We start from the raw sequence: 57671 nt of genomic DNA on the forward strand, positions 1-57671 counted from the left end.
GTATTTTTTATTTATGAATTTTTAGCCTAAATTTATCAATAGAAAAATTATCCCAACTATCAACGTTGGAAATTTCTATGGCTTTTTTTAACATTTCCATATCAGAATTAAAATTAGACCTTAGAAAATAATAATTTTCATCCATAAATGATAAAACTATACCATCAAAATCATTAAATTCTTCAATAAATCTTAATTTTTCTACATCATAAAATTCGTAAACTTTAATTTCAAGTTTATCTAAATTTTTACGATTTATGGGATTGAATTTCAAATCAAAAAATCCTGCATTTACAGATTCAAAAATTATATCTAAGCCTATATTTTCTTTTGATGGGTAGATTGAACCTGATATTCCTTTTAACCTCCCATCAATCTTAATTTCAACTCTTATTCCATTGGATTTTCCTTTAAATTTTTGGTCAAAATCTTTTAAGTAGGTTCTGTTTTCTAAATAATATTTTATAGATTCTTTTGCTAATTTTACATAATCATCCATCACAATAAACTCTCTATATCTTTTTCAATTTTTTCAGGCTTTGTTGTTGGTGCAAATCTTTTTACAATATTTCCATCCCTATCTATCAAAAATTTTGTAAAATTCCATTTAATTTTTCCACCGAGTATTCCTCCTTCTTCTTTCTTCAAAAATGTATAAAGAGGATCTTCATTTTCCCCATTCACATCAATTTTTTGAAACCTATCAAATTTTGTTCCAAAATTTAATGAACAGAAAGAATCAATTTCTTGGTCATTTTCTGGAGCTTGACTCGCGAATTGATTGCAAGGAAAGTCTAAAATTTCAAAGCCTCTGTCGTAATATTTTTCATAAAGATTCTCTAATCCATCATATTGTGGTGTAAATCCACATTTTGTTGCTGTGTTTACAATTAATAAAACTTTTCCTTTGTATTTTTCAAGCTTTACATCTTCTCCCTTATTATCTTTTACTACAAAATCATATATCATAACTTATTAATTTCTCCTTAAATTTTTCTTTCTATTCATTAATTTACCCAAATTTTAGATAATTTTTACAATAAAGGGTAAATTAATAAATATAGAATATATTAGTTTATTAATTAACAATTATAAAGGAGAATATAGATGTACGATTATTTAATTATAGGAAATGGAATAGCTGGTCTTAAGGCTGCTGAAAGCATTAGAAAAAAAGATGATCATGCTTCAATTGTAATTATTTCAAAAGCAGCTGATCATACTTATTGGAGAACAAAATTATCTGAATTAATCTGTAAAGATTTTACAAATGATGATATTTTGGTTAAAAAATTAGACTGGTATGAAAAAAATAATATTGAGGTAAAACTTCAAAATGAAGTAGAAAAACTTGATCTTGAAGGTAAAAAAGCAATCCTAAAAAATGGAGAAGAAATTGAATATGGTAAAGCTCTTATTGCAACTGGATCTCACCCTTTTGTTCCACCAATAAGAAATATTGATTCAAAGGGAGTTTTTGCAATTAGAACTGTTGATGATTTAAATTCTTTCAAAAATCATATCAAGGAAAATAAAAAAGTTATTATAATTGGTGGTGGTCTTCTTGGACTTGAGGCTGCTTTTTCAATAAAAAATGCAGGATGTGATGTTCTTGTAATTGAAACTTTTGATTATATTTTAGGAAAACAACTTGATAATGAACTATCTTTAAAACTTGAAAAAGAATTAAATAATGCTGGAATCGAAACTTCAACTGGTAAAAACACATCAGAAATTTTAGAAAAAGATGGAAAAGTTTGTGGAATAAAACTTGAAGATGGAGAAGAAATTGAAGCTGGAACTATTTTAGTTCAAACAGGTGTAAGAAATGACCTTGATGTTGCAATTAATTCAGGACTTAAAACAGAACGTGGAATAATTGTAGATGAAACTTTAAAAACAAGTGATGAAAATGTCTATGCAGCAGGAGACTGTATGCAATTAGGACAAGCTACAATCGGTCTTTGGACAGCATCAATGGAAATGGGGCAAATTGCAGGAAGCAATATGACAGGTGATGATAAAACTTATCAAACACCAAAGCCATTCTCATCTCTTCTTCTTGGAGATATAAAACTATTTTCAGCAGGATTTAATTCAGGTGAAGGAATAGAAGAAGTTAAAAAAGAAGACGAAGAAAAAGTTTATAAATTATTCAAAAAAGACGGAAAATATGTAGGAGGCATCCTATATAAAGATATCAAATTCCAAAACGATGTTAAAAAAATAGTATTTGAAGGCGAAGATCCAAAAAATACAAAACTTGGAAAAGAAATTTTTGGGATGTAAGAAAAAAGCTCTTGGCTAAACCAAGAGCTTTTATTAATTTTCTATAATTTCAATAGGACTTGCTTCATATACAAAAATCATTGAATCAAAAATTTCTTTTGGAGACTTTTCTATTCTATATGAGTATGGGACAAATTTCATTACCCAAGTGTAACCTTCGCCTAATGATCCCATTTTTATTTTTGAATCTAGGAGATTTTTGCAATCTCCATCTTCTACTTTTGAAAAATCTAAATAATAGGAATTGTTATAATTTTTTGCCGCGTATGCAAAAGGATCTGCTGATATAAGTTTTTGTATTGTCCTTTGATTTTTTTGCATAGTTTTTATATTTACCTTTGTTTTATAAAAATCTGTTCCTATTGTAAAATATGATTTTTTATATTTTTCACCTAAATTTTCTCCCATATTTTTATACATTGATTCTTTTTTTCCAATATGACCATTGTGTCCTGCTATCATTATTTTTGAATTTTTTTCATAATCTTTTATCCAAGAAACATTTTCTGCCATTTTTTTATCTCTATATTCACCTGATTTTACATAATCATCAACCATTCTATAATATGGAAAACTTGATAGAATGTTTTCTATAAGTCTTTTTTCTTTGGTATTTTCATCAAGTTTTTCATCTAATTTTTTTAAATTTTCTTCCAAGACTTTCATCTTTGGATCTTTGATTGAAATATTATCTTTTTCTAAGACATCCAGACTTTTTATATCAAAATCTATATTTTCTTTTTTTACAAAATCTTTTACAATTTTTACGGATTTTTCTGGATTTTGCATATCAAAACCGTAGAAGGAAATTTTTTGTTCATGATTTTGGTTGTATTTTTTTATCCAATTTATTAAATCATTTATCTCATTTGTATGGTAAATTGGAAAGGAGAAAATTTTTGATGGATTTTTTTGAAATTTTCCTGATTTTACATAAGAATCTATTTCCATTCCTTCTGAAAAATCACATTCTAAAGCAAAGGCCCTAACATTTTCATCTTTTACTAATTTTTTTAACAAGGTTAATTTTAATTCTTGAAATTCTTTGTTTCCATGTGTAGCCTCGCCAAGACCAATGATTTCTACTTGGTCGTCGATTTTTATATCTTCTATTTTTTGAGCATATTTTCCCAAATCTGAGATTTCTTTTTTGGCTTTAAATTCCGGAATTTTTGTCCACAAAAATATAAACAAAAATCCTAATACTGAAATTGAAACTATTATATATAGTAGAATTTTAAATATTTTTTTCATTTTTACTCCTTATTTAATTTTCCCATTTCAAAATATATTGGTAGGGTTATTCTAAATATCATTATATAAATTAATGAGAAAATTATTATACAAATCGCCTCTATTTCTATGAATTTTCTAAGCTCAAGCATGGCAAATAATTGAATCATGCCAAAGGCAAGTTTTGATGCGATTAGAATATGGATTATTGAAATTATTAAAGGTCCAAAAAACGTAAAATAGTTTTGTTTTTTTACTGATTTTTTTATTTCTTTTTTGCTCATTCCAACTTTTTGTAGAATTTTTATATTTCTTCCATCTTCAAGGCCTTCTGCTGCTTGTTTGTAATAGATAACTACAATTGTTGAAATTAAAAATACTAGGGCAAGAATTGTTACTACTATATAGGCTCCCGTGTGCATTTTATCAAATTCCATCCTATTTTCTATGGAATTTTTTACTAAAATATTATCAGATATATTTTCATTTAATTTTTTGTCCATGTAGTCAATATTTTTTTGACTTTTATCTTTTAAGTCAAAATATATTCCCGACACACTAGGGAAAGTCTTAATATTTTTGCCATCAGATATTTTTTTTGAAAATTCATCTATATCATCTACAACTACAAGAATATTGTGAAAAAGACTTGTTGTAGGATCCATTAGGACATAGGAAATATTTTTTACATTTTCTTTTACTTTCAAATTTTGATTTTCTAAAGAAATTTTTCCGTATTTTTTTGCTTTGGAATCAAAAACTATAGCCTCATCCTTTTTAAGAGAAATATTTGTCTTATTTGCCATATTAAAAGATTTTATATCTGTTAGGGATATAATTTTTGTTTTATCATCCATTATTGTTTTTCTTAAATCATCATCTTCTAGGATAGAAAATTTTCCAGGTGATTTTTCACTAACTACAAGACCCTTTCTTCTAAATTCTCCAAGATTTTTTATTTTTTCTTTGTCTATATTTTTTTCAAGTAAATTTTTTCCATATTTTTCACTTTCCTTATCATTTTCTTGGTATTGGATCAAAAAATCACTTGGGGCAATCCTATCTAACAAATCATTTTTCCCAACAAACATGGCGCTCATCACAACAAAACTCAAAAGAAAAAGGGAAGAGATAATGGTAATTGATGAAAGAGCCATGGCAGATTCCTTGCTTCTTTTGATAAGCTCTCCTATAAAGGTCATATTTGTACCCTTGTAATAAATTTTTTTATTTTTTCTAAAAAGTTTTAAAATCCAAATAACAAGAGACCTAAAGAAAAAATAAGTTCCAATTATTACTGCTATACTTGCTGGTAAAAATTTTGGAAGAGCTTGAAAAATTCCCCCATTAATTGAAAGGGCTGTATAATAACCATAGCCAATTAAAATTATGGCTAAAATCATAGAAATCACATTCGCCTTTGGTTCACTTTCTCCTTTTTGGGAAAGTTTTGAAAGCTCTATTGGATTTGTTTTTCTAATCGAATTTAAACTTATCAAAGTTATTAGAATAAAGATTATAGCAAAAATAATAAGTCCTAAAATTAACTTAGAAAAATTTACAGAAAGTTTTATCTCCGTTTGAATTTTCAAAATTTTTGCCACTAAATTTATAAAAAGAGGTCCCAAAAGAATAACAAGAAAACTTCCAATTATCAAAGTAGAAATTCCTAGAATTAAATTTTCTATTATCAGAATTTTTCTTAAAGATTTTTTGTCCATACCAAGTCCATACAAAAGTCCCAATTCCTTGTAGCGATTTTTGACGATGGTCTTTGCCATGTAGACAAGAAAAATTAGGGAAAAAATAGCTACAATCCATGAACCCACTCCCAAAAGACTTTCTATTATAGCGCTTCCTCTAGATTCTAGAATAAATTTTTCACTTTTTAAATCTATTAAAAGATTAAAAATGAAAAGCATAAAACTTGATGCCAAAATATAAGGAAAATACAAAAATTTATTATTTTTTATTCCCCTTGTCGCCATTTTAAAATTAAGCTTGTTCAAATCCCTCACCTCCAGATAAAATCATCATTTGAGATTTGACCAATTTTTCATACATTTGATCATTTGTCCTATCTCCCTTATAAAGGTCATAGAAAATTTTCCCATCCTTTATAAATAAAACCCTAGAGGCCCTTGCAGCAGCCATGGTAGAATGGGTAACCATAAGAATTGTTTGTCCATTTTTGTTTATTTTTTCAAAAATATTTAAAAGCTCCATGGAAGAATTTGAATCCAAGGCTCCTGTCGGTTCATCTGCAAGTAATATTTTTGGATTTGTAATGAGAGATCTTGCAACGGCAACCCTTTGTTTTTGTCCTCCAGAAATTTGGTAGGGAAATTTATCCAAGAGATCAGAAATTTTCAATGCCCTTGCAAGTGGATTCAATTTTTCCTCCATAATTTTATATTTTTCATTTGCCAAAACCAAAGGCAAAAATATATTATCCCTGTTGTTTAAAGAAGATAAAAGCGAAAAATCTTGGTAGACAAAGCCCAATTTTTCCCTCCTAAATTTTGCCCTTTCCTTATCACTCTTATTTTTTGTATTTTCACCAGATAAAATTACATCTCCAGCCGTTTGAGTATCAAGACTTGCTATCAAATTTAAAAGAGTAGATTTTCCAGACCCACTCTCACCCATTATGGCAACAAATTCTCCTTCTTCGACCTCAAAATTAATATCTTTTAAGGCAACAACCTGAGTATTTTTATCCTCACTATTATAAACTTTTCTTAAATTTTTAACTTCTAATATATTCATATGATCCTCCTAAGCCTATATTACAAAAAATAAAATAAAAAATCCCTAATCTAAACTTACAATTTTTCCCATAAACTTACATTTTGTAAGATTAAAAAAAATCGGCAAATGCCGATTTATACTGTTGATAAAGTATTAAAATCCTTATGCTAAGAATATCATACGGAAAAAATTGATTTGATTTCAAATTTAAAAATTCGTCAAAAATCGCACTCTATAATTTAAAGCTATGATTATTTATTAAATGACTTAAATTCCATTGAATTTTAATTCTTCGTTTTATTCCGAGGGATAAATATTAAAATCGTGCCACTGGCACAATTTTAAGCTATTTATCTGTCCTCGCGAATGCGAGTTTGCGATTTTAGAATTTTAAAATTTAGAAATCAACAATTTTTGTAGTCAGATATTCGTGCTTGAGGATTTGTTTGCTTATCATAAATAAAGAAATCCCTATTAATTTTCAATAATATCAGATTTTTTAAGATTAATTGAAAATATAGTTCCGTTTTTTTCTTTAGATTCAATTTTATAAGCATATCCAAGCTTTTTTAAAATATCATTTACTAAAAAAAGTCCTATGCCTGTTGAATTTGCATTTCTTTTATCGCTATCTCCACTAAAACCAAATTTATTAATATTTTTCAAATCTTCTTTTTTAATACCAATTCCAGAATCTTCAATTTTTAAAATAGAATCATAGTAGGAAATTTTAATATATCCCTCGTCTGTGTATTTTATAGCATTAAACAAAACCTGTTCAAGGACAAGTCCAAGCCATTTTGGATCTGAAACTATATTTTCATCTTCTATATCAAGAATTAATTTTAAATTTTTATGGATAAAAAAACTCCTATATCTTTTTACAATATCTTTAACAAGCCTTTCAATTGAAAAAGATTTGAAAGAATAGTCCAAAGAATCTTGACCAAGTTTTATAAAAGATAAAATTGATGCAATATAATCATCAATCCTAATAAGTTCTCTTTTTATATCGTAATTTTCTTCCCTCTCACTAATTAGAGAAATACTTGAAAGTGGCGTTTTTATTTGATGTGTCCAAATAGTCATGAGATTTTCCAAATCATTTTGCCTTAATTTACTAGAAATTCTAAGATTTTCTATCTCTTTTTCCTTTCTTTCAAAAATTTCTTTCAAATGCCATTCATAAAGATTTTTCTCAAAAAAAGAAAAAGAATCTTGGTCCATAGATTTTTTCGCTTTGAAAAATCTAAAAATTCCTATAAATATAAATATAAAAAATAAAATTAATAAGCTATAGGAAAAAATCCTAAAATCTATAGGAAAGGCCAAAGAAAATATTAAAGATGAGATAAGAAAAATAAAAAAGGAGAAAATATAAGCCCTATTAATACTAAAAAATAATTTTAAATTTTTCATTTTATAAAATATCCAACTCCCTTTTTTGTTTGAATAAAATCATCTAAAGAAAGATTTTTTAATTTTTTCCTAAGTCTATTGATATTTACAGTCAAAGTATTATCATCAATAAAAGAATCAGTAGCCCAAAGCTTATCCATGATAGATTCTCTTGAAACAATTTTTTGTGGATTTTCCATAAGAATTTCCAAAATCAAAAATTCATTTTTAGAAAGATTTAATTCTTTATCATTAATTTTTAAAATCATCTTATCCTTAATCAAAGAAATATTTTTATAAGAAAGGTCTAAATTTTTCCCAGAAAAATCATAAGACCTTCTAAGAAGAGCCTTGATTTTCATATTTAAAACCTGCATTGAAAAAGGCTTTGAAATAAAATCATCTGCCCCATAATTTATGGCATTAATCAAATTTATATCATCAGCCGCACTGGTTAGAAAAATTATAGGAAGGTTAGAAATTTCCCTAATTTTCTCACACCAATAAAAACCATTTTCAAAAGGAAGTTTCAAATCCATCAAAACAATCTTATAATCTCTTTTTTGAAATTCCTCCAAAATATTAGAAAAATCATCTGGCATAAAACAAGAATACCCTAAAAGTTCAAGCTGAAAAGAAAGCTCCTCACAAATTTTTTTATCATCTTCAACAATAAATATATCCATAATAACTCCTTAAAATTATTATAATAGATTTTTTAGTTTTTGAAAATTTTCACAAAAAAGAAGCCCTTAAGTTTCTCAGTTTGTAGACAATATCAGTTTAGTAATTCAAAAAATAAAATTACGCTATAACCCATCTCGAGCGTAGTCGAGAGATCTCACGAGATTTCTCGACTCACTACGTTCGCTCGAAATGGGCGGAATCTATATTTTGTCTATGTTCTGAGAAGCCTTTGGGCTTCTAATTTTTCTTTTTAAAAAGTATATCAAAGGATTTTTCTTCTAGATTTTCTCCGATAAATATCAAAGAATTTGTAAAAGATTCTCCTTCGTATTTTTCTACTGAAAATTTATTATCTACCACATCAACTTTAACTTTTTTATCTTCTACATTTACAAGACCCTTTGCTCTTATTAGTTTTCCAAATCTATTTTGGCAAACTGCATTTAAATTTGTTCCAAGTTCATTGAAATCTTTGAAAACTACATTTTCATACGCCAAATTATCAAGGTGTAAATGTTTATAGTCCCCTCTTATTAATCCTTCTTTATCATATTCCCCAATAAGTGAGTCCCATTCTTTTTTGTCAAAATCATTGTAATGAGTGGTAAAAACTTTTGCTTTTGTTAAGTCTTCAAGTTTTTTTACTTCTTTTTCGATTTTTTCAGTGCTTATATTTTCAGTTTTTGATAATAGTATATAGGATGAATTTTGGATTTGATCTAGGAAAATCTCTTTATATTCTCCCATAATCTTATCGATACTATAATAGTCAACGATTGCTATTGGCTTTAAAATTTTTATTTTTTCATATTCAATTGGATTAATATTTTCAATTATTTTAGAAAGATAGCCCAAGCCTGTTGGTTCTATTATCAAATATTCTGGATTTATTGTATTTTCAATACTCATTACTGTTGTTGCAAAATCTTTTTGTTTTGAACAACAAATGCATCCTTCTTCTAAAGACAAAATCTCTTTTCCAGTATTTTTCAACAAATCTTTATCTACATTTGCCTTGGCATAATCATTTTCTAAAATTACTGAATCATCCAATTTTTTTGACAATTTTTCTATAAAGGTTGTTTTTCCACTTCCCAAAAATCCCGATACTATTATTATTTTCATCTAATCTTCCATTAAATCTTCTGCTACAATTACAACTGGTTTAATTAAATCTTTTGGTTTATCTTTCATCAAGTATAAAGCTTCTTCAACTTTTTCAAATCCATTAAATTTATGGGTAACAAGTTTTGAAAGATCTAATTTTCCACAAGAAACAAGTTTAGCAAGTTTTTCCATTCTTAATCTTCCACCTGGTGTTAGACCACCACTAATTGTCTTATGGCCCATTCCAACTCCCCATTCAACTCTAGGAATTTTAATGTAATCTCCACCATCAAGATAGTTTACATTACCAATTTTTGCACCTGGTTTCATAGCTTTTATTGCTTCTTCAAAAGTATCAACTGTTCCACCAGCAATTATAACTCTATCAACTCCCTTACCATTTGTAAGTTCTAGAACTTGTTCAGAAATTGATCCTTCTTTGTAAGAAATTATATCTGTTGCTCCATAAAATTTAGCAGCTTCTACACAATTTGGACGTGTTCCTACTGCATAAATTCTACTTGCTCCTCTTAAGTTTGCTCCTGCAACTGACATTAATCCAACTGGTCCAATTCCTACTACCAAAACTTCATCACCAAATTGAACATCAGCTTGTTCAACACCATGGAATCCTGTTGTTACCATATCTGATAACATTGGAGCTAAAACTGGATCTACTCCTTCAGGAATTAATGCAAGGTTAGCATCTGCATCATTTACATGGAAAACTTCTCCAAATACACCATCTTTAAAATTTGAGAATTTCCATCCAGCAAGCATTCCACCTGAATGCATTGGAAATCCTGCTTGACTTTCAAGAGATGACCAATCTGGAGTAATAGCTGGAACCAAAACCCTATCACCAGGTTTAAAATCCTTAACCAATTCACCAACTTTTACAATTTCTCCTGCAGCCTCATGGCCTAAAATCATATCGTGTCTATCTCCTATAGCTCCTTCCCAAACTGTGTGGATATCAGAACTACATGGAGCCAAAGCTATTGGTTTAACAAGGGCATCTAATGGTCCCATTTCTGGTTCCGGTTTTTCGATCCAACCTGTCTTACCAATTCCCAACATTGCAAACCCTTTCATAGAGTCCTCCTTTTTTCCTTTATTCTTTAAAATTTACTTAATTATAATTTGATTTTATTTTATATTTCAATAATTGTCAATACTTTATCATTTTATTTTTCTATTTTAAAATATGATGAAAACCATAACTTATAACTAATGTTGATTAGTAAAATAAGAAAATTTAAATTTTTCAAAATGAATTTTTATTTTGAAATTTCTAATTATTTTTGAAATTTTTTTAAATTTACAAATAAAAAGACAAAAAAATAAGACTGCTTTTGCAGCCTTTTTTATAATTTCATTGAATTTTGTCTTCTTCTTAGTTTTGTTATTGTTTCTTCTTCGTCAAGTTCTATCATTGAAAGATCTATTACTGTATCTTTTTTGATATCTACAATAGCCTTTGTTTTTTTGGTGATTAGAGCTATTGGTAGTAAATCTTCTTTTATTGATCTTGTGTGGTCTGTTAATTTTCCAAATACTTTATCTGATCCTATTCCATCAAGATATTCGCCTTTTTTGATATCTCTTTTTGCAACAGAAACTGTATCTGCAACTTGGCCATGAAGAGGTGCTATTGTTGGTTCATTTTCCATTACTGCATTATAAATTGTAATTGGTGTTTCTAAACTTGTTAAATGATATGGTCTATTTAGTAAATAATTTGGACCATCTCCAAAGCCTAAAAACTTCATCAAATCTCTTACTTCTTTTTTATCACTTGTTACAATTAAAAATACACCTGGAGCCATTCCTGGAGAAAATTCTACTGTTTTGTATGATGATAAAACTCCACCATCTTCTTTTAGTTTAAAATCTTCTACAGCTGTTTCTGGGCTTGTAGTAATTCCATGACATCCAAAAGTATCTGGCAAAAATCCTAGACAGTTACAAACTGAATTTAATTCTATCATTGTGTTTGTTCCATCAACAAAGCTTGTAAGCATTCTTGGTGAAAGTCCTTTTTCTTTTGCACTTTCTTTTAAAATCTCTGCATTTGCATAATTGTCTAATGGATTATTTTTTCCTTTTGCTGCAACTAAAATTTCAAGTCCAATTCCATAGGCAAAATCACAAAGCTCAATTATTGAACCTGGCTCATCTCCTGCAATTCCTGTATAAACTACTCCAGCTTTTTTTGCCATATCGTAAAGAATTGGTCCAACTGCTGCGTCACATTCTACATTAAGTGTTATAAAATGTTTATGATATTGGATTGATTTTGATGCGATTTCTGCACCAAATGGTGGATTTCCTGTTGCATCTATTACGGCTGTAATTTGTAAAAGTTTATATGCAAGTCTATAATTTGAGCTTATTACAACAAATCCCTTGTTCAAAGCTTCATAGGCCTCGTCATAGGAATCTGTATTAATAATTTTATCTTCGGAAATTCCTGATTCTATTAGAGCTGTTTTTGCTTTACTCATTGTATGCTCAACTACTAATCCAACTTCGATTGCATCTATATCTCCCAGTTGATTTATAAGGCTTGCGCCCATTTTTCCACAACCAATTACTGCCAAAGAAATTCTTTCACCATTGTGTTTTAATTCTTTTAGCTTTCTATTTATCTTAAACATTTAATCTCCTTATATCTTCTGAGGCACTTTTTGCCGATGAAAATGCCCACTGAATATTATATCCTCCACAATCTCCAGCAACATCCATTACCTCACCTATAAAATAACAATCTTTAATTTTTAAAGATTTCATTGTTTTTTTGTCAATTTCCCTACAAGATACTCCCCCCAAGGTCACTTGGGCATTTTTCTTATCATTAATATCTATAATGTCAAATGAAAGACTTTTCAAAACATTTACAAGTTTATTTAAATCATTTTTTGATATATTTTTTTCTCTAGGATTTATTTTAGCCCTTTTTAGTATATCAATTATGAGCTTTTTATCTAAGTTTCCTATCAATATTTCTTCGATATTTCTTTGAGGAAATCTTTTTATTTTTTCTTCTAATTTTATTAAAAGTCCCTCTTTTTTATACTCTGGATAAAAGTCTATGTCAAGCTTTACCTTCTTCTTATTTTTAAGAGCTAAAGATATTCCATTTGATAGGTTTAATATAGCAGTGCCAGTTAGACCATAATTTTGAAAAATTATATCGTCTTTTGAAGATTTTTTATATTTTCCATCAATTATTAAACTTGCTCTTGCATTTACTTTTACACCTTTTGCCTTTTTTGAAAGAGGTTTTTTAGCCTTAAAATTTGTTATTCCGTAGGTAGTTTCTTCAATCTTTGTGTGATTTTTTAAAATTTCTAAAATAGATCCATCAGAGCCCGAATTTTTTAAAGTTTTCCCACCAGATGCAATAACTAGAAGATCGTATTTGTATTTGTTTTTCTCTGTAATGATTAATTTTTTATTGAAATCAATGTCTAAAACTTTTTGGTCAAAAATAAATTTTGCATTTTCATTCGCCTTCATCATCAAAGAATCTTTTACTGTCTGAGAGCTCATAGTTTTTGGATAGCATCTTCCTGATTGCAAATTTGTCCATTCAATACCCAAATACTCAAAATATTCTATCAGATCTTTGTTAGAAAAATTATCCAAAGAATAATTTACAAAATCTTTTTCATTTGAATAAAAATTATCATAAGATAAGTTTAAATTTGTGAAATTACATCTTCCATTTCCTGTAGCTAGAAGTTTTCTTCCGCTGTCTTTGTTTGAATCTATAACTGTTATATTTTTATTATCTAAAAAAGAGCAGAAGGCAAGCGAACTTACCCCTGCTCCTATTACAAAAATTTTCATAATTCTTCTAATATTTCCCTTATGCTTTCTTTTTCATTGTAGTAGGTTTTAATATTTCCTTTTAGTTTTATGAAATCTTCTTCACCCTTACCAAGCAAGAAAACAAAGTCTCCCTTTTTTGCATGGCTTATGGCATATTTTATAGCTTCTTTTCTATCTTTAATTATAGTAAATTCGCCCTTATTTTCTTCGACACCTTCTTTTATTTGATTTGAAATATTTTCAAAGGTGTCAAATTTAGGATCATCTGTAGTAATTACTGAAAAAACTCCATATTTTGCAGCAATTTTTCCTACAGATTTTCTAATATCATAAGTCCTATCTCCAGTAATTCCATAAACTGCATATGTTTTTTTATCTTTTGGTAAGTCTTTAAAAATATTTTCAAAAGCTTCTGGTGTATGGGCAAAATCTACTACTATGTTTACGCCAAGATTATTTTCTATAAATTCAAATCTTGACTTAACGCCCTTAAAATCTTCCAAAACTTTTGAAATATCTTCTAATTTATATCCTAAATCATTTGCTATAGCTATTGCACAAAGAGAATTATAAATATCATAAAGGCCAAATCTATTTAAGTGAAATTTAACTTTATTGACTGTAAATTCCAATCCTAAATCTACTCTTTTTATATTTTCAGCCTTATAATCTGAATCTTCATTTATAGAAATTGTCAGAGCATCTTTAAACAATTCTTTTGCTCTTTTTCCATAATCATCATCAAGATTTACAACTTGTTTTTTGGAATTATTCAAAAGAATCATTTTTGCTTTAAAATAATTATCCATTGTTCTATGAAAATCCATATGCTCCATAGAAAGATTGGTAAATACACCATATTCATAATCTATACCATAATTTCTTTTTAGGCACAAACCATGGGATGAGGTTTCCATAACTACATTTTCAACGTTTTCTTTTATTGCTTCAGTTAGAATATCATTTAAATCTGTAATTTCTGGTGTTGTATGCTCTGTGGGCATAGTTTTATTTATTAAATCTGCTCCGTCTGTTCCTATGTTTGCACATGGTGATCCTAATTTATTCAAGACAAAGAAAATCAAATTTGCAGTTGTTGTTTTTCCATTTGTTCCGGTAACTCCAATCATCCTCATTGATTTTGATGGGTAATTTGAAAGTAAATTAGAACACTGAGCAAGAGCAAGTCTTATATCTTCTACTTTTATATAGTTAATATCATCTACAAATTCTATGTCATCATTTGTATAGATTACTGTATTTGCTCCATTTTCTATGGCTTTATTTATATATTTATGACCATCAAATTCGTATCCTTTGATAGCTAAAAATATATAATCTTTTTTTATTTGTCTTGAATCTGAAGAAATACCTACAATTTCCTTATCATTTTGAATTTTTTTAGAGGTATAGGTAATTTCTTTTAGTATCTTCTCTAATTTCATTTAATGAACGTTATATCCTTTCTCAGTAAGTAATTCTTTGATCTTTCTGATATGGTCTTTTCCGTTTGTTTCTAGGGTCAATTCAACTTGAATATTTTTATATCTGCTAGTTGTAGCAAGACTATCGTGAAGTACTTCAACAATATTTGCTTTTGTATAAGATATTATATCAAGAAGATCTCTAAGTTTTCCAGGTGCATTTTGAAGTTCAACAGTAAATCTTGCGATTCTTCCATCTTCATAAAGACCCTTGTGGATTAATTGAGAAATAAATGACATATCAATATTTCCACCACTAATAACACAAACTATATTTTTATTTTTACAGCCAAGTTTTTTGCTTGCAGCAAGACTTAATGCTCCTGAAGGTTCTGCTACTAGTTTATGTTTTTCCATCAAAGTAGTCAAGGCCACCATTATTTCCTCTTCAGTTACAGAAATATATTCATCAACATTTTCTTTGCAAATTTCATAAGTGATATCTCCAACTCTAGCAACTGCAGTACCATCTGCTATTGTATCAGCAGAATCTAAAGTTATTGGTCCATTATTTTCCATAGCAGCTTGCATTGAAGCAGCATTTGCAGGTTCTACACCAACAATTTTAATATCTGGCTTAATTTCTTTTGCACATTTTGCAATACCAGAAATAAGTCCACCGCCTCCTATTGGAACTAATATATAATCAGCGTCTTCTAATTTTTCTAAAATTTCTACGGCTATAGTTCCTTGTCCTTCTATTACATCTTCGTCATCGTAAGGTGGAATAAAAGTATAGCCTTTTTCTTTGGCAAGTTTTTGCGCATATGTATTTGTTTCGTCAAAAGATTGGCCGTGTAGATCAACCTCAGCTCCATATTTTAAAGTTCCATCAACTTTTATCATCGGAGTTGTTTCAGGCATACAAACAATAGCCTTAATTCCTTGATGATTTGCAGAAAATGCTACACCTTGAGCGTGGTTTCCAGCTGATGCAGTTACAATTCCTACAGACTTTGATTCATCATCCATTTTTGAAATTTTGTTATAAGCTCCCCTCAATTTAAAAGAACCAGTTTTTTGTAAATTTTCTGGTTTTATGTATACATTATTTTTTGATAAATCTGAAAAAATTTCAGAATAAAAAATATGGGTTGGGTTTATAGCTTCGTCTACTCTTTTTTTTGCACTTTTAAAATCAAACATAAATGCCTCCTTTTTCTTAAATTATAACACAAGAATTTAGAAATAAGAATGTTTTTCTTAAGTTTCCAAATAAAAATTTGATAAATAAATATCTTATTGAAATTTAAATATTTATGTATGATTTTACCAAATATTTTTGATATTTTTAATAAGTTCTTTTATAAAAAACGTTTTTTCATTTTATTATTTTTTATCTAAATAATTGTCGTTTTATTTCTTCATTTTAAACTTTTTAGTTTTTAAAATTTTATTTTCTGAAACTGTTTTCTATTTTATAGTTTAAATTGCAAACATTTTTATATTCTTATATAATTTAGGCAAACAATTTTAAGGAGGGAATATGTTTAAGTATTTACAAAAAGTCGGTAAGGCTTTTATGCTACCGATAGCTTTATTGCCTGCCGCGGGATTACTTTTGGGAATCGGTGGAGCATTTTCATCACAAGCTACAATTGATGCTTATCCTTTTTTAGAAAATGATATCTTGCAAACAATTTTTAAGGTTATGGCTGGAGCTGGAAATATTATTTTTGGAAATCTTGCTATGCTTTTATGTATTGGTATTATGGTAGGAGTTGCAAATAGAGAAAAGGGAGTTGCAGCTCTTGCTGGTGCTGTTGGATTTTTGGTAATGAATGCAACAATAGAAACTTTGCTTTCTATTTTTAATCCTGATGGAGATCCAATTGATACTGGTGTTGTTGGAGCTTTAGTTATTGGTTTAATCGCAGTTTATCTTCACAATAATTATTATAATATTCAATTGCCACAAGTTTTAGGATTTTTTGGTGGCTCTAGATTTGTTCCTATAGTTACATCTTTTGTTGCAATTATAGTTGGAGTATTTTTCTTTATAGTTTGGCCACCTTTCCAACATTTATTAATCGCTGCTGGAAAATATATAGCAAAACTTGGAGTTTTTGGAACATTTTTATATGGCATGCTTATGAGATTGTCTGGAGCTGTTGGACTTCATCACATGATTTATCCAATGTTTTGGTATACAGAACTTGGTGGAGTAGAAATGGTTGCTGGAGAACAAATCGTTGGTGCGAAAAAAATATTTTTTGCTCAATTAGCTGATCCAAATCATGTAGGATTATTTACTGAAGGTACAAGATTTTTTGCAGGAAGATTTTCAACAATGATGTTTGGTTTGCCTGCAGCTGCTCTTGCAATGTATAAAAACGCTAAAGAAGAAAACAAGAAAAAATTAAAAGGATTATTTCTGGGAGTTGCTTTAACTTCATTTATCACAGGAATTACAGAACCTCTTGAATATATGTTCCTTTTTGTTCAACCACTTTTATATGTTTTCCATTCATTCTTAGATGGTTTATCATTTATGATTGCTGATTTATTAAATATAAATATAGGAAATACTTTTTCTGGTGGAATAATTGACTTTATCCTATTCGGAGTACTTCAAGGAAATGAAAAAACTCATTGGTTATTAGAAATTCCATTTGGACTAATCTGGGCAGCCCTTTACTATTTCTCATTTTCTTTCTTTATAAAGAAATTCAATATAATGACACCTGGTAGAGGTGATAATGAAATTGAGGAAGAAAAGAAAGATAAAAAAGATGCTGATTCAAATCTTCATGAAGAAGCTCTTGTAATTTTGGATGCTCTTGGTGGAAGTGAAAATATAATTGATGTCGATGCTTGTATTACAAGACTTAGAGTAAATTTAAAGGATTCAAAAATAGTTGATAAAAATATATTAAAACAAACTGGAGCAACTGGAGTTCTTGATGTTCCAGGAGGAGTTCAAGTAATCTACGGAGCCAAGGCAGTTTTATACAAAAACGAAATCAATGAAATACTTGGAGTAGTTGATTAAATTTTTGATAAATTTAAATAAATACCCTTCTCAAATAAAAAAGCTTAGAGAATTCTATTGATTTATTTAATATTAGATAACTTTAATACAAGAGATCTCTTAACTAAGCTCGAGGTGGGTGTCTTCTTTCTCTATTTTAATGCTAAAGTTATTTTTATCTTGCTAATACTTAATTTTAATAAATAAAATTTAAATAAGTAATAATTAAATTCGTAGTAATTAGGCAAATAAAAAAATAACCCATCTCGAGCAGATAATTATGCCTTGATTTGGCATAATTATCCCTAAAAATTAGTATGAGAGCACGGAAAAGTTTTGAAGAAAACTGGTTTTAGTAGTCGAGAGATCTCTTTGTTAAATATTTCTATTTAATAAGTTTTGAGATTTCTTTTTGCCCGAATGAGTTTTGTTTTCTTTATTTCAATACTAAAGTTATTTTTATCTTGCTAATACTTAATTTCAATAAATAAAATTTAAATAAGTAATAATTAAATTCGTAGTAATTAGGCAAATAAAAAAATAACCCATCTCGAGCTTGTCGAGAGATCTCTTTGTTAAATATTTCTATCTAACTAATTTTATAATCTCACTTAGCTCAGATGGGTTTTATTTGTTATTTATAAACCTAATTTTTCGTCTACTAATTCTTTGTTAAATCCTACTATATCTTCACCTTCAATATTTATTACAGGAACACCTCTGTGTCCTTTTTCTACTAGATAATCTATAGCTGATCTATCTTCGTCTACGTTTTTTTCTTCAAATTCAATATTATTTTCTCTCAAATAATTTTTTGCTGCCTTGCAATGTGGGCAAGTATTTGATGTATAAACTGTTACTTTTTTCATTTTTTCTCCAATCTTTTTTTATAAATCTATTTTTTCGATACCAATATTATACCCAATTGATAATCTCTTTCAATCTAGCCTTTTATCTTTTCATATTCATTGGCTATATTTATAAAATCATCAAGGGAAAGATTTTCTGCTCTTAAATTTTCTTTTAAAGATAATTTTTCAAATATTTTTTTCAAATCTTCCTTTTCAATCACACTTGATAAGGAATTTAATATAGTTTTTCTTCTTTTATTAAAGCCTGATCTTACTATGTTAAATAGGATATTTGTATCAACTTTTTCATCATATAATCTTAAATTTAATTTTAAAACTTGAGAATCTATTTTGGGTTGAGGCATAAATACAGATTTTGGAACTTTGAATTGACCAGTAATTTCTGCATAATATTTTATAAAAACTGAAAGTGATGAATAATCCTTGCTTTTTTCATCTGCTTTCATCCTATCTGCCACTTCCTTTTGAACCATTATAGTCATGTCCTTACAAGGAAGGTCTTCTTCGAATAATTTTTCAATTATTGGGGTTGTTATATAATAAGGCAAATTTGAAACTACTTTAAAATCTTCTCCAGAAAAATTTTCTTCAATTATTTTTTTAAGGTCAGTTTTTAAAATATCAGCATTTATGATATCAACATTTGAAAACTCGCCTAAATTATCATTTAAAATTGGAATCAAAGTCTTATCTATTTCTACTACAACAAGTTTTTTGCAATTTTTTGCCACCTCTTGGCTAATTGTTCCAATCCCTGGTCCAATTTCTAAAATATTTTCGCCAGAAACTTCCGATAAATCTATAATTTTATCAACAAAATTTTTGTCTACTAGAAAATTTTGTCCCAAAGATTTGGTAAATTTAAAACCATAGAGATCTTGGATTAATTTTATTGTTTTTGGTGAATATAATTTTTTCATATTTTTTCAACCGCCTTTTCAAATTCTTCACGGCTTATACCAAAGGAATTTAATTTTGACAAAAGTTGTTTGGAATTAAAATATCCTATGGATAGAATATCGCCAAGTTTTTCTCTTCTATTTCTGCTATCTTTTGTAAGGGTAAGATTATTATCCAAGAGATCTTTCATTGTAAATTCTTCTCTTTTTTCACTTTTTGTTGCATGGGCATTTTTTAATGCCTCAATTATATCTTCTTTTGAAGCGTTTTCTACTCCCAAATCTCCTTTTTTTATAGCTTTTTTCCTATCAAGGTAGGCGTGTTTGGCATTTGGAATTTCTTTTGAAATTTTTGCCCTTATTTTTTTTCCTGCAAAATCTGGGTCGGTAAAAATTATTATCCCACATCTTTTATCAATTTCTTTTAATCTTTCTATCAAATCTTTTCCAAAGGCAAGGCCATTTGTTGCTATAAGTTCGCAATCTATGGCAGATTTTATATTTGTTATATCATCTTTTCCTTCAACTACTATTGTTTCTTTTATCATATTACCTACTTTATATTAAAAAATTCTTTGGCATTTTTGCTAGTTCTTTTTGCAAGTTTTGATAATTTCATTCCACGAAGATTTGCAATTTCTCTTGCAACTTCCACAATTTTTCTTGGATCATTTCTCCTTCCCCTATAAGGTTCTGGGGAAAGGTAGGGGGAATCTGTTTCAAGCATTAGCTTATCCAAATCTACATTTATGGCTGCATTTTTTTTCATTTTCTGCATTTTTAAAGGTTACAACTCCCCCAATGGAAATATAATATCCTCTTTTCATACATTCCATTAAGTGCATATATGAATAGGCAAAACAGTGGATTTGAACTTTTAATTCCGGATAAGATTTCAAAATTTCTAGGCAATCATCAATTGAATCTCTAGAATGAACAACTACAGGAAGATTTAATTTTTTTGCAAGGTCTAATTGCTTTATAAAAACATCCTTTTGCTCAGCCTTGTTATCATCTTTCCAATAATAATCAAGGCCAATTTCTCCAATTGCCACAACCTTAGGATTTTTTGCTAAATCTTCTAATTTTTCTATAGAATAATCATCAAATGATTCTATATTTTCTGGATGAAATCCAACTTGGGCGTACATATCATCATATTTTTCAGCAAGTTTTACAGTTTCATAAGAATTTTCTAAGTCACAAGCTGGAAGAATTACTGAATTTACAGCAAAATTAGACAGATCCTTTATAAGAAAAGATCTGTCTTCATTAAAATCATCACTTGTTAAATGGGCATGTGAGTCTATTAATTTCATTAAGAAATCACCGTACCTGGTTTACAATCTTTGATTGTTGTAAGTAAAGCCGCATCCTTACCTGCTGCAAGAAGCATTCCTTCTGATAAAATTCCTCTCATTTTTACAGGTTTTAGGTTTTTAATTACTACTATATTTTTTCCTACTAGGTCTTCTTTTTTGTAAAATTCTTTTATCCCAGAAACAATTGTCCTAGTCTCACTACCTATATCAACTTTAAAAACAAGAAGTCTATCAGCATCTGGGTGGTCCTTTACTTCCAAAATTTTACCTACAACTAGGTCAAGTTTATCAAAATCATCTATTTTAATTTGTGCCTTAGCTTGACCTTCTTCTTTCTTTTCTTCCTTTTTAACTCCAAGCCTTTCTTCTACAAGCTTGTTGTTTAATTCATGAAGTTTTTCAAGTTCTTTTTCTGTATCAAGTCTGTTAAACAAATTTTTACCCTTATTAACTTTTGTTCCTTCTTTTATTAGGCCAAATTCTTTTGCTGATTCAAAACCTTGGTTTTCTACTCCCAACTGTTTTAAAATTTCATCAGTTGTATTTCTCATAACAGGTTCAAGCATTTGGGCAATAACTCTTAAAGATTCAGCAAGGTTATATAAAACTGTATTTAATCTTTCATATTTTTCTTCACGACCCAAAATCCATGGTTCAGTTTGGTCAACATACTTGTTTGATCTTCTTACAAGATTCCACAAAGATTCCAAGGCCTCATTAAATTTAAAATCATCCATTAGGCTTGTAAAATCATCATAAGTTTTATGGCAAAGATTGATTAAATCTTCATCATAGCTATCAGTTTCAGTACCTTTTTTGATCACCCCATCATTATATTTTGAAATCATAGAAACAGTTCTTGAAAGTAAATTTCCCAAATCATTTACAAGGTCTGAATTATACCTATCCATAAATTTCTTTGAAAGGAAATTTCCATCAGAACCAAAATTAAATTCACGAAGTAGGAAATATTTCAAAGCATCAGTTCCATATAATTCTACAAGTGGTTCTGGATACATAATATTTCCTTTAGATTTACTCATTTTATCATTATCAAATAAAATCCAACCATGAGCAAAAACTTTTTTAGGAAGTGGAATATCAAGGGCCATTAAAAGTGCTGGCCAAATTATAGTGTGAAATCTTACAATATCTTTTCCAATTAAATGGACACCAGCTGGCCAATATTTATTAAATTTATCCATATCATGACCATAGCCAATTGCTGTTAAATAACAAGATAAGGCATCAATCCATACATAAACAACATGTTCATTATCAAAAGGAACATCAACTCCCCAATCAAATGTATTTCTAGATACAGAAAGATCTTCTAATCCTTTATCTATAAAATTATTTAACATTTCATTTTGTCTAAATTTAGGCTCAAGAAATTCAGGATGGTCTTTAAAAAGTTCCTTTAATTTGTCAGTATATTTAGAAAGTTTAAAAAAGTAAGATTCTTCCTTGTGATGGTCAACTGCTCTTCCACAATCAGGACAATTTCCCTCATCAAGTTGACTTTCAGTAAAATATGATTCACAAGATTCGCAATAATACCCATCATACTCACCCTTATAAATATCTCCCTTGTCATATAGGTATTGGAAAATATTTTTTACATTTTCTTCGTGTTCTGGATTTGTAGATCTTATAAAACAATCATAATCAATATCAAGTTTTTTTAATAAATCTTGAGTTTCACTGGCAATTTTATCAACAAATGGTTGTGGCTTAGATCCATGTGATAGGGCTGCATTCATGATTTTTTGACCATGTTCATCAGTTCCAGTAGTTAGATAAGCATCAAATCCTTGTAAATTTTTATATCTTTTCAAAACATCTGCAATGACAGATGTATAAACATTACCAATATGTAGGTTACTGTTTGGATAATATATTGGTGTAGTTATATAGTAAGTGTTTTTATCCATAAATTCTCCTTTGTAATAATTCAATTAAAATAAAGCTATTTTTCTTTTTATATATTTATATTATAGCGTTTTTACCTATTTTTTCCAATTTTAAATATATAAGAAATAACAAAAAAATTATCTAAGCCGACTTTAAAAACAAAAAAATTTCATAATAATATAATCTTTAATCTAAGTTTAGTTTCTTATTTTATTTATCTTTTTTTAATAGTAAACTTTTTATTTAATTTCCTTTTTTAAATAAAAAATATGAATATAAAAACAAAAAACATAAATCATATTAGATATTAACTAAATGTATATTTTATTTATTTTTAGTTAAATTTAGAAAATTAACGATATTCTAATATTGTATCAAAATATTTAGAAATACTACTTTTGTAATATTTCTAAGTTATTTATTAGTCTATTATTTTGTACTAACATATAAAATAAATATAAAATGATAATACAAAAATTTAAAAAATCTCAATTGAAAAAGTAATTATTGTATCATATTTTAATTTTATAAAGCCTTCAAAAAAACGAAACCCATCCATTATTTTGGATGGGTTTATATTTTTTCAATTTAAATATCTTTATTTTAAAGTAACCTTGTGAAAATTCTTTTTACCTTTTTTAACAATTATTTTTCCATCTTCAAACAAGTCTTCATTTATTTCAAATCTTGGATCTGTTATTTTTTGATCATTTACACTAACTCCGCCACCTTTAACTGAATCTCTTGCTTGAGAATTTGATTTTGTAAGACCAAGTTTTGTAAGAAGAGTTAATATTCCCATTGGAAATTCTTCTTTATCAATTTCAGTTGTTGGCATTGCTGATTCATCACCTTTTCCAGAAAATAGTGCTTTTGATGCTTCTAAAGCCTCTTTTGCCTTTTCTTCTCCATGAATTAATTTTGTAATCTCAAATGCCAAAATTTCTTTTGCATGATTTATTTCTTTTGCATCCTTTCCATTACCAAGTCTTCTACATTCTTTTGTTGGAAGGAAAGTTAACATCAAGAGGAATTTTTCAACATCTCTATCATCAACATTTCTCATATATTGGAAAAGTTCATAAGCTGATGTTTTTTCTTCATCAAGCCATACAGCTCCTTTTTGACTCTTTCCCATTTTAACTCCATCCGCTGTTGTTAAAAGTTTGAAAGTCATTCCATATACTTTTTGATCTTCTTTTTTCCTAATCAAATCATATCCACCGATTATATTTGACCATTGGTCTGATCCACCAATTTCTAGAGTACAATTATGTCTTCTAAATAATTCTAGAAAATCGTAAGATTGTAAAAGCATGTAGGAAAATTCAAAAAATGTAAGACCCTTTTCCATCCTATTTTTGTAAGCATCTTTTTTTAGCATTTCATTTACTAAAAAATTTGATCCAACATCTCTTAGAAAGTCTATAAAAGGAAGATTTAAAAGCCAATTTGCATTATTTTCAATGATTGCTTTTTCTCCTGTATCTTCTCCTTCATTTTCAAATTCCAAAAATCTTTGAAATTGCTTATAAAAGCAATTTGCATTGTGATTGATTTTTTCCTTTGTCATAACCATTCTCATATCACTTCTTCCTGAAGGATCTCCAATCATTGTTGTTCCTCCACCAAGAAGGGCAATTGGTCTGTGGCCGTAATTTTGCATTCTCATCATAACCATAATTTGAATAAGATGACCTACTGTCAATGAATCTGCAGTTGCATCAAATCCACAATAAAAAGTTAATTTTTCATTTTTTAATTTTTCTGCCAACTCTTCTTCGTCAGTTGCAGCCTCAAAATATCCACGATCTTTTAATTCATCAAATACATTATCGTATTCTTTTTCATATTGAAATTTCATTTATATCTCCTTAAATAATTCTAAACACAAAAAAAGAGTATAAGAAGGCATCTTAATGCGGTACCACTTCTTTTTATACTCCACGCTTTCACTAAGTAGAAAGCCAACTTTGGACAAAGAATCCTGTAATTTCAAAAAAACTATCTCAAATTTTCCCTACTGTAAATCCTATAAGTCCTATTTACTTAACATAGATTATACAAGTTTTAAGGTTTTTTTCAAATATATAGACTATAAATAAAAATTTATAGCCTATGCCAATTATTTTCCTTCAAATTTTTAAAATTATCCAAATTATCCTCGCACATCTTCCCATTGAAAGAAATTTCATAGGATATATTTTTACCCAAATGAGAAAACTTTATAAAAGCCTTATTAGATCTCTCATCAATTTCAAAAGAATTAATTTCATCCCAAGGCATAAGAAGAAAATCACCCTTAGTAGAATTTGAAATTTCTTTTTCGTAAATTCCTTTTTCATTGAAATTCAAAAGAAAAGTTCTAGAAGAATCTAAGGTATTATACAAATTACTAACAAGTAATTTCAACAATCCCTTAGCCTTTGAATTATGCTTAATTGCAAACAAATATGAATCTGTTTTAGAAAAATTCTCTCTTATTTTCTCCCTACATTCACCCAAATCATTAAATAAAAATCCCATTTTTCCTCCTTATTTAAAAATAAATACCTCTTTAATATCTTTATCTAAAACCTTGCAAATTTTGTAAGCTGTTTCTAAGGTCGGACTAATAGTGTTATTTTCATAAGCCATAATCGACCTTCTCTTAAGCCCAACCATTTTAGCAAGTTTATGCTGAGAAAGTCCTTTTTCTTTTCTAAATTCCCTAATTTTATTTTCAATTTCAACTTCCATACAAAAACCTTTGGTTACATTTCTAGTACATTTTTTTGTTACATTTATAGTACCATAAGTATAAATTTTTGTAAAAATTTAAAAAAATATTATTTTAATAGATAAAAACTTTAATTTCATTGATAAAGAAAATAAAATCCAAAAAACAAAAGAGATCTCTCGACACACTCAACTTCCTTTCGTTTGGTCGAGATGGATTTATACTCTATACTTTTATACTAAGAATAAGTTTAGGTCATATTTTAATAAACTATTGAATTTTACAAATTAAAATATCAAATTTAATTTTAATTTAAATAATCTTTTATAGGGATTTCCAACTTCCTTTAGTAATAAAAATAAGGACCAAGACAAAAAACCATCTCGAGTCCAGTCGAGAGATCTCTAATTTTATTTGTCTTGTCATTAAATAAATAATTGAAATTAATTCAATATAATAAAATTCAAGGAATAAGATATATTTCAATACAAAACTAATTAAAGAGATCTCTCCATGCACTCCACTTCGTTTCGCTTAGTCGAGATGGGGATTTGTCATGCTTATTTAATTGCTAAAGTTTATAATATTAAATATTAAAAAATTATATTATTTAAAAATATAATAAAATTTTCAGTAATTTCTTTAGTAATAAGAATAGCATAAGGCTAAACCCATCTCGACCCTGTGGAGAGATCTTCTTTATTATTTTCATCCTATTATTCACTCAATTCTTTAGAAAAAATTTAAAAAAATTAAATAAAAAACAGGAACTTTCGCTCCTGTTTTTGCTAATCGAATTATTTTTAGTTATATGGTTTTTTTATCTTAAAATTCTACTTTTTTGCCGTAATATGTAGCCTCGTAGATTTTCTTAATATCTTCTGGTGAAGTTTCTCTTGGATTTGTAAGTGTACAAGCATCTTTGAATGCATTTTCACTCATTTTATCCAAAACTTCTAAGAATTTATCTTCTTCTATTACAGTATTTTTACCATCTTTTATATTTGCTGTAAGTCCTACTGCATCATTTAATTTTCTAATTTCTTCAGCTATATCGTCAATTCCTAGAATTTTTTCTAGTTTTTCATATTTATCTGTTGCTTTTCTGTTGTAATCTATAATGTATGGAAGCATAATTGCATTTGCTTCTCCGTGAGTTAGGTGGAATATTCCTCCAATTTTGTGAGCCATTGAGTGAACTATTCCAAGTGAAGCATTTGAAAATGCCATTCCTGCAAGGGTTGATGCATCGTGCATTTTTTCTCTTGCATCCATATCATCTCCATTATCATATGCTTTTTTAAGATTTTCAAATACTAGTTCAATTGCTCTAATTGCAAGTGGTGATGTATAATCATCTGCTGCTGTTGAAACGAAAGCTTCAACTGCGTGTGTCATTACATCCATTCCTGTTTGAGCAGTAATTTTTGCTGGCATTTTGCTTGCGATAACTGGATCACAGATTGCTACATCTGGTACGAAATCAGGATGAACCAATGGATATTTTATTTCTTTTTCTGTATCAGTTATTACTGAAAAAGCTGTGATTTCTGATGCTGTTCCAGATGTTGAAGGAATACAAGCCATTTTTGCTTTTGTTCTAAGTGGTGGATTGTCAAAAGCTGCTAATTTTTCAAAACTATATCCTGGATGTTCATAGAAAATCCACATAGCCTTTGCCGCATCCATAGCACTTCCTCCACCAATTGGAATTATCCAATCAGGTTCAAATTCTTCCATTTTCTTTCCACCTTCAAGGCAAGTTTTTACTGATGGATCTGGTTCTACCCCATCAAGAATCATAACTTCCATTCCAGCTTCTTCTAGATATTTTTTAGCTTGATCCAAAAATCCAAATTTTTTCATAGAATGGCCGCCAGTTACAAGAACTGCTTTTTTGCCTTCTAAATTCTTAAGATACTCTAAACTGTCAACTCCATGAACAATAGTTCTTGGAATTGCAAAAGTATTAATTGTCATTTTCCCCTCCGTAAATTTCCCTTGTTAATCTTTTGTCATTTATATTATATGATATTGTAGATTAAAGTCAACATTATTTTTAATCTGCACTTATTTTTTGTTATTTAAATAACATTATTAGTTTTTATTATATTACTTTTTCTCGAAAAAACCTTAAATTTCTGCTTTTATAAAATTTCTTACATCTTAGTAAATTTGTAAGAAGAATATTTACTCGAAATTTTTGCATAAATCTTATTTTGATTTTTTAAAATGGATAAATTGAAAATAGAAAAATTATGGAAATATGTTAGAGAAAATTCTATGGAAAGTCATTACCCAATAAAAGGTAAGATTAATAATCAAAAAAAATTTTGATAGAAAAAATATAGAAATTTATGAAATTTAAAATTAAGAAAATAAAAAACCTCTCAAAATTTTGAAAGGTTTTTAAACTTATTAAACTGCACCCATTATTTTTAAAACAATATTTGAAATTATTGCAGATCCAATATAAGTTCCTAGTAGGGCACATATTGTTATTACTACAATTTTTAGACCTTGTTCTTTAAATGAGTCTAATTCTTTTGCTGAAGAAATTCCTGCGTATGCCAAAATTGGTGTACAAAGTGGCAATAAATCAAGATGAGTCATAGCTTCATTAAATGGTCCAGCAACTGGTGAGATTCCAGGAATTGATGCAAATGATGCTAAAAATGCTATATATAATATTGTTGGTAAATTTATATGAACTTTTTGAAGTAATAAATCTAAAATCAATCCAATTACTGTAATTCCAAATAACCAAAGCATTCCAACTAAAACATCTGCCATAGTAGAATCTGATCCCATTCTAATACTTGAAACGTAAAGGCCTGCTATAGAAATTACTGCTGTTATACACAAAACTCCTAAATATTTTGAAAGAGTTTTTCCAAAAGCTTCATTTGCTTCTTTTTCGTCTTTTTTCTCAATATGACGAGTTGGAGCAAGAGCTGCTTTTTCAGCTTCATATTTTTCTTTTCCTTTACAAACTTTATATAACCATTCTGCTATAGGAATTCCTAAGAAAAATGCAACATAAACTGTATCAACTGCTGATAAAACTTGACTTGTAGCACCATATCCCATTAAAGCTTGTTCTTTTTCAGGAAAAGCTTCAATAATTGGAGCTATAGCACCACTCATCATAGATGCAGATCCAGTTCCTGCAGCCATTGATAAAGATTCAGGACTAAACCAAGGAATATTTACAAAAATTGATGAAATTATAGAAAATACTATAGTTCCAAGAAGTGTTCCTGTAATGTATGAACCCATTACCCCACGACCTTCAGGAGAATCTAATCCATATAAATTTGCAACAATTCCAAGTCCTTCTTCTCTTGAGATTGAAAAACCAGAACCAATAGCTGTTCTATCCATTTTAAATACAAAAACTGCAACTGGAATAGAAATAAAAATTGTTCCAAGGTTACCAAATTCTTGTAAAATTAAAGCAGGACCTGCCTTAATAACTGTAGAAATGTTTGGTCCAATAGCTGTTGCCATGTAGGCAATCAAAAACAAACAAGAAATGCTGACATATTCACCAGCCCTTGCCATATCACGTTCTGAAATAGAACTAGAACTTAAAGTACGAGCTACAATAATTCCAATAATAAGTGCGTAGATCATTGGTAGAAGCTTAAATTTAACGATGCCAAAATCAAATGGAATAATTCCAATAGCCTCTGCCGCAATAACTACAAGTAAAATAATAAAATGTAGTCTCATATCCGTAAGAATACTTTTCTTTTTCATTTTTCCCTCCTTATGTAATATATCGAAAAGGCAAATGAAACAAACCTTTTCTTAAATTTGATTTGTTGCTTTCATATGTAAAAATCAAGCTTACAAATCATCCATGGAATAGACTATCATCAATTATGTTTTTTGTCAATAAAGTATAATGAGATATTTTTATCATTTTTTTATAAAAATACAATACTTTTGATTAATATTCTTTATGAATTTTAACTATTTTAAATAAATTAAGAAAATTTGATATATCTTCTATAAAAAATGTAAAATATTAGCGCTATTTATATATTTTTATTTAATTATGAAACTAGACTTATCTACTTATTTGAAACTAATTTCTATAAATCTTTAGATTAGTAATTAGATTAATATTTTTTAGCGAGCACTTTTTAAAAACTTTTTTGTATTTTAAAATAACATTTATTATATAATTTCTAAATAATTTTATATTTTGTTATTTAAAATTGACAAAAATCTTTAATCTTGGTATTATTAGCATATATTATATTATTATGGAGTTTGAATGAAAAAATTATCTATTGAAAAATTAGCTGATACTGTTACTAATAATAGAAAATTTAAAAAATATACTCAAAGAAATCTTTCTGATTTAACTGGCATCAATAGAACTATGATTAGTCGCATCGAATCTTGTGATTATGTGCCATCTATTGACCAACTTCAAGCTTTGGCTGAGGTTTTAGATTTTGAAATTGTAGATTTGTTTGAGGAGGAAGGTAAGAATAATTTTATGAAAAAATTTGATAAGAAATACAAAATTGCTGTTGCTGGAACTGGATATGTCGGTCTTTCTATTGCAACTTTACTATCTCAACACAATCATGTTACAGCTGTCGATATTATTAAGGAGAAGGTTGATTTAATTAATAATAGAAAATCCCCTATCCAAGATGAATATATTGAAAAATATCTTAGGGAAAAAGATCTTGATTTAACTGCAACTCTTGATGGAGAAAAAGCCTACAAAGATGCTGATTTTGTCGTTATTGCAGCTCCTACAAATTATGATTCTAAGAAAAACTTTTTTGATTGTTCTGCTGTTGAATCTGTTATAGAATTAGTTTTAAAAGTTAATCCATCAGCTACTATGATTATAAAATCTACTATTCCTGTAGGATACACTAAGTCTGTTAGGGAAAAATATGATACTAAAAACATTATTTTTTCTCCAGAATTTTTAAGGGAGTCTAAGGCCTTGTATGATAATCTTTATCCTTCTAGGATTATTGTTTCTTGTGATGATGAGAGTCGTGAAAGGGCTGAAATTTTTGCTTCTCTATTACAAGAAGGTGCTATTAAGGAAGATATTGATACTTTGTTTATGGGCTTTACTGAGGCTGAGGCTGTAAAGTTATTTGCTAATACTTATCTTGCCCTTAGGGTTTCTTATTTTAATGAGCTTGATACTTATGCTGAAAGCAAGGGCTTAAATACTGAAGAGATTATTAATGGTGTTTGCCTTGATCCAAGAATTGGTTCTCATTACAACAATCCTTCTTTTGGTTATGGTGGATATTGTCTTCCAAAAGATACCAAACAACTTCTTGCAAATTTTGATAAGGTTCCTCAAAATATGATTTCTGCTATTGTTGATGCTAATAGGACCAGGAAGGATTTTATTGCAGACCAAGTTTTAAATATTGCAGGATATTATTCTTACAATGAAGACGTCCAATATAAGCCTGAAAAAGAAAAAGAATGTGTGATTGGAGTTTACAGGTTAACAATGAAATCAAATTCTGACAACTTCCGTCAATCATCTATCCAAGGGGTTATGAAAAGAATAAAGGCAAAAGGTGCTACAGTTATAATTTACGAGCCAACCCTAAAAGACGGTCAAACTTTCTTTGGGTCAGAAGTTGTAAATAACTTAAATAAATTCAAAAAAATAAGCCAAGCAATCATTGCTAATAGGTATGATTCCTGCCTTGATGATGTAATTGATAAGGTTTATACTAGAGATATTTTTAAAAGAGATTAAAAAAAATCCCATCTCATATATTTTGAGATGGGATTTTTATTTAACCAGTAATAAACTTTTCAGAATACTTCTTGCACTATTTTTAGCTTTCTTTAGAAATGACATAAATTGCATAGATATATAAAGTCCAAGAAATAAGGAATATTTCAATATAAAATAAATGAAAGAGATCTCTCCATGCACTCCACTTCGTTACGATTAGTCGAGATGGGTAATACCTTTATTTAGTTTTTTACTGAAGAATTGATTTGATATATTATTGGTAGTTTAATCTAAAATATCAAATAATATTTAATAATAAGTCAAGAAATTTACTGAAATTACTAACTTTCTTTAGTAATAAAATAAAGACCAACACAAAACCCATCTCGAGCAGATAAATATGCCTTGATTTGGCATATTTATCCCTAAAACTAGTGTGAAAGCACGGAGGAATTTGCGAAGCAAATGGGTTTTAGTGTCGAGAGATCTCTGATTTACTTTATCTTATCATTAAATAAATGTTTGAAAATAAATCAATATAATAAAGCTCAAGGAATAAGGTAGATTTCAATACAAAACTAATTAAAGAGATCTCTCATGCACTCCACTTCGTTACGCTTAGTCGAGATGGGTCATATCTTTATTTAGTTTTTTACTGAAGAATTTATTTAAATATGTAATTTAATAATTTAATCTAAAAATATGAAATTTTATTTAATATTAATTTAAATAATTTTTTATTGGATTTCCAATTTCCTTTAGTAATAAGAAAAGTACAAACCTAAAACCCATCTCGTGCCGATAAATATGCCTTGATTTGGCATATTTATCCCTAAAACTAGTGTGAAAGCACGGAGGAATTTGCGAAGCATATGGGTTTTAGTGTCGAGAGATCTCTGATTTTATTTGTCTTGTCATTAAATAAATCCTTAGCAAAAACCACCACCCAAAATCACCTCAAAAATTTCTCATAAAAAAAGCTATCAGCAAATTTCTTGCCAATAGCCTATAATTTTATGAAATTGATTTATTTTTCCAAAAGGTCACTTTTTACATAACCTTCTTGCCCTTCATAGAAAATTCTTGACCACATTTCTCCATTTTCGTCTTCTTCTTCTGATAATAATTTTACTTGAGAATTTCCTGGGATTGAGGCTATTATGTTATCTTCGTTTGTACTTGGGCCTCTTCTTAGATTGATTGTGCTTTTTGTTCTCAAATATTTACTTTCTGTATTACTTTGTGTATTTTCTTCTACATTTGAATCCTCTTTTTCTTCAACTTCATTTGAAATATTATTTGAAGAGCTATCAAAAACTGTATCAATTTGTACATCTCTTTGTTCGTATTTCTCTTGCTTTTTTTCACATGAGCTTAAGGCAATAAGTAGAGCAAGAGAGCATAATATATATTTTACCTTCATTTTTTTCTCCAAAAATTAAATAAACTTTTTTTCTTACTTTTCTTTTTCACCTGTTCTTCTTCTCTTACAATCTCATCATATCCACTTGGTATAAATTCATCATTTATAATTTTTTGAGGATTAGTTTGGGTCAATTTTTCAAATTTTTCTCTACCAATTATCTCAATAATCTCATTTTTTTCATCTTCAATATTTGGACTTCTCCATTCAGATTGATGAGAATCCGTCCCAATAAAATGAACCATATTTTTTTCTAAAAGTTTTTTTGTAGTATGCTTGTGAGAATCTATAGATGAATAATTTATTTGGACAAGAGCTCCCATCTTTATAAATTCATACAAATATGAAATATCTTTTTCAACATATGGGTATCTTTCTGCATGAGCTATAATTGGAACATAACCTTCAAGAGAAAGATTATATATTAAATCTGTCAAAAAAAGTGGTTTATTAACAAATGAGAGCTCCAACAAAACATATCTTGAATTATTTAAAGTCAATAATTCTTTCTTATGAATTTTATCCAAAGTGTTTGGTTCAACGTGAATTTCATGTCCCGGGTGAATTTTAAAATCTAGATTTCTTTTTTTAATCTCATCATTTAAAATAGAAGATTTTTCCAAAATATCTTCTTTTTTTACCATATATCTTGACGGATCATAATGGCTTGTTGCAATAATTTCCTTAAAACCATTTGCCATAAAAAGCTCAACCATCTTCATTGATTCATCAATGGATCTAGATCCATCATCTACACCATAAATTATGTGGTTATGAATGTCAATCATTAATAATAACCCTTGTAAGTAGAATCTTTTAAATCTGCAAAAGTAAGAACAGCCCCCAAAACTTTTCCCTTCACTTTATTTAGATTTTCAAGAGCATGGGAAACTTCTTCTTTTTTGGTATCATTAGACTTGATTGCAAAAATCACCCCATCACAATAAGTAGAAACAATTGATGCATCAGTAAATAATCCCACTGGAGGAGTATCCAAAAATACATAATCAAATCTTTTTGAAAGTTCCTCAATTAATTCTTTAACATGATTAGATGCCAAAATTTCTGCAGGATTTGGAGGAACCGGACCTGAGAGCATAACAAAAAGATTTTCTTCGTATTGGTCTTTTATCAAAGCTCTATCAAGTTCGACTTTCCCAGTAATAACATTAGTAAGACCCATGTTAGTTTCAATTCCTGCAACTTTTCCAACCTTTGGCATTCTTAAATCAAAATCCAAAAGAGCAACAGAATTTCCATTTTCTGCAAAAGATTTGGCAATAGAATACAAAACAGTAGTCTTGCCCTCGCTTGGCTTAGAAGAAGTTATAGCAATAACTCTTTTTTTATTATCAATATCAGAAAATTGAATATTAGTCCTAACAGAACGAATAGCCTCATCAAAAATTGATGTAGAATTATAATAACTGTGTTTTTTTGCCATCTTACTCTCCTTTACTCTTATCAGGAACCATTCCAAGAACAGGAATATCAAAAGCCTCTTGGATATCATCAGTTGTCTTGAAAGTTGTGTCACTTAGTTCTTTAAATAAAGAAATAGCAACACCAATAATAAAACCTAAAATCAAACCAGCAGCAGTATTCTTTTTAATATTAGGTGAAGAAGCTTTCTCAGGCAAATTGGCCTTATCAAGAATTTGAACATTATCAACTTTCATAATCTTAGTTATAGAATCCTTAAAAACCATAGAAGTGGCATTAGCAATATCCCTACTTCTTTCAGGAACAGTATCAACAACTTTAACAGATATAATTTGAGTATCCTTTACAGGTTCAATAGAAACCTTTTGAGAAAACTCTCCATAATCCATATCAAGTTTTAAATTATTAATAACCTTATCAGCAACACCCTTACTCTTAACAATTTCAGAATAAGTAGAAACCAAAGCCCTATTAGCATTGATTTGATTAATATCCACATCCCCATCTTTTTGATTTTGTTCATTTTTAGAATTGCTAACAATCATAGTAGTAGTAGCTTCATACTTTGGTGTAATAACAAAAACAGAAGCTGCATAAGAAAGAGCTGCAAAAATAACAGCCAAACAAAGAATTGAAAAAAGATGCTGTCTTAACTTCTTAGCCAATTCCAATAAATCAATTTCTCTTTCATCCATTTATTTTCTCCTTTATATAAAATTATTTTTAAATTATTCAGAAATAAAAATTCTCTAACTCTTAGTTTATAATAAAATTTTGTTAAATTCAATGGTTTGTGATTTTACATTTACCTCTTTATTTTTCTTACTACTTCAAAAACCATATTTTTTTCTCCTTCATCCATAACAAAAAAGAACATGACGCTCACATAAACAAGTACATATAAAATGCCGTGTACCATAAATTTAAAATATATATTAGGAATATATATTTTTTTTATTATTATACCAGCTCCTACACTAATACATGAAAATACAATTATAGGTATAATCTTTTTCCAAAACAAGGCAATATCTAATTTAATTATTCTAGAATATACTAAATTCATCAAAATCCATGATGACGTAACTATAGAAATCGTGGTTGCAAATGCTGCCCCATACATACCAAATCGTTTCGCAAAAAGATAGGTTAAACCTACATTTATAATAGATGATGTAAATAGTATTACTGCTTTATACCAATTTTTGTTTTTTACTAGTAGTATAACATTCCCTGAACTTTGAATAAGATCTATAGAATAAGGAACCATTAGTAATAATGCAACTACATATGCACTTAAAAAATCCGGTCCTGCAATAATTATTATAAATTCTTTCCCAAATAGTATAACTCCTGTTAACATTAATAAAACTAAATACGCCTGATATCTTCCAATTTTAGAAAAGCTATTTGATAGTTCTACTGAACTATTTTCAGACTGATTTATCCTAGTTATCATTGGTACAATTACGCTTGTTATGACAACACCAGCACTAATAAATAATGAGTTAAACTGTGCTCCAATAGCATATTCTGCGACTATCCCTGTTCCATACATACTACCTAAAATTATTTGATCTGTTTTCCAAAATATCTGATCTGCTATTGATATAAGCAAGACGGAACTAGATAAACTAAAAATTCCTTTTATTAAATTAATATCTTTATAATGATACTTAACCTTAACTTTCAATCTATTTTTTGAATAATACATACATATGAACAAAGAAATAATATTTAAAAGTAATTGAATGATTACAATAGTTGATGCTCTAGGATACTCTTTTATAAGACATAAAACTGATATAGGCTGTAATATTGTAACTGCCAAATCCAATATTTTTCTAAATATAAACTTTTCGTGTGCCAAAATAGAAGCTGAATATATTGAGCTATTTAAATATACTAATATGTTTAAAATCATGATTTTAAACATAAACATAGACTCTTTAATTTCATTATCCGTTAGATTTGTTGAAAATGATGATTTAAAAGCATAAGATATTGGTATTGCTATTATTACTATAATTATAGAAATGAAAATAAAAATCCTCTTACTAATAGCAAGTGTATTTTCCATTTTTTTATAGTCTTCTTTTATTAAATATTCTGTATAATATTTCATCACTGATGCATTTATTGAAGAATACATTGTGGAAAAGTAGGCAATTATTGATCCTATTAATTGATATAAACCATATTCATTTTTACCAATCGTACTTAGTAAGAGTGGTATATATATTATTGATACAACTGCCGATACTATAGTATTTATTATACTAAGTATAACAGCTATTTTTTTTTCGTTATTATTTATTTTATTCATAAATTCTCCGTATCAAAATATAATAAATAACTAATCAACATTGATTTTTGAATTTTTAACAAATACATTTGTTAATATTTTTATCAATATTATCCCAAAAATAAATTCATTCTTTAAAAAAACACTTATGAACGAATCAGCGTTAGCACGTGGGATCATTAGTAAACTGCATAAGACAACCATAATCATTACTCTTTTAATGAAATTTTTAGAATTAAAATCAGAACATTTCTTTAATATGATACCGTATACTAAACTAAATATAAATATACCAATATATCCAAAGTCATGATATGCTTCTGCTATATAGCAAGTACCTAGTCCTCTTCCGTGTAAATATCCAAAAGGTAATACAATGTATGAAATAGCATGAGAAAATGAATTTCCTAATACCGCTCTTTCTACACTATTTCCTCTTAAAGATTCTATACCAAATATAAGGCTACTTAATGAGTTATATTTTAATTTTTCAATTAAAGTTCCAAAAGAATACATTTTATTTGGAATTCTATAATCATACATCTTTTCAAATCCTATAACACTAGAGCTCACTCCTTGTTTAACAAAGATATCTAAAAAGGATGAGGATTTATTTTGATCAAAAATAGTATTTTGAAACCTAACACTTCCAAGATAATCTAAAGCAAAAAGTATTATAGGTATCAACAGTAATATGAAAAATAGTAATCGTTTATTAATCCAGTTATCTTCACTCCTTTCATTATTACTTCTAAATATTGAGTAAATAAATATAACAGATAAGTTCACTACTAATATAGCTCTATTTCCAGTAAATAATGTTAATACACAGTATAAAACAAATAAAATCATCGGAGCTTTTACATCTTTTTTACTAGGTAGAGTTGATAAGTAAATAAAAAAGTAAATTCTACATCCATATATGAATAATCCTAACATATATGGAATTTTAATGACTTCATCAATATAAAGTTCTGTATAGCCAAGCTCCTTAACTTTGATTATTTTTAATATTTCTAATAAAATATATGGTATATATGATAAATAAAATAATAACAAGCTAATTTTCCCGACTAAATCTTCATTGATATTTTTCTCAAATTTAAAGTTTGTTTTAAATTTAATATTCAATGTAAAGTAACCTATCATTATTGCTATAAGTGATATAAATAATGAAAAATATATGTGATTAAGTATTTCACTATCAAATAAAACTACACCTTTTGTATAGTTAAAATATTCATAGACGAAATAAGAACCTAATAAAAACATAAAATAACAAAGTAAGAACATTATTAAAGGAATATTTTTTTTATAATTTCTTAGGCATAAAATCAACAATATATTAAAAACTAACATATTCATAAAAAATATACCATTAATATTTTTAAACATCGATAATAAGACAAATAAAATCAAAAAAATTGTAGATATAAGTATATATTTCAAACTATAATTTTTAATATTATCCTTTTGGCTGTTTATTGATTTCATTATAACTCCTTAATATGATCGATAAATTTACTATAATTTTCCGATAGTTTAAATTTTGATTCCCAGATTTTTCTTGAATTCATTTTATATACATTAAATTCTTCTTTATCCATTGATTTAAATTTTAATATAGAATTTTTTAAGTCGCTAATTGAAAAATCTTTATCTATTAATATTCCATTATAACCATCAACAACTGCCTCAGAAGTTCCTCCAACATTTGTTGCAATTATTGGTATACCAACAGACTCTGCCTCCATAATAGAAACAGGTAATCCTTCTGATTCACTTATATTAATAAATATAGAATATGGTTCTATACTTATTTCTCCTAAATATTCATCATTATCATAAAAACCTTTAAATTCAATGTTTATGTTAGAGCCACAATTTTTGATATATTTATTAATTTTTTCTAAATAATTAGAATCTCCATCTCCATAATGTATCCAGCTTATATCTGTATCTTTAATATTTTCAAGAGTTTTCGCTAACAAATGTAATCTTTTTATTTTAGCAATTCTAGAACAAGTAAGAATTACAAACTTTTTATTATTTATATTCTTGTTTATATTAATATCTTTTGTTCCAAGCCTGTGAAGAAATAATTTATTTTTTAATTCCTTTTTTGTATTGTAAAGATAATTCATACCATCATTTGAAATACAATATACTTCATTTATATTATTATATAAATAATTTCTATATGGTAGATAACACTCTTTATTCCTAAATTCAAAAATATCTTGAGCATGTGCTCTAGTAACCACTTTTGAATTTACATAAGTGTTCTTTAACTTACAACAAGCTAAACTAGAAAATCCAACCCTATATGTGTAAAATACTATTTTTTCTTTTTTATCTATTTTTAGTTCATCTAATTTTTTTGAAATTTTATTATTTACTAAAGATCCTTTTGCAACAAATAAGCTTAATCTTTTTAAAGAATCTATTGATAATTTCTTTTTCTTAATTAAATATTTAAATTCTTTAAAGAATTCTTTATTAAACAACCCTTTTAACAAGTACTTTATTCTATCAAAATTTGACCTATAAAATATATCTAATTCTCCAACTTGAATGTAATCTGGTATTTGTAAATGAGAATTGCTATAAACATGTCCTCTAACTGTAAATATTATTGTTTGATCTAAACTCTTGTAATATTTTATTTCTTCTTTTAAATATATCTCATCTTGCATAAAATCAGAAACTAAGACTAGTATCATTTTTTCACCCTTCATTGTATCTATACTCTAAATAATATTTCATAGTAAATAATATATCCAACTTTAATCACTATAATTTTTCAATTACTTCTTTATAATCTTCCCATCTACCAACTTGTTTTGGCATTTGAGTTATATCTGGATCTGATGAGCAATTTCCTTCTATTATTGAAACTTCTCCACTTTCCAAAATTGCAATATCCCAACCAACATACCTTACATCTTTAGATACTTTACTTGCTTTTATTACTGTATCTTTAACTTTATCCCAATAAGGAACTTCATATCCTAGTAATTTTTTGTTAGTTACAGGGTGGTACTCATATTTATTATTGCTTTTATCAATAGCAAGGCTTACAACTTCTCCACTATCAACATCCATTTTCATAGCTAAACCATGTTGATGGAAATTATCTGTAGATTTTTCTCCATTTCCCATTCTTAGTATAGCATCCATTATATGAACTACATCTTTATCTCTTATAGTTACAACCCTTATTGTATTAACTGATGATGGATTAAATTCTGCTAGACTTTTATCTTGAACTATAGCTTCTTCTAAGATAAATGATTTTCCTTTTATATTATTATAAAATTCTTTGAGATCTTTTATTTCTTTTGATTTATGTTTACTAATTCCATTTCCACCACTTCCAATATTTTGTTTTAGGAAGAAAGTTTCATGGTTTGCAATAAAAGAAACAAAATCTTCATACCTACTATTATCAATATCAAGCCAATCTCTTTTTAAAAATTCATTGAATTTATTATTAAATTTCAACTTGTCATCAAATATATCTATTTTTGTTGATTTATTACATTTTAATAATATTTTTTTCCATTTCCTCCCAACTATAAATTTATTTCTTTCTGAATAATTCTTTTTATAGAAGTTATATTGAAAATAATCATTTATTCCTGCACCTAGAACTATCACGCTTATCCAAAAATCAAAAAATATTTTTACGCTTTCTAACTTACTTGTTTTTCCTATAAACATATCTTTTAAAAGTTTATACTTATTTATATGATTTACAATATAAGCTTTTATGCCTTTTTCATTATTATATCCTGTTAATCTTATTTTTTCTTTGCTATCCAAAATATATCTCCAAATTTAGATTTCTAAAATATTACCAACTTCTTCTGATTTATCATAAACAAATTTAGCTAATAAAACATCTTCATAAGCCATACCTACAGAATTAAAATATATGAATCTATCTTTTTCATCCCTTCCGCCTTTTTTTTCTAAGATGATTTCTGATAATTCTGCATATATATTTTCATCATTTAATAATCCATCTTGATACATCTTACTAATAGTTTGGCTTCCCCTATGTTTTACAGCATCCCATTCATCGCATACAATTTTATCTGCTTTTAATGCAACATCATACTCATCTTCGAATCCACCCACATGAACATAAAAATTAGCTTTATCTAACCAGTCTGCTTTTAAAACAGCTTCTTGACCTGATATTGCAGTTACAACAATATCTGATCCTCTAATAGCTTTTTCAAAGTTATTATCACATATGGTAAAATTTATATCTTCATACTTTTTTGAAAGAGCTTCTACAAATTTCACGCATGATTTATGAGTCCTTGAAGAAACTCTACATTCTTTTATACTTGGATGCATATGTTTAAATACTTCTAAATGCATTTTAGCTTCTTCTCCAGCACCTATAAAACCAATAGCTTTACTATCTTTTTTTGCCAAATATTCTGATGCCAAAGCTGCTACTCCTGCTGTTCTGAATTTTGTAAGCCAAGTACTATTAACTATAGCAATTGGTTGTCCTGTTTTTATTTCAGATAAAAGTGTAATACCATTCACATTTTCAATATTTTTATTAGCATTTGTAGGAAATACAGAAACCCATTTGATACCACATACATTTTCATCCAATAGAGTAGAAGGCATACAATTAATCCTATTTTGTGATATAGGATCAAATATCTGAGAAGATTTTTCAGGTAAAATCACTCTATTTTTTCCTCTATGTATAAACGATTTTTTTATCTGATTAATTCCATCTGTCCAGTGATTTTGCATTATTTTTATAACTTGTTTCTCTGAAATAACTTTAACTTTTGTCACATTAAACCTCTACGTTTATTTTCTACAATATAAAATATCTACCATGTTTTCGCAATTTTCGTCTAATACTTTTAGTGAACCATTTACATATTTTATATATTCTTCCAGTTGTTCTTGACCATCAGCAACCAAGTGAATATAACCAAAGACTTGATGTGTTGTTCCTGTTTTCTCAATTACATCATTTACTATATGAGATTGGATAAATGCATAAACAAATTCCTTGTTTATCAAATCTTCTAATCCTTCTATAGATTTAATAGTTCCATGTTTTAGTTGTATTGGTAAAATACAATATTTATGATTTTTTCTCTCTTTTATTTCTTTTATATCTTTAAAATTTTTGTATAAAGGCTTAGATGTTGCCAAATAATTAATTAATAGGTGCATTTGGTTTATGCCAAATAAATAATCTACTGGATAGTATGTTAAAGATCCGCCATACCTGTATCCTATTTCATTTAAATAAAAATTATTTTCATCATAAAATACTTCTATCCATATTGGACCATACTTAATACCAATTCCCTCAAGCATATTTATTATCTTATCATTTATATTAGCTTTGAAGTCCTCTGTTAATTTTGATGGCATAAATTGTATTGACATTACAGGTGCACTATCTTTATTTATTTTTTTTGATTCTTTATCTGTTAATCCACAAAAAATAACTTCTCCTTCTTGTGCTGTATAATGTGCTATTAAACTATGTTCAAAATTCATTTTCTTTTCAAATAAAACATTTCCTGTTTTCGAAGCACTTTTAGCTTTATTATAGGCATTTATAAAATCATCTGGTTTTTCACAAATTGTAATTCCAGTAGAACCATTATTATCGACTGGTTTTGTTACTAAAGGAAATGTTAATTTTGAAATTTGATTTTCATCTATTGGCTCAGCAATATCAAACACAGGGCTTACTGGCAAATCATATTTCCTACATACATCTTTAAAAATAGCTTTGTTAGTTGCCATTTTCCATTGATTCTTCTCACAGTATTTTGGAATACCTGTATCTTCTGCTAATTTTATTGAAATGGGAATATTAACTTCACTCGCTCCTGGATAAATACCATCTATTTTTTCTTTTATAATCAAATTTTTTATAGATTCTATATCGGTAGTATCCATCAGATATTCTTCATCTGCGATTTGTTTTACTATGCATTCTTCTTTTGACCTTCTATCTATAGCTATTATATAAGCACCTTGATCTTTTGCATATTTTGCAGCTTCATAGAAATAAGTTGAAGCTCCTAAAAATAGAATTTTTTTTCCATCTAAACTTTTCATTGGTATTACTTCCTTATAATTAATTAGTATTTATATTTTTTTGGAGTAAAACAGACTTAGCAGTTTGTATTACTATTTTGAGATCAACAATGAAGCCTAAATTTTCAGCATAATAAACATCTTTTTCAAGTTTTTCTGCTTGATTTATAGAGTTTCTATAATAAGCTTGGCTATACCCTGTTACTCCTGGTCTTATACTCAATCTCTTCTTTTCAACATCTGACATATCTTCATATACTTTACTAGGATTATTTGGTCTAGGTCCAATCCAGCTCATATCACCTTTTAAAATATTAAATACTTGTGGCAATTCATCTATTGAAGTTTTTCTCAAAATTTTTCCGATTTTTGTAACTCTTGGATCATTTGCACTATTAAAAGTAGAATTGTCTTTGTTTCTAATGTCTGGTGCATTCATTTTCATTGAGCGAAGTTTATACATTCCAAAAATGGAGCCATTTAAGCCCCTTCTTTTTGCTATATAAAAAATATCACCTTTATCTTCAATGTATATCAAAATTCCAAATATTAGACAAATTATTAGTACAAACGGCAAGGCAATTATTGCAAGTATTAAGTCTAGTATTCTTTTTATAATCTTTCTGTATATCATTATTTTCCTTACTTTTCTACTTCTATTTTTATTTTTTCCAAAGCTTTTTCACAAGATAGTGTAGCTTTTGAAGTATTCTCAGCTTGTGATATGACATAGGCAACTCTATCGTTTGAGCTTTTTATTTGTCTTGACTCTTCTCCAACTCCATGGACTATTTTAACATCTTTTACTCCTTGGATTTTATTTGCTTGGTCAACACCTGTTATTTTTATTATTTTACCTACATCACATTTTTTATATCTTGTTGCTGAAGCTTTTTGAAATTTTTTTCTAATATCTACTTCTTGTCCAAGTGCAATATTTATACAGGCTTCTACCATGTTTACTCCTGTTGAGTATGGAACTAAGTGCGTTGTTATATTATCCCCACCTAGTCTTGCGCCTAATTCAACAATTTTTGGCCCATCTTTTGTTACTTTTATTTCTGTATGAGATGGACCATTTTTAATTCCTATGGCTTTATTTGCATCTATTGCCACTTTTTTTATTTTTTCTAATACATCTTTATCTAATGATGATGGCTGATTGTGACCCATTTCTACAAAATATGGTTGTCCTGTTGTAATTTTATCGGTAATTTGTATTACATGGCAAGTTCCTTTATATGAAATTGTTTCTACACTAACTTCTGGACCTTGCATAAATTCTTCTACGACCAGAAGTCCTGAATTCGAATTTTCTTTGCAACATTTATATATCTTTTCTAATTCTTTTTGATCATAATTTTCTATAAGCCTTATTCCCCTGCTTCCCGAATTATCTGCAGGTTTTACTATAGCCTTATAATTTTTATTTTTAATTTTTTCTATAGCCTCAAGATACTGATCATACTTGTCTACTGAAAAGTACATAGGAATTGGTACAGATGATTTTTTTAGAGCATCTCTCATTTTTGATTTATTTGTAGCATTCATTGCAGTTATTTCATCAATTGCTATTAAATTTAATTCTTCTGCAACTTTTGCTACAGTTATCATTGGCCTATCACTTGCTATGGTTATTATTCCATCAATATTATTTTCTTTTGCAGCTTTTAAGACTTTTTTTGTATCTGTAGTACTTACTACTATTTTTTTATCTGCATATGAAAAACCTTCTGCATTAGGATTCATGTCAACTGCTATAACATATACTCCCATTTTCTTTGCTTGAACAATTGCAGGGATTTGTAGGACACTTGCTCCTAAAATCATTAATTTTTTCATAAAACCTTCTTTACTTTATTTATACTTTTTCACAATCTCACAAAAACTTTTAATAATATAATCAACTTCCTCATCAGTTAATTTTGTATGAAGAGGTAGGGTTATTTCGTTTTTGAAATGGTTGTAGGCGTTTGGATAATCTTTTATATCAAATTCAAGATTTTTATAGGCTGTTAATAAGGGAAGTGGTTTATAATGGACATTACATGCAACTCCCTCTCTAGCCATTTCTTCTATTATTTTATTTCTTTGTTCTGTATCTATTCCTGGAACTTGTGTTATATACAAGTGGCCTGATGATTTATGATCTTGGTCGAAGTGGTTTAGTGATTTTATTCCTAGTGGTATAAATGCTTTATCGTATTTTTCTATTATTTCTTTTCTTCTTTTTAATAGTGACGGATATCTTTTTACTTGGGCAAGTCCGATTCCTGCTAGAACATCTGTCATATTACATTTAAACCAAGGTCCTATTACATCATATTCCCATGAACCTAGTTTTGTTTTGCTTAGGGCATCTTTTGATTGTCCATGAAGGGATAGGAGTTGATACTTTTTGTAAAGTTTTTCGTTATCAATTCCTTTTATATCTTTCCATGTTGCATATCCACCTTCTGCTGTGGTGAAATTTTTTACTGCATGGAAGGAAAAGTTTGAAAAATCTGCTATTGATCCTACTTTTTTCCCTTTGTATTCCGCTCCCAAAGCGTGAGCAGTATCTGCCATTACTATAATTCTATCGAAAGCTTTTTGTATCTCATTATTTGCTTTAAATAAACTTTTCTTTTCTTCTACAATCTCAAAAATTTTGTCGTAATCACAAGGTACTCCTCCCAAGTCTATTGGAATAATTACCTTTGTATTTTCAGTAATAGCTTCTTTTAGTTTTTCGTAATCCATTTCTAAATTTTCTTTTTGGGTATCTACTAAAACTAATTTTGCTCCAACATGGTCTACTACTGAGGCTGTTGCTGTATAAGTATAGGCACTTGTTATTATTTCATCGCCCTTTCCAATTCTCAAAACTCTAAGGGTCATTTCTGCCGCTGCTGTTTGTGAGTTTAAGCAAACTCCCTTGTTTGTTCCAGTAAATTGTAATAATTCTTCCTCTAATTTTTTTGTTTTTGGTCCTGTTGTTATCCAGCCTGATTTTAAGGCATCTACCACTTCATCTATTTCTTCATCGCTAATATCTGGTGGAGAAAATGGTATGTTCATTTTTTTTGTCATTATTTATTCCCCTTTCCTATAAATGTGCTTATCAAAATATTGATAGTCTCGATTATATCTAATTCGTCTATGTTTTCTTGGTTTATTACCTTATCAAGTTTTTGGAAAAATTCTTTTCTTGAAAATTCTAATGGTCTTCCTACGGATATTCCTTCTACTTTTGTATCTGATAAAAGTTCTTCATCCATTAGTCTTTCTTCGTATAATTTTTCTCCAGGTCTTAGTCCTGTGTAAATTATTGGCATATCTATGTCTGGTTTGTAGCCTGATAGTTTTATTAATTGCCTTGCCAAATAATCTATTTTTACTGGTTCTCCCATGTCTAAAACAAAGATTTCTCCGCCTTTTGCCATTGATCCTGCTTGTAAAACTAATTTTACAGCTTCTTTTATTGTCATAAAATAGCGAATCATTTCTGGATGGGTTACTGTTACTGGCCCTCCTGATGCTATTTGTTTTTTAAATAATGGAATTACTGATCCATTTGATCCAAGTACGTTTCCAAACCTTACTGCAACAAATTCTGTTTTAGGAGTTTTTTCTTGTAAATAATCTTTTGGATTTATTGTAACTATTCTATCTCCATCGTTGATTGCTACTTTTGCTAGTTTTTCGTATTCTTTATTTTCTCTTATATCATTTATTCCTTGAATTATTTTCTCACAAACTCTTTTAGTAGCTCCCATTACTGATGTTGGATTTACTGCTTTATCGGTTGAGATTAAAACAAATCTTTTTGCATCATATATTAATGAAAGTAGGGCAACTATATATGTTCCTCTTACATTATTTTTTATTGCTTCAACCGGACTTACTTCCATTAATGGTACGTGTTTGTGAGCAGCTGCGTGGAAAATTATTTCTGGTTTATATGTTTCAAATACATTTTTAACTCTTGCAAAATCTCTTACTGAACCAATTAAAGTAATAAATTTTAAATCTTTATTATTTCTTTTTAATTCTTGTTCTATTTCATAAGCATTATTTTCGTAGATATCAAAAATTATTAAAAGTTTTGGACCGTATTGAGCAATTTGCCTACATAGTTCTGAACCAATTGAACCACCGCCACCAGTTACAAGAACGACTTTATCATTTAAATAATCAAATGTTTCATTTGAAAATATTTTTACAGGATCACGTCCCAACAAATCTTCTATTTGAACTTCTTTCATTCCAGACATGGAAATATTTCCAGAAACTAATTGATAAATTCCAGGAAGGACTTTCACTTCACAATTTGTTTCGTTACATATTTGAAGAATTTCCCTTCTTTGATTTTCCTCAGCTGACGGTATTGCAACTAATATTAAATCTATATCTCCTTTATCTACTAATTCTTTTATAGAATTACGATCTCCATAAATTATTGTATCATCAATATATTGACCTTTTTTATGAGGATTATCATCTATAAAAGCAACAACTTTTATTCCAATATTTTCTTGCCTATTTGACTTGTTTATATCTTCTTTTATAGTTTGACCAGCAGAACCTGCCCCAACTATTATCGCCCTCTTAAATTCCGGATTTTTTTCTATTGCATTATATTTGTTTTGAATTAACATTTTTTTTGCAAATCTTAAAGCGACTGTGAACATATATTGAATTAAAAACCCAATTATAAAATATGAGATAGGCATCCTTATAAAAAATAAAGAAATTCCTATAACATGAATAAATACTGATAGGATAACAGCTTGAGTTATTTTTATTAGCTCATTATAAGATGCATATTCTAAAATCATCCTGTACAACTTAAAAAATACATAAATTGCAATTGTGATTATTGTGTTAAAAATCGCATAATTCCTAAATCCATTTAGATATTCTAATGGAATTTGATTAAATTGCATATCAAACCTTAAAAATAATGCGAAAAAGTATGCCAAATTAATTATAATTATATCAAAAACTAAAAGTATTAAAGTTTTTTTGTTATATATTTTCTTTAAATTCATATTCCCTTCTTTATTTTTTATTTTTTTAATCTAGTAAAATCTAGTTTTTAAAAATAAACACTAAATAAAAGGGAAATTTCTTTCCCTTAAATTATTTATTTCTATTATTATTCAATATATTTTTGTGTACACTTTCTATAGACTCATCATCTGCTTGCATCATATAAAGTTCACTTGATGGCATCAAATATGATGGAAGTCCTTGTGCTCCGTAGCCTTTAATAGCCTGACTTTCTATTTTCCAATTTTTGTTATCTTCTAATTGCCCATTAACCATTTCTATCATTTTATTGTATGGCAAATTAGTATTTACAGATTCCAAGGCTACGTCTGCTATAGAACTAAAATTCATTAATGTTTCTGTTGATAATAATTTATTTATTATTCCAGTCATTACTCTGACTTGATTTTTTCCTCTATCAAAATCGCCTTCTGCTAGATTATATCTTTCTCTAGAAAAAGCAAGTGCCATTTCTCCATTCATATGAACTCTTCCTTGTGGGAAATTATATCCACCTATTGATTCAAAAGCTACTGGGTTTTCTACTTCAACTCCTCCCAACAAATCAATTAGTTTTGTGAGCGTTGTAAAATTAACCTTAGCATAATAATCTATATCTATATCTAATAATTTCTCTAAAGTTTTAATTGATGTATCAACTCCAAAAAGACCTGCATGGGTTAGTTTATCATTTGCACTTTCACCAAGACCTGCTATATTTACATAAGTATCCCTTGGAATTGTTGTAATTAAAATTTTTCCTTTTTTAGGATTTACACTTACTATCAAGTTTACATCTGATCTTGAAACATTTGAAAGTGCTCCGTAAGTATCAATTCCTGAAATATATACATTAAAACTTTGATCTTTTCCTACTTTATTATTTTCTTTTAGATTTTCATCACCCTTAACAGAATAAGATTTCAAAACTCTAGTTTTATCTGAAAATCCTTCAATAGATTCATCAAGCATTTGTCTAAAACCTTCATTTAAAATCATTACTTGAGCGTTTCCATTTATAAGAGCTTCTGCTGATTTTATGTAATCTCCAAAATCTTCAGCGTTAATTTCTCCCTTATCTTTTTTATATTTTTCTATAGTTTGATCTATATTTTTTTCATCCATTTGTCTTGCAATAGCAACTTGAGTTTGTCCTATATCATCAATTGAATTAAAATTTGAATCCTTCAATACAACAAAAGACATACGAGTTTTATTCAAGTCCTTTTTTTGATTGATTTTTTCTACAGTTTTAATTGATGTATTTGCGTAAGACATAAATATTCCTTCGCATACGCTTATTAATATCAACCCAACTATAAATATTGCCTTCACAACTTTACTTGCATTCTTTTTCTTAAAAATAAAGATGGAAAATCCTACAATTACGATTAGGATTAATCCCAAAATAATAAATCTCAATTTTTTTGGTAAAATATTGTATTTATTTACAAAATAAAAGAAAAGGATGTATATTATAGAAGATAAAAATATTGAAATTTTAGATATTAAGTTCTTTGTCATGGCTTCAAAATTTCTCCTTTTATACACAATTTTTACTTAGTCCCTAAATAAGGATATACTAATCTGTAACTTTTGTCAATAAATTATAGGCTATATTCATTGAAATTTAAAAGTTTTTTAATACTTTGGAAAATACTTATTTATTTTTACGACAAAAAAACTTTTTCCTAATATTTACTTTTATTTATGAAAAAAACTGATAAAGTATAGTTAATGATTTTTAAGAGGTGATTTTATGAATTTAGATAAGAAAATTTTAAAACAATTAGAAACAATTTATGATAAAGATGAAAAAAATAAGGTAATTGAAAATGCTATTTCTAATATGGGAATAAAGGAGGCCTCCCTTGATAGAAATATTATTAATAGGCACGATTTTATTTTTTCTAATGAGGTCGAAACTAAGGATGTTACCAATCAAAAAAAGACTGGTAGATGTTGGATGTTTGCAGGGCTAAATATGGTTAGGATGCATATTGCCAAAAAACTTAATATGGAAAAGTTTGAGCTTTCCGAGTCTTTTTTGTATTTTTATGACAATATGGAAAAGGCAAATTTGTTTTTACAAAGGGTGATTGATACAAAAAATTTGGATATTAAGGATAGAAAAGTTGAGGATGTTTTTTATTCTACTCCTGAAGACGGGGGTTATTTTGAATTTTTCTATTATTTGATCAAAAAATATGGAATTGTTCCAAAAAATGCCATGGGCGAACTTTACCATACTGATCAATCTCAATTTATGTTTTATGTATTAGAAAATGCTCTCAAAAAAATTGCCATGAAAATTAGGGCAACAGATGATGAGAAAAAAATAGAAAATTTAAGGAAAGAAGGGCTTTCTTATGCCTATAATATTTTTGCAAAATCAATAGGAAAACCTGTAGAATCTTTTGATTTTAAATATTATGATAAGGATGATAAATATCATATAGAAGAAAATATGACTCCAAAAGAATTTTTTGATAAGTATGTGGGTGATTTTTTTGATGGAAAAGTTAAGTTATTAAATGACCCAAGGCACCCTTACAATAGGATTTTGGTTGATAAGATGGCAAAAAATGCAGTTGACCTTGATGATCTTGTTGGAATTAATGTGGATATGGATACCATGAGCAAATTTGCCCAAAAATCCATAAAAAATAATGAGACAATGTGGTTTGCTTGCGATGTTGATATAAATGAAGACAGAGAAAGTGGAGTTTTAGATGAAAATTTATTTAATTTTGACCAAACTTTTGTTAATTTCCCAAAAATGACCAAGGAAGAAAGAATAAATTCAAGATATTCTACAGCATGTCACGCCATGAATCTTACAGGATTTGATAAAAAAGGTAAAGAGGTTGAATTCTGGAAGATAGAAAATTCCTGGGGCGAAGATGACGGTAAAGATGGATATTTTTCTATGACTGATGAGTGGTTTAGGGAAAATACCTTTGAGTTGATAATAGATAAGAAATTTTTGACAAAAAAAGTAATGGAAGCCTTTGATAAGGAAAAAATTTATTATGATGAATTTGACCCTATGTATAAGATGCTAAGAAATGTTAGATAGAAATTTTTTTGATTAATTAATAAAGATATATCTATAGCCCATCTCGACTAAAGGTAAGGTAGTGAAGTGCATTAGAGATCACTTTGTTTTCTTTGCTAAAAGCTTAGTTTTATTTTTTGATTAATTTAATTTATGAGATCTCTCCACACTAAAACTCATTTGCTTTGCAAATTCCTCCGTGCTCATGAAAACTCATTTACTACGTAAATTCTTCCGTGCTCTCGCACTAGTTTTCAGGATTTATAACCGAAATCAACGGTTATAAATCTGCACTAGTTTTAGGGATAAATATGCCAAATCAAGGCATATTTATCAGGTCGATATGGGTACTGGTTTTATTTGGTTTATTTCTGAAGGATAATTTTTTCTATATTTGAATTTAATAAGAGATCTCTCGACTTCGCTTGAGATGGGCTTAATTGGAAATTTTTTATTACTAAATAATCATCTTAATTTAGATTGTATTTAATAGATTTTTCCTAATCGTTTTAACAAGTATAAACTTTAGCTATTAAATAAATATCCCAAACACCCATCTCGACTAAACGTAACGTAGTGGAGTGCACGGAGAGATCTCTTTTTTTGTCTTTGCTAAAGGCTGAGTTTGATTTTGGGATTAATTTAATACAGAGATCTCTCCACTCACTTTGTTCGGTCGAGATGGGTTTTCTTGCGACTTTTTTTATTGCTAAAGGATTTAATAAACTAGATTTCGATTTTTATTGAGTAATATATTTTTTTAATTTTCCTAATATTTATTAATATAAACTTTAGCTATTACATACATAAGGCAATCACCCATCTCGACTAAGCGTAACGGAGTGAAGCGCATGGAGAGATCTCTTTTTTTATATTCGATAAATTTCTTTAAATATCAACTTTAGTCTTTAAGTATATAAAAAATAACCCATCTTGATTTTTATTTTCAAGATGGGTTTTTTTATTTTATTTTGTTTTTTTAATATATTCCAGGGCTTTTTTGTTTTGTTCTATTGTGTAGTTTATTATATCATCATCCAAGGCATCGGACATGAACATTGCTTCAAATTGGGCAGGTGGTAGGAGAATTTTTTTCTCTTTCATGTAATTGAAATATTTTGAATAGGTCTCAAGGTCTGCTTTTTGGACATCGTCGTATGATCTTATTTGGTCAAATTCTCCAAAAAATATTGACATCATTGATTTATACCTTGTTACAAATCCATCTACTCCTGTTTGTTTTAGGTTATCTTTAAATCCTTCTTCTAGCATTTTTGCATATTTTTCAAGCCTTTGATAGATGTCTGGATTTTCTTTTAATATTGTCAAAACATCAAGTCCCATTTTCATTATAAATGGGGATCCTGATAGAGTTCCTGCTTGGTAAACTGGGCCAATTGGTGATAAGACTTCCATTATTTCTCGTCTTCCTCCAAAGCCTCCTACTGGCATTCCCCCTCCTACAATTTTTCCAAAGCAAAACATATCTGGTTTTACTCCAAATTCTGTAGAAATTGATCCAAATTTTAGTCTGAAGGCTGTGATTACTTCGTCAAATATTAAGACTATATTTTTTTCTTGGGTGATTTTTCTTAGCTCTTTTACAAATTCCAAATCTATTGGAACAACTCCCATGTTTCCTGCTATTGGTTCAAGAATTACTGCAGCTACTTGACCTTCATTTTCTACTAGGGTTTTTTTGACTGATTCTATGTCGTTATATTTGCAAACTAGGGTATCTTTTATTACTTCTTTTGGAACTCCTGCTGATGTGGCTACGTTAAAGGTCAAGGCTCCTGATCCTGATTTTACCAAAAGTCCATCAGAGTGGCCGTGATAGCATCCTTCAAATTTTATTATCTTATCTTTTTTTGTAAATCCTCTTGCACATCTTATGGCTGACATGGTGGCTTCTGTTCCAGAATTTACCATTCTTATCATGTCTGTATCGAAGGCCTCTGCCAAAAATTTTGCCATTTCGATTTCTACTTTTGTAGGAAGGCCAAAGGTAAGTCCTTCTTCCAAATATCCCTTTGCTTTTTCGATTAATTCTTTTTTACCATGGCCCAAAATCATTGGTCCCCATGAGGAAATAAAATCTATATAGGCTTCGTCATTTTCATCTACTATGGTTGATCCCTTTCCATATTTTGCAAAAAGTGGATTGCCACCGACTGCCCCAAAGGCTCTTACTGGTGAGTTTACTCCACCTGGTATATATTTTTTCGCTTGATCAAAAAGACTCATTATTTATCTCCTCTCAATTTTTTTGCCATTTCTTTTGCGTGATAGGTAATTATTAATTTTGCCCCGGCTCTTTTTATTGAAATTAATATTTCATAAATTATTTCTTCATTTACAAGGCCCATTTTTATGGCATTTTTTACCATAGAATATTCCCCACTAACATTATAGGCAACAATATTTGTGTTGAAATTATCCTTTGTTCTTTGAATTATATCCAAAAATGATAGGGCTGGCTTTACAATTATAAAATCTGCATCTTCTTCAAGGTCAAGGTCAATTTCTCTCATTGCCTCGTTTGAATTGTGATAATCCATTTGGTAAGATTTTCTATCGCCAAATGATGGGGCAGAATCTGCTGCATCCCTAAAAGGTCCGTAGAAATTTGATGCGTATTTTGCAGAATAGGACATTATTGGAATATTTTTAAAATTATTTTCATCAAGAATTTTTCTAATTGCCTTTATCCTAAAATCCATCATGTCTGATGGGGCAATTATATCTGCTCCGGCCTTAGCGTGGGATAGGGCAATTCTTGCAATATAGGAAACAGTTTCGTCATTTAAAACGTGTCCCTCGTGGTCTAAAATTCCACAATGACCGTGGTCTGTGTACTCGCACATACAAACATCTGTTATTACTATTAAGTCTTTATTTATTTCTTTTATTTTTCTTACAGCCTTTTGGATAATTCCATCTTCTGCATAAGCTTCTGATCCGTGGTCGTCTTTTTTGTTTGGAATTCCAAATAAAATTACAGATTTTATTCCAAGATCTACAATTTCATTTATCTCATCTTCCAATTTATCCAAGGAAAAATGATAGCAATCTGGCATTGAAGGAATTTCTTTTTTTATCCCTTCCCCTTCTACAACAAAAAGTGGGTAAATAAAATCTGAAATTTCAAGGCTAGTTTCTTTTGTCATTTGTCTTAAAACTTTGTTTTCTCTAATTCTTCTCATTCTCATAATCTTCTACTATCCTTTCTATCAAAGAATCTACACTTTGTTTTTTGGATTCTTTGTACACTTCTAGTCCATGATTTTTTATTGTTTGGCTGGTAATTTGACCTATTGAATATATTTTTGTATTTTTTAATGACTCTTTGCCATAAATTTCTACAAAATTATTTACACAAGATGATGATGTAAAAATCACCCCATCAAAATCAAGGTCAATATCTTCTTTTTCTGCCTTTATATTGTCATAAATTTCAATTTCATCCAAGTCTCCTATCTTTCTAAGGCCTTCTATTATTATTTTCCTAGATAGGTTTGAGTGAGGGAAAAATATTTTATCATCTTTTTTGACATATTTTTCCATTTGGTCAAGGAGATTTTCCCCGACAAAATTTCTTGGGACTATGTCGACTTTCAAATTATATTTTTCTATTTCTTTTTTAGTTTTTTCTCCTATAGCTGCAATTTTAACTTTTTCAATATCCCTTATATCGTGGTTTTCTATTAATTTATCGAAAAATATTTTTACAGCGTTTTTGGATGTAAATACCAAATAATCATATGAAAAATCTTTGAATTTTTCTTCTAATATGTCAGTATTTTTTTCTAAAATTTTTATTGTTGGAATAATTTTTACATCAAAGCCCAAGGCCTCTAATTTTTCCTTATCTTTTATTGTTGATTCATAATCACGGGTGAGGGCGATTTTTTTGCCAAAATTTTTGCTTTCAAAATAGTTTAAATACTCCCTAATGCCAACTGTATCAGAAACTACAACTATGGCAGGTCTTTTTATTTTTTCAAGGTCGATTTCATCCATTACTTTTTCTACAGTCGATGTATAGACTTTTTGTTTTGGACTTGACCCATTTGAAATAATGGCAATTTTTTTATCCTTTTTTATGCCTCCATCTATCAAGTCTTTTATAATATTTGGAAGATTTTTAAGTCCCATATAAAATACTAGGGTTCCTGGAAGTTTGGCATATTTTTTGAAATCTTCATTTTGATTTTTTGACCTATGGCCTGTAATAAAGGAAATTGATGTTGCCATATTTCTGTGGCTTGCTGGAATTCCTGCTGTGTTTAGGCAAACTATTCCCGATGTAAGGCCTGGCATGGTTTCAAATTCTAGTCCATTTTCTTTTATAAAAAGAGCTTCTTCAGACCCTCTTCCAAAAACATAAGGATCTCCACCTTTTAATCTAACAACTTTTTTGCCAGTTTTTGCCTTATCAACCATCAATTTATTTATGTCATCTTGGCTTAAAACATGGTCGCCCATAGATTTTCCCACATAATACAAGTCCTTATTTCTATATGGGTCAAGAATTTCTTGGTTTAAAAGCCTATCGTAAATTATTACATCAGCCTTATCTAGGGCTTTTTTTACTGCAAGAGTTATATTATTTTTTGAACCAATTCCTGCCCCTGCAAGGATTATTTTTTTGTAGGATTTTTTCTTTAAATTTCTTGCCAATTTTTGGGCAAGATAAATCCTATCAGAAATATTTCCTGAAACTTTTTGGTAATTTATCTTATCATCCTTGTCAAAGGCCATAGACCCTGTGAGACTAATCTTATCATGGTCAATTTCTGTAAAAATTCCCATAGGAGTCGAACAATCTGCTCCCAATTCTTTTTGAAAGGCCCTTTCTGTTTCCATCCTAAAAAGAGTCTTGTCGTCAGAATTTTTCTTAAAAATTTCAAATAATTTTTTATCTTCTTTTCTAATTTCTATACCCAAAATCCCCTGGCAAGGTGATGGGGTAAAAATATGAGGATCAAGGTCAAAGTTAATTTTTCCATCAAGACCTGCCCTTTTTAAGCCAGATTTTGCAAGGATAACCCCGTCGAGATTTTCACTTTGAATCTTTTTTATCCTTGTTTCAACATTTCCCCTGATTGCCTTAAATTTTATATTTGAAAAATAATTTTTCCCCTGACAAATTCTTCTATTTGATCCAGTTCCTACAAATGCATTATTTAAATCATCCATTTTTTTAAAAACTTCTTTTCCAACAAAAGAATCCCTAGGATCTTCTCCTTTTAAAGGTGGGGTAAAAAACAATCTCTCATTAATTTCTGACGGCATATCTTTTAGGGAATGAACTGCTACATCAATTGTTTTATCCAAAAGTTTTTCTTCAATTTCCCTTACAAAAACTCCCTTTGAATTAAGTTGGTCAATTTTTTTATCTCTATTTCTATCTCCCTTGGTAGAAATTTCTACAATTTGGGCATCAAGGCCTTCTTTTTCCAAAATATCCTTTACCATATTTGCCTGGATCAAGGCAAGCTTACTCGCTCTACTTCCTATTTTTATCATTAAATCTTCTCCAAATATTTTTTCAAAAATTCCTTATCTTCCTTATAAAGGTCCAACAAAAGAGCCTTATTATAAATTCCGTTTTTTCTTAATTTATGACGAATTTTTATCATTAATTCTATTTTTTCCTTATCAAGACTATCCAAATATTTTTCCAAATCATCTCCAATAAGTGAAGAAACAATTGGAATTTGACCCTTACTTGATATAGAAATATCTACAAATTCATTGGAAATATTTTTCCTTAAATAAAAATCACTTCCAAAAGAATCAGACAAGTCCAAACTACTAATTCCTAAATTTTTAGCTTTTTTTCTCAAAATCTTATTTAATTTATTATCACCTGTTGCCAAAAATAAAAAATCGCATGGAGGAAAAATAAAATTTTCATCAATATTTTTTTTAATAATTTTTATCCTATGTGAATTTTCTCTATAAAGTTTTAGAATTTCTCCATCAAATTCTTTTGCATATACAAGAAATAGAAACTCCCCTTTTAGAAGAGATTTTATTTTTCTTTTTGCAATTTCTCCTCCACCTAGAAATAAACAAATCTTATCTTTTGAATCTATAGAAATTGGAAAATATCTCATTTTTTATACACCTTTGTCAATATTTTTAAAGTTTTATCAAAGTCTTCATCATGATTTTCTTTAATAGTCAAAACTGGATCGCGAGCAATTTTTTTTAAGGCATTTCTAACCGCCTTATCAACTTTCTTTTTTTGAGAAGCTGTCATATCAGTCTTTCTAAAAATATAATCCATTGTCTTATCAGCCAAATCATCACATCTGTCATTTAAATCTTTTAAAATATAGTCAATCTTAACTTCCTTCATCCATTTATAAAATTCCTCAGATTTTTCATCAATATTAGCCCTATAAGACTGTAAAATTGTTCTTCTTTTATCAAGATTTTTTCTAGAAATATCCTTAATTGAATCAACATCAAAAAGTTTTATATTAGAAAAATTTGCAATTTCAGGATCACAATCCCTAGGAAGAGCAAGGTCAAAAATATTTATTTCATTTTTTATATTTTTAAAATAATCTTTTTTTAGAACAAGGTGGGGAGAAGCTGTTGCAGAAAAAATAAAATCCATGTCTCCAAGATTTTCTTGGATTTTTTCATAAGAAATAATATTTATATTTCCGTATTCCTTTTGCATTTTTATAGACTTATCCATATTCCAATTTGAAATATAAATATCAGCTCCTGTTTCCATTAAATTTTCTATACAAAGTCTTCCAATATTTCCAATTCCAATTACAAGGGCGTTTTTATTTGATAAATTTCCAATCTCTTGAGCTTTTTTTACGGAAATATATGGAAGAGAAAGTGGAATATGGGAAATATTTGAATCTGATTTGATTTTTTTGGAAAGATTTATAGATCTTTTTAGGGCCTCTGATAAGATTTTTTTGCAAAAACCAAGGCTAAGACTTGTCTCATAAGCATCACTAACTTGACCTAAAATTTGATCTTCTCCTACAATCAATGAATCGAGACCACAAGTTAGAGAAAAGAGATGATTTATAGCATCTA

The 57671-nt window shown here is 28.4% G+C and carries 46 protein-coding genes and 1 pseudogene (1 of these 47 cut by a window edge); 4 read left to right on the plus strand and 43 right to left on the minus strand.

The genetic code is table 11. From position 1 onward, the window contains the following. Positions 1-7: 7 nt before the first annotated feature. Together ASHG_RS05645 and ASHG_RS05650 are read right to left on the minus strand one after the other, a co-directional pair. On the minus strand, positions 8-499 hold the full coding sequence (locus ASHG_RS05645; RefSeq protein ID WP_040398091.1) for an AMMECR1 domain-containing protein: 492 nt from the start codon (positions 497-499) through the stop codon (positions 8-10). After that, positions 499-969, minus strand: coding sequence for a glutathione peroxidase (locus ASHG_RS05650; protein ID WP_040398093.1), 471 nt, complete (start codon positions 967-969; stop codon positions 499-501). Before ASHG_RS05650 ends, ASHG_RS05645 begins: the two co-directional genes overlap by 1 nt. Before the next feature lie 138 nt (positions 970-1107). Here ASHG_RS05650 and ASHG_RS05655 point away from each other — a divergent pair, with 138 nt between their 5' ends. After that, positions 1108-2289, plus strand: a complete 1182-nt coding sequence (locus ASHG_RS05655; RefSeq protein ID WP_040398094.1) for an NAD(P)/FAD-dependent oxidoreductase — start codon at positions 1108-1110, stop codon at positions 2287-2289. Between the two features lie 33 nt (positions 2290-2322). On the opposite strand, the gene ASHG_RS05660 is transcribed toward ASHG_RS05655, so the two are convergent. From ASHG_RS05660 to ilvA, 11 genes are all read right to left on the minus strand, one after another. Next, a complete protein-coding gene (locus tag ASHG_RS05660; RefSeq protein WP_040398095.1) occupies positions 2323-3543 on the minus strand; it encodes an erythromycin esterase family protein in 1221 nt (406 codons plus the stop codon). Between the two features lie 2 nt (positions 3544-3545). Further along, positions 3546-5531 carry an ABC transporter permease gene (locus ASHG_RS05665; protein ID WP_040398096.1) on the minus strand — a complete coding sequence of 662 codons (1986 nt, stop codon included), beginning with the start codon at positions 5529-5531 and terminating at the stop codon, positions 3546-3548. Beyond that, on the minus strand, positions 5518-6291 hold the full coding sequence (locus ASHG_RS05670; RefSeq protein WP_040398097.1) for an ABC transporter ATP-binding protein: 774 nt from the start codon (positions 6289-6291) through the stop codon (positions 5518-5520). Before ASHG_RS05670 ends, ASHG_RS05665 begins: the two co-directional genes overlap by 14 nt. A gap of 456 nt (positions 6292-6747) precedes the next feature. Then, the gene (locus ASHG_RS05675) at positions 6748-7500 is read right to left on the minus strand and encodes a sensor histidine kinase (RefSeq protein WP_244264256.1); all 753 of its coding nucleotides are present in this window, start codon (positions 7498-7500) and stop codon (positions 6748-6750) included. Positions 7501-7688: 188 nt separating this feature from the next. Then, positions 7689-8357, minus strand: a complete 669-nt coding sequence (locus ASHG_RS05680) for a response regulator transcription factor (protein ID WP_040398099.1) — start codon at positions 8355-8357, stop codon at positions 7689-7691. Between the two features lie 238 nt (positions 8358-8595). Further along, positions 8596-9483 (minus strand): GTP-binding protein, encoded by an 888-nt coding sequence (locus ASHG_RS05685; protein WP_040398100.1) that lies wholly within the window; start codon positions 9481-9483, stop codon positions 8596-8598. Beyond that, positions 9484-10560, minus strand: coding sequence for an NAD(P)-dependent alcohol dehydrogenase (locus tag ASHG_RS05690; protein ID WP_040398101.1), 1077 nt, complete (start codon positions 10558-10560; stop codon positions 9484-9486). A 272-nt stretch (positions 10561-10832) separates the two neighbouring features. Further along, complete coding sequence (locus ASHG_RS05695; RefSeq protein ID WP_040398103.1) at positions 10833-12125, minus strand: NAD(P)H-dependent oxidoreductase; 1293 nt, start codon at positions 12123-12125, stop codon at positions 10833-10835. Then, positions 12118-13320 carry an aminoacetone oxidase family FAD-binding enzyme gene (locus ASHG_RS05700; protein ID WP_040398105.1) on the minus strand — a complete coding sequence of 401 codons (1203 nt, stop codon included), beginning with the start codon at positions 13318-13320 and terminating at the stop codon, positions 12118-12120. Before ASHG_RS05700 ends, ASHG_RS05695 begins: the two co-directional genes overlap by 8 nt. Then, on the minus strand, positions 13317-14747 hold the full coding sequence (locus ASHG_RS05705) for a UDP-N-acetylmuramoyl-L-alanyl-D-glutamate--2,6-diaminopimelate ligase (protein WP_040398107.1): 1431 nt from the start codon (positions 14745-14747) through the stop codon (positions 13317-13319). Before ASHG_RS05705 ends, ASHG_RS05700 begins: the two co-directional genes overlap by 4 nt. After that, complete coding sequence (ilvA, locus tag ASHG_RS05710) at positions 14748-15932, minus strand: threonine ammonia-lyase (RefSeq protein ID WP_040398109.1); 1185 nt, start codon at positions 15930-15932, stop codon at positions 14748-14750. Between the two features lie 340 nt (positions 15933-16272). On the opposite strand from ilvA, the gene ASHG_RS05715 reads away from it, so the two are divergent. Then, positions 16273-17778 carry a PTS transporter subunit EIIC gene (locus ASHG_RS05715; RefSeq protein WP_040398111.1) on the plus strand — a complete coding sequence of 502 codons (1506 nt, stop codon included), beginning with the start codon at positions 16273-16275 and terminating at the stop codon, positions 17776-17778. A 617-nt stretch (positions 17779-18395) separates the two neighbouring features. Here the strand turns inward: ASHG_RS05715 and ASHG_RS05720 are convergent. The 10 genes and pseudogenes from ASHG_RS05720 to ASHG_RS05765 form a co-directional block, all read right to left on the minus strand. Beyond that, positions 18396-18626 (minus strand): glutaredoxin family protein, encoded by a 231-nt coding sequence (locus tag ASHG_RS05720; RefSeq protein ID WP_040398112.1) that lies wholly within the window; start codon positions 18624-18626, stop codon positions 18396-18398. A 74-nt stretch (positions 18627-18700) separates the two neighbouring features. Continuing rightward, complete coding sequence (gene rsmA / locus ASHG_RS05725; RefSeq protein WP_040398113.1) at positions 18701-19549, minus strand: 16S rRNA (adenine(1518)-N(6)/adenine(1519)-N(6))-dimethyltransferase RsmA; 849 nt, start codon at positions 19547-19549, stop codon at positions 18701-18703. Further along, entirely contained in the window at positions 19546-20076 is a 531-nt protein-coding gene (rnmV, locus tag ASHG_RS05730) for a ribonuclease M5 (protein WP_040398115.1), read from the minus strand. Before rnmV ends, rsmA begins: the two co-directional genes overlap by 4 nt. Positions 20077-20081: 5 nt before the next feature. Next, a pseudogene (locus tag ASHG_RS05735) lies at positions 20082-20847 on the minus strand (TatD family hydrolase). After that, positions 20847-22784, minus strand: coding sequence for a methionine--tRNA ligase (gene metG / locus ASHG_RS05740; RefSeq protein WP_040398117.1), 1938 nt, complete (start codon positions 22782-22784; stop codon positions 20847-20849). Before metG ends, ASHG_RS05735 begins: the two are co-directional and overlap by 1 nt. A gap of 578 nt (positions 22785-23362) precedes the next feature. Next, complete coding sequence (gene tyrS, locus ASHG_RS05745; protein ID WP_040398118.1) at positions 23363-24628, minus strand: tyrosine--tRNA ligase; 1266 nt, start codon at positions 24626-24628, stop codon at positions 23363-23365. A 245-nt stretch (positions 24629-24873) separates the two neighbouring features. Then, entirely contained in the window at positions 24874-25290 is a 417-nt protein-coding gene (locus ASHG_RS05750; protein ID WP_040398119.1) for a hypothetical protein, read from the minus strand. 9 nt (positions 25291-25299) lie between these two features. Next, positions 25300-25503, minus strand: a complete 204-nt coding sequence (locus ASHG_RS05755; RefSeq protein WP_040398120.1) for a helix-turn-helix transcriptional regulator — start codon at positions 25501-25503, stop codon at positions 25300-25302. 805 nt (positions 25504-26308) lie between these two features. Beyond that, on the minus strand, positions 26309-27463 hold the full coding sequence (locus ASHG_RS05760; RefSeq protein WP_040398122.1) for an iron-containing alcohol dehydrogenase: 1155 nt from the start codon (positions 27461-27463) through the stop codon (positions 26309-26311). Between the two features lie 438 nt (positions 27464-27901). Beyond that, positions 27902-29245, minus strand: coding sequence for a DUF3100 domain-containing protein (locus ASHG_RS05765; protein ID WP_040398124.1), 1344 nt, complete (start codon positions 29243-29245; stop codon positions 27902-27904). Between the two features lie 523 nt (positions 29246-29768). Here ASHG_RS05765 and ASHG_RS05770 point away from each other — a divergent pair. After that, positions 29769-31247, plus strand: a complete 1479-nt coding sequence (locus ASHG_RS05770; protein WP_040398126.1) for a nucleotide sugar dehydrogenase — start codon at positions 29769-29771, stop codon at positions 31245-31247. Between the two features lie 1009 nt (positions 31248-32256). Here ASHG_RS05770 and ASHG_RS05775 read toward each other — a convergent pair. The 15 genes from ASHG_RS05775 to ASHG_RS05845 all read right to left on the minus strand — a co-directional run bounded on the left by ASHG_RS05775 (position 32257) and on the right by ASHG_RS05845 (position 49060). Continuing rightward, entirely contained in the window at positions 32257-32652 is a 396-nt protein-coding gene (locus ASHG_RS05775; RefSeq protein ID WP_040398127.1) for an SH3 domain-containing protein, read from the minus strand. After that, complete coding sequence (locus ASHG_RS09365; protein ID WP_040398128.1) at positions 32649-33440, minus strand: tyrosine-protein phosphatase; 792 nt, start codon at positions 33438-33440, stop codon at positions 32649-32651. The genes ASHG_RS05775 and ASHG_RS09365 overlap by 4 nt, the downstream gene beginning before the upstream one ends. Continuing rightward, complete coding sequence (locus ASHG_RS05785) at positions 33440-34096, minus strand: CpsD/CapB family tyrosine-protein kinase (protein WP_040398130.1); 657 nt, start codon at positions 34094-34096, stop codon at positions 33440-33442. Before ASHG_RS05785 ends, ASHG_RS09365 begins: the two co-directional genes overlap by 1 nt. Position 34097: 1 nt before the next feature. Further along, positions 34098-34790 carry a YveK family protein gene (locus ASHG_RS05790; protein ID WP_040398132.1) on the minus strand — a complete coding sequence of 231 codons (693 nt, stop codon included), beginning with the start codon at positions 34788-34790 and terminating at the stop codon, positions 34098-34100. A gap of 110 nt (positions 34791-34900) precedes the next feature. Next, positions 34901-36421, minus strand: coding sequence for an oligosaccharide flippase family protein (locus ASHG_RS05795; protein WP_040398134.1), 1521 nt, complete (start codon positions 36419-36421; stop codon positions 34901-34903). 30 nt (positions 36422-36451) lie between these two features. Next, on the minus strand, positions 36452-37894 hold the full coding sequence (locus tag ASHG_RS05800; protein WP_040398136.1) for an O-antigen polysaccharide polymerase Wzy family protein: 1443 nt from the start codon (positions 37892-37894) through the stop codon (positions 36452-36454). Next, positions 37894-39123 (minus strand): glycosyltransferase, encoded by a 1230-nt coding sequence (locus ASHG_RS05805; protein WP_040398137.1) that lies wholly within the window; start codon positions 39121-39123, stop codon positions 37894-37896. Before ASHG_RS05805 ends, ASHG_RS05800 begins: the two co-directional genes overlap by 1 nt. A 70-nt stretch (positions 39124-39193) precedes the next feature. After that, positions 39194-40225, minus strand: a complete 1032-nt coding sequence (locus tag ASHG_RS05810) for a sugar-transfer associated ATP-grasp domain-containing protein (RefSeq protein WP_040398138.1) — start codon at positions 40223-40225, stop codon at positions 39194-39196. Between the two features lie 15 nt (positions 40226-40240). Next, the gene (locus ASHG_RS05815; RefSeq protein ID WP_040398140.1) at positions 40241-41230 is read right to left on the minus strand and encodes an ornithine cyclodeaminase family protein; all 990 of its coding nucleotides are present in this window, start codon (positions 41228-41230) and stop codon (positions 40241-40243) included. A 15-nt stretch (positions 41231-41245) separates the two neighbouring features. Then, complete coding sequence (locus ASHG_RS05820) at positions 41246-42523, minus strand: ATP-grasp domain-containing protein (protein ID WP_040398141.1); 1278 nt, start codon at positions 42521-42523, stop codon at positions 41246-41248. A 19-nt stretch (positions 42524-42542) separates the two neighbouring features. After that, positions 42543-43136 carry a sugar transferase gene (locus ASHG_RS05825; protein WP_084689286.1) on the minus strand — a complete coding sequence of 198 codons (594 nt, stop codon included), beginning with the start codon at positions 43134-43136 and terminating at the stop codon, positions 42543-42545. An 8-nt stretch (positions 43137-43144) separates the two neighbouring features. After that, complete coding sequence (locus tag ASHG_RS05830) at positions 43145-44344, minus strand: ATP-grasp domain-containing protein (protein ID WP_040398142.1); 1200 nt, start codon at positions 44342-44344, stop codon at positions 43145-43147. 15 nt (positions 44345-44359) lie between these two features. Continuing rightward, positions 44360-45574, minus strand: coding sequence for a DegT/DnrJ/EryC1/StrS family aminotransferase (locus tag ASHG_RS05835; protein WP_187364732.1), 1215 nt, complete (start codon positions 45572-45574; stop codon positions 44360-44362). Beyond that, a complete protein-coding gene (locus ASHG_RS05840; RefSeq protein WP_040398143.1) occupies positions 45574-47535 on the minus strand; it encodes a nucleoside-diphosphate sugar epimerase/dehydratase in 1962 nt (653 codons plus the stop codon). The genes ASHG_RS05835 and ASHG_RS05840 overlap by 1 nt, the downstream gene beginning before the upstream one ends. A gap of 91 nt (positions 47536-47626) precedes the next feature. Continuing rightward, entirely contained in the window at positions 47627-49060 is a 1434-nt protein-coding gene (locus tag ASHG_RS05845) for an LCP family protein (RefSeq protein WP_040398144.1), read from the minus strand. A 235-nt stretch (positions 49061-49295) separates the two neighbouring features. On the opposite strand from ASHG_RS05845, the gene ASHG_RS05850 reads away from it, so the two are divergent. Next, a complete protein-coding gene (locus tag ASHG_RS05850) occupies positions 49296-50615 on the plus strand; it encodes a C1 family peptidase (RefSeq protein WP_040398146.1) in 1320 nt (439 codons plus the stop codon). 945 nt (positions 50616-51560) lie between these two features. Here ASHG_RS05850 and hemL read toward each other — a convergent pair. The 5 genes in view from hemL to hemA are tightly spaced (each overlapping or abutting the next) and all read right to left on the minus strand, a layout consistent with a single transcriptional unit that may run on beyond the window. Continuing rightward, on the minus strand, positions 51561-52841 hold the full coding sequence (gene hemL / locus ASHG_RS05855; protein WP_040398147.1) for a glutamate-1-semialdehyde 2,1-aminomutase: 1281 nt from the start codon (positions 52839-52841) through the stop codon (positions 51561-51563). Continuing rightward, positions 52841-53800 (minus strand): porphobilinogen synthase, encoded by a 960-nt coding sequence (gene hemB / locus ASHG_RS05860; protein ID WP_244264257.1) that lies wholly within the window; start codon positions 53798-53800, stop codon positions 52841-52843. The genes hemL and hemB overlap by 1 nt, the downstream gene beginning before the upstream one ends. Next, positions 53787-56126 (minus strand): hydroxymethylbilane synthase, encoded by a 2340-nt coding sequence (gene hemC, locus ASHG_RS08750; protein WP_051145888.1) that lies wholly within the window; start codon positions 56124-56126, stop codon positions 53787-53789. Before hemC ends, hemB begins: the two co-directional genes overlap by 14 nt. Beyond that, positions 56126-56719 carry a precorrin-2 dehydrogenase/sirohydrochlorin ferrochelatase family protein gene (locus ASHG_RS05870; protein WP_040398149.1) on the minus strand — a complete coding sequence of 198 codons (594 nt, stop codon included), beginning with the start codon at positions 56717-56719 and terminating at the stop codon, positions 56126-56128. Before ASHG_RS05870 ends, hemC begins: the two co-directional genes overlap by 1 nt. Next, positions 56716-57671 carry the 3' portion of a glutamyl-tRNA reductase gene (gene hemA, locus ASHG_RS05875; RefSeq protein WP_040398151.1) on the minus strand. The gene runs 271 nt beyond the window's last position, so only the last 956 of its 1227 coding nucleotides appear in the window; the start codon falls outside the window, past its right edge; the stop codon is at positions 56716-56718. The genes ASHG_RS05870 and hemA overlap by 4 nt, the downstream gene beginning before the upstream one ends.

This window comes from Anaerococcus senegalensis JC48 (assembly GCF_000321005.1).
Lineage (GTDB): Bacteria > Bacillota > Clostridia > Tissierellales > Peptoniphilaceae > Anaerococcus > Anaerococcus senegalensis.

Coding starts and splice junctions, on each gene's coding strand:
- hemC (WP_051145888.1), bottom strand. CDS start 56,126: ATGATAAAAATAGGAAGTAGAGCGAGTAAGCTTGCCTTGATCCAGGCA.
- ASHG_RS05835 (WP_187364732.1), bottom strand. CDS start 45,574: ATGACAAAAAAAATGAACATACCATTTTCTCCACCAGATATTAGCGAT.
- ASHG_RS05770 (WP_040398126.1), top strand. CDS start 29,769: ATGAAAAAATTATCTATTGAAAAATTAGCTGATACTGTTACTAATAAT.
- ASHG_RS05785 (WP_040398130.1), bottom strand. CDS start 34,096: ATGGCAAAAAAACACAGTTATTATAATTCTACATCAATTTTTGATGAG.
- ASHG_RS05695 (WP_040398103.1), bottom strand. CDS start 12,125: ATGTTTAAGATAAATAGAAAGCTAAAAGAATTAAAACACAATGGTGAA.
- rnmV (WP_040398115.1), bottom strand. CDS start 20,076: ATGATAAAAGAAACAATAGTAGTTGAAGGAAAAGATGATATAACAAAT.
- ASHG_RS05680 (WP_040398099.1), bottom strand. CDS start 8,357: ATGGATATATTTATTGTTGAAGATGATAAAAAAATTTGTGAGGAGCTT.
- ASHG_RS05700 (WP_040398105.1), bottom strand. CDS start 13,320: ATGAAAATTTTTGTAATAGGAGCAGGGGTAAGTTCGCTTGCCTTCTGC.
- ASHG_RS05670 (WP_040398097.1), bottom strand. CDS start 6,291: ATGAATATATTAGAAGTTAAAAATTTAAGAAAAGTTTATAATAGTGAG.
- ASHG_RS05750 (WP_040398119.1), bottom strand. CDS start 25,290: ATGGGATTTTTATTTAATGATTTGGGTGAATGTAGGGAGAAAATAAGA.
- hemL (WP_040398147.1), bottom strand. CDS start 52,841: ATGAGTCTTTTTGATCAAGCGAAAAAATATATACCAGGTGGAGTAAAC.
- ASHG_RS05775 (WP_040398127.1), bottom strand. CDS start 32,652: ATGAAGGTAAAATATATATTATGCTCTCTTGCTCTACTTATTGCCTTA.
- ASHG_RS05720 (WP_040398112.1), bottom strand. CDS start 18,626: ATGAAAAAAGTAACAGTTTATACATCAAATACTTGCCCACATTGCAAG.
- ASHG_RS05715 (WP_040398111.1), top strand. CDS start 16,273: ATGTTTAAGTATTTACAAAAAGTCGGTAAGGCTTTTATGCTACCGATA.
- tyrS (WP_040398118.1), bottom strand. CDS start 24,628: ATGAAATTTCAATATGAAAAAGAATACGATAATGTATTTGATGAATTA.
- ASHG_RS05655 (WP_040398094.1), top strand. CDS start 1,108: ATGTACGATTATTTAATTATAGGAAATGGAATAGCTGGTCTTAAGGCT.
- ASHG_RS05820 (WP_040398141.1), bottom strand. CDS start 42,523: ATGAAAAGTTTAGATGGAAAAAAAATTCTATTTTTAGGAGCTTCAACT.
- ASHG_RS05650 (WP_040398093.1), bottom strand. CDS start 969: ATGATATATGATTTTGTAGTAAAAGATAATAAGGGAGAAGATGTAAAG.
- ASHG_RS05870 (WP_040398149.1), bottom strand. CDS start 56,719: ATGAGATATTTTCCAATTTCTATAGATTCAAAAGATAAGATTTGTTTA.
- ASHG_RS09365 (WP_040398128.1), bottom strand. CDS start 33,440: ATGATTGACATTCATAACCACATAATTTATGGTGTAGATGATGGATCT.
- ilvA (WP_040398109.1), bottom strand. CDS start 15,932: ATGTTTGATTTTAAAAGTGCAAAAAAAAGAGTAGACGAAGCTATAAAC.
- ASHG_RS05675 (WP_244264256.1), bottom strand. CDS start 7,500: ATGGACCAAGATTCTTTTTCTTTTTTTGAGAAAAATCTTTATGAATGG.
- ASHG_RS05845 (WP_040398144.1), bottom strand. CDS start 49,060: ATGACAAAGAACTTAATATCTAAAATTTCAATATTTTTATCTTCTATA.
- ASHG_RS05765 (WP_040398124.1), bottom strand. CDS start 29,245: ATGAAAAAGAAAAGTATTCTTACGGATATGAGACTACATTTTATTATT.
- ASHG_RS05660 (WP_040398095.1), bottom strand. CDS start 3,543: ATGAAAAAAATATTTAAAATTCTACTATATATAATAGTTTCAATTTCA.
- ASHG_RS05805 (WP_040398137.1), bottom strand. CDS start 39,123: ATGATACTAGTCTTAGTTTCTGATTTTATGCAAGATGAGATATATTTA.
- ASHG_RS05755 (WP_040398120.1), bottom strand. CDS start 25,503: ATGGAAGTTGAAATTGAAAATAAAATTAGGGAATTTAGAAAAGAAAAA.
- ASHG_RS05685 (WP_040398100.1), bottom strand. CDS start 9,483: ATGAAAATAATAATAGTATCGGGATTTTTGGGAAGTGGAAAAACAACC.
- ASHG_RS05705 (WP_040398107.1), bottom strand. CDS start 14,747: ATGAAATTAGAGAAGATACTAAAAGAAATTACCTATACCTCTAAAAAA.
- ASHG_RS05825 (WP_084689286.1), bottom strand. CDS start 43,136: ATGATATACAGAAAGATTATAAAAAGAATACTAGACTTAATACTTGCA.
- ASHG_RS05790 (WP_040398132.1), bottom strand. CDS start 34,790: ATGGATGAAAGAGAAATTGATTTATTGGAATTGGCTAAGAAGTTAAGA.
- ASHG_RS05645 (WP_040398091.1), bottom strand. CDS start 499: ATGGATGATTATGTAAAATTAGCAAAAGAATCTATAAAATATTATTTA.
- ASHG_RS05795 (WP_040398134.1), bottom strand. CDS start 36,421: ATGAATAAAATAAATAATAACGAAAAAAAAATAGCTGTTATACTTAGT.
- rsmA (WP_040398113.1), bottom strand. CDS start 19,549: ATGAAAAAATTATATTCACCAAAAACAATAAAATTAATCCAAGATCTC.
- ASHG_RS05830 (WP_040398142.1), bottom strand. CDS start 44,344: ATGAAAAAATTAATGATTTTAGGAGCAAGTGTCCTACAAATCCCTGCA.
- ASHG_RS05800 (WP_040398136.1), bottom strand. CDS start 37,894: ATGAAATCAATAAACAGCCAAAAGGATAATATTAAAAATTATAGTTTG.
- metG (WP_040398117.1), bottom strand. CDS start 22,784: ATGGATAAAAACACTTACTATATAACTACACCAATATATTATCCAAAC.
- ASHG_RS05690 (WP_040398101.1), bottom strand. CDS start 10,560: ATGAAAGGGTTTGCAATGTTGGGAATTGGTAAGACAGGTTGGATCGAA.
- ASHG_RS05850 (WP_040398146.1), top strand. CDS start 49,296: ATGAATTTAGATAAGAAAATTTTAAAACAATTAGAAACAATTTATGAT.
- ASHG_RS05760 (WP_040398122.1), bottom strand. CDS start 27,463: ATGACAATTAATACTTTTGCAATTCCAAGAACTATTGTTCATGGAGTT.
- ASHG_RS05840 (WP_040398143.1), bottom strand. CDS start 47,535: ATGAATTTAAAGAAAATATATAACAAAAAAACTTTAATACTTTTAGTT.
- hemB (WP_244264257.1), bottom strand. CDS start 53,800: ATGAGAAGAATTAGAGAAAACAAAGTTTTAAGACAAATGACAAAAGAA.